We start from the raw sequence: 43,911 nt of genomic DNA, 5'->3' as shown, positions 1-43,911 counted from the left end.
GGTGTGGGCGCGCGGCCGGGGCCGCGCGCCCTCTCCGCAGTGCCGGCAACGCTAGAAATAGATCTGGAGGGAAAGGCGCGAGGTAAAGGTGGTGAAGTCGATCGCCCTATCTTCACCCTCGGTCTCGATGCCGTTGTAGCGGGCGGTTGTCTCGCCGTCATACACGTTCAGCCGCACGCCTGTGTGGCCGGCAAGGCTCACCCTGCGCACCGGGAACCACTCCACGCCCGCGCCCGCGTGCACTCCAGCGCCCCGATAGCTCGTTTCCCCGCGGGTGGCGCCGGCTTCCTGCTCGCGCCGGCCGATGAAGCCGAAAACGCCAGCCGTCGCGAACGGCGTCACCTCTTCCGCGGGCGAAAGGTATCTGCGGGCGTCCACTCCCAACTCCACTGCGTGGTACCGCTCGTTCGCGGTCGCGCTGTCGCGGCGGCCATCGACATCGCGGGTCTGCAGTTCCAGGCTCACACCCAGGTTGGTGCGGGCGCCCACCATCTTCCACGCGCCCAGCCGGGAGCTTCCGCCAACGGCGATGGGCAGGTCGAACGCGAGGGACCATGCACCTTTCTGCAGTGAGGTTCGTGGGGCGGTGTCCGGCGCGGCGTCCTGGGCGCGAACGGGGGCGGCGGCGAGAAGCGCACAGATGGTGGCGGTGACGATGCGGTGCATGGGCTTTCGGGTCGGGGTCATGGCTCTGGACGGCGGGGCATGGCGCGGTGTATCCTGCCGCGCAAAGGAAAGTTCCCGTGGCCGCGACCGGCTGCGTTTTCCCACACCGGCGAACATCATGGCGAACGTGGCGGGCGGTGCCGAGGCGGCGATCCGGGCCAACTGGGAGCGGTTGAGCGGCAAGCCGGGCGGCAAGGCGCTCTTCAGCATGCTGCTGGGGCGCATGGTGCCGTACTCGGGCTCCATTGGCGCGCGGGTGCAGGAGCTTCGCCCGGGGTTCGCGCGGGTGACGCTGGCGGACCGCCGCAAGGTTCGCAATCACCTGCGATCGATCCACGCGGTGGCCCTGATGAACCTGGCGGAGCTTTCCACCGGCCTGGCGCTGAACGTGGGGATGCGGCCGGACGCGCGCTCCATCCTGAAGGGGCTTTCCATCGAGTACCACAAGAAGGCCCGCGGCACCCTGACCGCCGAGGCCAACGCGCCGCTGCTGGACAGCAACGAAGAGCGCGACATCGAGGTGACCACGGACATCCGCGACGAGGCCGGCGACGTGGTCGCCTCGGCGATCGCCCGGTGGCGGGTGGGGCCGAGGAAGTGAAGGGCGGGAGGGCGCGGCGGGCCGGCAGTGGTGCGACGGCGGCGCCCCCCATCCCCAGCCCTTCCCCCGCAAACTGCGCGGGGGAAGGGAACGTGCTGCATAACTGCCTTGCAACGCCATAGCCTGTCATCCTGAGGCCCAGGCGCACCCTGCCTGCCCGCAGCACATCCCTTGCGGGCCGAAGGATCTAGCAGAGGGCACGTAACAGCCCGGGCGCGGCAGCGGTCACGGAAGTCGAGGCCCCGGCCCGTCCGGAGGCCCGGCGTTCAGGCGGGGATCCCTGGCCAGGTGTGGTGCGGTTCGGCGAGGCCGGCGCAGTCCCCGACTGCCCTCACCCCCGGCCCCTCTCCCGCAAGCGGGAGAGGGGAGAATTCGATCGCGCTTCGGCAGCCCCGGCGCGCACGAAGTGAAGCCTCACCGGGTTTGTGAGGCTTTCCGCTGGTGTTGCGGCGGATTCATCCGCTCCCGGACGGGAACCGGCTCCCACGTTCCCGCACTCCCCCGCCCCTCAGTACCGCGCCTCGATCCCGTGCACCACGCGGAACGTGTCGCGGGCGATCAGCAGCTCCTCGTCGGTGGGAATCACCCACACTTCCGTCCGCGCGCCCTCGGGGCTGATGCGCCCTTCGCGGCCCACGTGTGCCTCGTTGGCGGCGGCGTCCACCTGGATGCCGGCGAACTCCAGCCCCTCGCAGATCATCGCGCGCACGGCGGGCGCGTTCTCGCCGATGCCTCCCGCGAAGCAGACGGCGTCGGCGCCGCCCATGGCCGCCAGGTACGAGCCGATGTACTTGCGTGCCCGATAGCAGAAGATCTCGATCGCCAGCCGCGCCCGCCGGTCGTCGTGCTCGCGCGCCTCGGCCAGCAGCTCGCGCATGTCGTTGGTAAGGCCGGAGATGCCCAGCAGCCCCGACTGCTTGTTCAGCAGCATCTCCACCTCCGCCAGCGACAATCCCTCCTTCTGGGCGATGTAGTCCAGCACCGCGGGGTCCACGTCGCCGGAGCGCGTGCCCATCACCAGCCCCTCCAGCGGGGTGAACCCCATCGACGTGTCCAGCGACTCGCCGCCGGAGATGGCGCACGCCGAGCAGCCATTGCCCAGGTGAAGGGTGATGATGCGCTGCGCCTCGCGCGTGGTGCCCGTCAGCTGCCGCCATCGGTAGCTCACGTAGCGGTGCGAGGTGCCGTGGAAACCGTAGCGGCGGACGCGGTGCCGGCGGTACAGCGAGTACGGGATGGCGTACAGGAACGCGCGCTCGGGAAGCGTGTGGTGGAACGCCGTATCGAACACGGCCACCTGTGGCACCGCTGCGCCCAGCACCGCGCGGACGGCGTGGATGCCCTTGAGGTTGGCGGGATTGTGCAGCGGCGCCAGCTCGATGGTCTCCTCGATGCCGCGCAGCACCTGCTCGTCGATGCCCACGGACCTTACGAAGCGCTCGCCGCCATGCACCACGCGGTGCCCCACGGCGCCGATCTCGGCCAGGCTTCCCAGCGCGCCGCCCTCGGCCACCAGCCACTGGAGCAGGAACTCCACGGCCGCGCGATGGTCCCGCAGCGGAGCCGAGCCCTTTACGGACGCCCCATCCCCCGCGCGAAAGCTCCACACCGCCTCGCCGCCGATGCGCTCCACCTGCCCGCGCGCGAGCCGCCGGTCCGTGTTGCTGGCGAAGCACTGCTCGTCGGTGTCGATCACCTGCCACTTGAGCGACGACGACCCGACGTTGAGGACCAGGATGTTCATACGCATATGGAAGCGAAGGGCGGTACTCTCCTGAACGCGAGAGTACCGCCCAATCAGCGTTTCCGCCACCCGCGCGCACCTGGAGCGCACCGGCCTACGTTTAGAAGACGGGAGGCGCAGCCGCCTTGATGGTGAACCGGCCCGTCAGGTGAGGGTTGCCACTGCCTTCCCAATTCACCCCCGCGGAGAAGTTGGCCCAGAAGCGGCTGAAGAGCCGGGTTTCGCCGCCCGTGTTCACGAGCCAGCCGGGTGACGCGTTAGCGGCGATTGTGCTCTGCCCCTCCACGAACACCTTGTACGCATTGGTGCCGGCGTAGAAGCGCCCACCAAGACTTCCACCCAAGGCGCGTTCTTCGTCCGGCTCCTCCCGTCCGAAAGTGCCACGCCCGCCCAGCAGGAGTTGGCCCCACTGGCCGAAGCCCCGCGCCCAGGTTCCCCAAGCCGCAAGTGCGCCCATCTTCAGGTCGTTGCCAAGCGAGTCGGCGGATGCGGCCATCAGGCCGGCCGCAACGTCGAACACACCAGCGTTCCAGCGGGTCTGCTCCCAGCGCTTTCGGAACGGCTCCACCATGCGTTTGATCGAATCACGTTCCGCTTGGCTGAGAACGATAGGCCTTGGGGGCGGACCGGTGCGAACTCGCGCGTTCACGTAAATCTGGTTGATTGCGGCCGCCAGCCCGGTCGCGCTGTCGATGTACGCTTGGTTCATCCGCAAATCGCCTTCGTCCGCGAGCGACAACCGCACCCCCAGCGCCAAGCCGGTTGCCGCACCCGTGCTGGAGCTTCGGCGAACGGCGGCGGAAGTCCGCATCCGATACAGAACGGGATTGTCCCTGTACTGCGCAAGCGTAAGCCGCGGCCCATGTGCCAGAAGGAACGGTGCCGCCTCGAGCGCAAAGGCGGTGGGAACCTGGAAGGCCCCGCCCTCACCCTCGAACATGTCGGAAAAGCCGGCGGTCAACGCCCGTACGGTGGTAGGACGAAGGATGTTGCTCTCGTCGACCTGCAGGAGCTCGAATGCGGGAGCATCCGGAATCGCGAAATCGACTTCAAACTGCTGCGCCAGCGAGTCGGGGCGTTGCGCGAGCAGCGGTACCGGAGCGGCCAGGATCCAGAGCGCCGCAATCAAGCGCCTCACGCGCCACCTCCGTTCAGTTGAACGAAGAGATCCACAGTCACCGTTCCCGAAGCGTCGCTCCCAGACGCCGAATCGCCGCCGATCTCGTTTCCGTCCTGCCTGATGACGAGATCCACGTTGTACGTGTCGACGGGGGGTGTAATAACGACCGTGGCGATGCACTCCACGATGCGGCCGTCGTTGTGCTCGTTCGGCTCGGGGAGCGTATACGCATCGTCTGCGGTGTTGATGAAATTCCCGTCACGCCTCATGACCACAAGATTCGCATTTGCCTCCCACAGGAGGATCGTGTAGGAACCTACGGCCGCCGAGCCGGGGGTAACCTCGGCGATGATGGGTCCGCCATTGGGGTTGAACGTAGCCGTTTTCATGTAGCTGTCCTGGGTGGAGTAAACGGGCGGGCTTCGCACTGCAGTTGTTGGATTGACACGTTGCCGCGATTTCCCGCTCGGGGCGAGGTCCCGGGTGGGTTGCGCCCGATAGCGGCTATTTTTGTTTTCGTCAGGTGAGGCTGAGCGTTCACGCAAGCACGTTTTCTGCTTTGCCCGTTCGGGCTACTTGCAGGCGTGAACGTGACGCACCCCCGGGCAGACAACGACGATGGGCATTTCGCTGCGCCCCGAGCACCTGAAGCGGTACCGCGACATGGCACGCCTGGCCATGAAGTACGGGCGCAGCGACCTGGTGCGGCAGGCCGGGCTGGAAGACGCGCTCGAGGGCACCGACCAGGTGCTGCAGAGCACCGACGCCCCCGGCCTGGCCGACGAGCTCGCCGACGACCTGGAGCGGATGGGGCCCACGTACGTGAAGCTGGGCCAGCTTCTTTCCACCCGCCCGGACCTCGTTCCGCCCGCCTACATCGACGCGCTCACCCGCCTGCAGGACCGGCTGGAGCCGTTCCCGGCCGAGGACGCCGAGCGCATCGTGGCGGAGGAGTTGGGCGTGCGCGTGTCCAAGGCGTTCCTGGAGTTCGACAGCGAACCCCTGGCCGCCGCCTCGCTGGGGCAGGTGCACCGGGCCAAGCTTCGCGACGGGCGCACGGTGGCGGTGAAGGTGCAGCGCCCCGGCGTGCGCGAGCAGCTGGTGCGCGACATGGACGCCATCGAGGACGTGGTGGAGTTCATGGACCGGCACACCAGGGCCGGGCGCCAGTACGAGTTCGGCCGCACCTTCGAGGAGCTGCGCAAGAGCCTGATGGCCGAGCTGGACTACCGCCGCGAGGCCCGCAACGCCTCCACGCTCGACGAGAACCTGGCGGAGTTCCAACGCATCATCGTGCCGCGGCCGGTGGAAGACTACACCACCTCCCGCGTGCTGACGATGGAGTTCATCCGCGGCCGCAAGATCACCTCGATCAGCCCGCTGGCCCGGCTGGAGCTGGATGGCGACGTCCTGGCCGAGGAGCTGTTCCGCGCCTACCTCAAGCAGATCCTGGTCGACGGCTTCTTCCACGCCGATCCGCACCCCGGCAACGTCTTCCTGACCGATGACCGGCGGGTCGCGCTCCTGGACGTGGGAATGGTGGGGCGCATCGGCCCGGACCTGCAGCAGCACCTGCTGCGGATGCTGCTGGCCATCGCCGACGGGCAGGGCGCCGAGGCGGCGCGCGCCACCATCCAGGCCGGCGACGTCCGCTCCGGCTACCGCGAAGACATCTTCACGGCCGACGTGAAGACGCTGGTGGCCGATTTCGCCACGGCGCGCAACGCCGAGAACATCCAGGTGGGGCGGGTGATGCTGGAGGTGACGCGCAGCGCGGCCGAGAACGGCATCCGGCTGCCGGTGGAGCTGACGATGCTCGGCCGTGCGCTGCTGGCGCTGGACCAGGTGGGCCGCACGCTGGACCCCCAGTTCGACCCCAACGCCGCCATCCAGCGCAACGCGTCGGACCTGATGCGCCGGCGGATGATGAAGAACGTTTCACCCAGCCGCATGTTCAGCAACATGCTGGAGATGAACGAGCTGGTGCAGAAGCTTCCCGGCCGGGTGAACCGCGCGCTGGAGGCCATCACCGAGGACGGAATCGAGGTGCGCGTCCGCGTTCCCGAGGAGAAGTGGCTGCTGCAGGGGATGCAGAAGATCTCCAACCGCATCGCCGTGAGCCTGGTGGCGTCGGCGCTGATCGTGTCGGCGGCCATGATGATGCGGGTGGAGACGCGCTATCAGATCCTGGGGTATCCCGGCGTGGCGATGATCCTGTTCATGGGCGCCGCGGCGCTGGGGCTGCTGCTGGTGTTCGACATCCTAGTCAGCGACGTGCGCCAGCGCCGCCGCGGCGACGAAAAGTAGCGCCGCGAAGTCCGCCGGTTTTCCGCTTCGAACCCGAGAGCAAGGACCGAAATGCCGAGCCAACTCCTCTCCCGCGCCGTCCTGGCCGCCTGCCTTGCCCTGCCCTCGGCCCTGGCCGGGTGCATGGGCGCGGGAATGCAGGACCCGGGCGCCGCCGCGAGCGCCATGGGGATGGGCAACGAGCACGTCTTCGAGACCGTGATGGCCGCCAACCGCAGCGAAATCGCCCTGAGCCAGCAGGCGGAGCAGCGCGCGGCCAGCGCAGAGGTGCGCGCGTTCGCCGCACGGATGGTCGCCGAGCACACGCGCGCCGAGACGGACATGGCCGCCATGGGGCAGCGGCTGGGGCTGTCGCCGCGTGAAAGCGAGACAAGCCGCAACCTGGACGAATTTACGCGCCAGACGACGGTGTCCATGGATACGCGCAGCGGGGCGGTGTTCGACCGCGAGTACATGCGCCTGCAGGTGCAGCAGCATGGGTGGCTGGTGGAAGCGCTGGACAAGAACCTGATCCCCGCCGCGCAGGACGAGCGGCTGCGCGCGGAGCTTCAGCGCATGCGCCCCATGGTCGCGGCCCACCTGCGCGAGGCCCAGCGCATCCACCGCACCCTCGGCGGGTGACCTGACGCCTTGGCTCCGCTGGGGCCCTCACCCGTCCTCGCTTATGCTCGTCCACCCTCTCCCACAAACAGCGTGGGAGAGGGGGTACACTTCAGATCGTGGTGGCGCATCCAACCCATTGCTGCGCCACCATTTCTGTCATCCTGAGGCCCAGGCGCGCCGGCCCTGCCCGCAGCACATCCTTCGCGGGCCGAAGGATCTAGCCCGGGACACGAACCAGGTCAGGGCGCGGCAGCGGTCACCAATGCAGAGGCCTCGGCTCCGCGGATTGACCGCCTTTCACGCCGTTCGTATACTTGTACGAACACAGAGGAGGTGAGATGAGCTACACCGGGAAGGCGACCACTGCGGGTAACTCAAAAGCGCTCTCGTTCGAGTCAGCGCTTTTCAAGGCGCATCCTGAGTTCGGAGCTGGCCGCTTCGAGGCGCACGTGATCGCGCCCGGCACCCTCCTGGTCACCAGCGCCGAAGATGCCAGCGTGGCTGCGGAAGACGACGATCCGGTCCTGCTCGCGTACCTAGCGTTTCTGGAGCGACAGATGGTTACCCATCCGGAGCTGATCCAGCCCCTCGATACGGAGCTGCTCGCCAGGATTGACGACTTGGTGGGAGACATGGACGTCGATCTGACGGAAGCCTTCGGTGACGATGTCCAGCTTCCCTGACGCGGCGGGCCGGAATCAGGGATGGCGTTTGATGGCTTGGCCGGAGTTCGCCAAGCAGCTGGACGATCTCACCCGGTCCGCCACGCACGCCGTGCGCACCGATCCGGCAGGGTACAGGCACCACCCGCATGTAAAGCTGCTCGCGGCCGTGCGAAAGCTGATTCGAGACGTAATCCCCTCTGACCCTGCCGGCCCAGAGTTCCAGCTCGGCAACACGTTGGGCCCGAAGCAACGGCACTGGCGGCGCGCCAAGTTCGGCCAGCGTTTCCGGTTGTTCTTCCGGTTTCACTCCGGCACCAGGACCATCGTTTACGCGTGGATGAACGACGAAAACACGCTTCGGAAGGCGGGTGCCAGGACCGATCCCTACCGCGTCTTCCAGAAGATGCTGGAAGCCGGGAGGCCTCCGTCGGACTGGAGCCAACTGGTAGACGAATCGGCTGGGCTCGAGAGTTCCCCGCGTGAGTTGTAGCGGCGTCTAGCTCTCCGCCCGGTCACCCGCGACCTCCACCTCCAGGCCGAAGGTGTCGGTAAACAGGCCGGCCTTGCGGCGCAGCGCCCACCGCTCCAGCAGCAGGTCCCCCTCCCCTTCCAGCTCCAGCGTCAGCTTGCTCTTTCCCGCCGTGGCCGTCACCCCCGTAACGGCCTGCACGTGCTCGCGGTCCAGCGCGTCGGCAATGCGCAGCAGCGAGGCCAGCTTCACCACCCGCTCGCGGTCGTCCGAGGGCAGCCGGTTGAAGTCTTCGTGGTGCGCGGCCGGCGTGCCCTTGCGGTGGTATCGCGCCACGTTGGCCACGATGTCCATCTCCCGCGCCGTGAGCTCCGGCACCTCCGACTGGCTGATGATGTACAGCGAGTGCTTGTGGTGCTTCTTGTGGCCGATGAAGATGCCGATGTCGTGAAGAATGGCCGCCACCCGCAGCAGCCGCCGCTCGGCCGCGTCCATCCGGTGCACCTTTTCCAGCTGGTCGAAGAGCGAGCCCGCCAGCCACGCCACGTGCCGGGCGTGCTTTTCGTCGAACAGGTAGCGCAGGCCCAGCGCCACCGCGCCCTCCACCGCCGCCCGCTCCTTGCGGTCTTCGTGCGCCTGGTGGGTGGTCAGGTCGTCCACCAGATCCACCAGCACGCCGTCCTTGAGACCCACCGCGGGAACGATGATCTCCGCCGCTCCCGCCAGCGACGCGACGCGCTCGTACACCATGGCCGCGGGAACGATGACGTCCGCCCGGTCCTCGCGCAGCCCCAGCTGGTCCACGCGCTGGCGGTACGAGAGGCGCGACAGCATGGCGACCGCGCCGCGCAGGTCGTTCATCTGGATGGCCGCCATGCGCCCGCGCCCCGGCTCGGCACCCAGCAGCTTGGCCAGCGCCTCGATGTTGCCGCCCGTGGCGATCAATCCGGCCGGCTTCCACTGCTTGGCGATCAGGGGAATGCGCAGCGACGCCATGTACTCTTCCAGCAGCCGCTGAAACCGCCCGGGGTCTTCGCTGGAGCCCGACAGTTCTTCCAGCAGCCGCACCGACCCCAGCGTGTGCGACTCGCTCCACAGGATTCCCGTGGCGTCCACCAGCGACACCTCCACGCTGCCGCCGCCCAGGTCCACCAGCATCCACTTCTTCTTTCCGAACGGCACCTGCGCGCGAATGGCCTCGTAGACCAGGCGCGCCTCCTCGGTGCCGGTGATCACCTCCAGGTCGATCCCCGCCTCGCGCCGCACGCGGGCCACGAACTCGCCGCCGTTGCGGCTTTCGCGGGTGGCGCTGGTGGCCACCGCGCGGTAGTGGACGATCCCCAGGTCTTCCATCCGCTTGCGAAAGCCGGTGATGGCCTCTACCCCGGCCTCCATGGCCGCGCGGTCCAGCCGGCCCGACAGGAACACCTCGTGGCCCAGCCGCACCGGCGCGCGCGTCTCGGCCAGCACGCGGTACGCGGTGGGCGAGGTGAACTCGGCGGCGAGAAAGCGGATGGCGTTGGAGCCCACGTCCACGGCGGCCACCCGCAGCGGAAACTGCGGCGGCGCGTCGGGGGCGGCGTCCGTGGGGCGGTTGAGCAGCGGCGTCATTCTGCGTATCCGGAGTAGGAGACGCCGCAGGGCGGGGCAAAGGCCGGACCGTGAGGGCAAGGGAAGTGCGTGAGTGCGTTGATGCGTGAGTGCGGGAGTGGACCGGCGATCGTGCGCCGTCCATCACCCGCGCCGTCCCGAGCTACCCGGCCCATCCATGCGAGCACCAGACCAGACCATCCACATCGGCCTGAACGCGCCGCCCGACGGCAGCGTCGAGTCCGAGGCCATCCGCGAGAGCCTTTCCTCGGCCGTCCGCGTGGGCCGGCACCTGTTCCTGGGCTGCGACGAAACCGCCACCCTGGAGCGCGTCACCGACCTGGGCGGCGGCCGCTTCGGCGAGCACCGCACCTACAAGCTGGCCGACCTGGTGGACCTGCCTGGCAAGGCCGACGACGAGGTGGACGTCGAGGGGCTGGCGTGGGAGCCGCCGTACCTGTGGCTGGTGGGGTCGCACAGCCGCAAGCAGGGCAAGGCCAAGCGCGGGATGGACTTCAAGGAAGCCTCAGAGGCGCTGGCCGACGTGGACGTCGACGACAACCGCTACCTGATCGCCCGCATACCGCTGGAGGACGACCCAGAAGCCGGCGGGCTGGTGCCGCGCAAGTCGTGCCCCGATCCGCGCGACCCGGAGCGCACGCTCACCGCCGCGCGCCTGCGTGGCCGCGGCCGCAACAGCGAGCTGATCCGCGAGTTGAGCGGCGACCCGCACCTGCGCCGGTTCATCAAGATCCCGGGCAAGGACAACGGGCTGGACGTGGAGGGGGTGCAGGTGGACGACGGGCGCGTGTTCCTGGGGCTGCGCGGCCCCGTGCTGCGCGGCTGGGCGGTGATCGTGCAGGTGGAGCCGGTGGATGCCAAGGGCGGCGGGCGGATGAGGCTGCGGGAGATCGAGGCCGGCGGGCGGCGCTACCGCAAGCACTTTCTGGACTTGGACGGGCTGGGGATCCGCGACCTGGCCCGCGACGGCGACGACCTGCTGATCCTGGCCGGACCCACGATGGACGTGAGCGCGCCCGCCGGCGTGTTCCGCTGGCGCGGCGGCATGCGGGTGCAGGAAGAGTCGCTGGTGCCGGCGGACGCGCTGGAGCGGGTGACCATGCTGCCGCACGACGTGCAGGGCGGGTCCGACCACCCCGAGGGGATGTGCCGCTTCGACGAGGGCGACGGCCCGCGCACCCTGCTGGTGGTGTACGACGCGGCCAGCGCCAGCCGCCGCGACGCGCACGGCGTTACCGCCGACGTGTACGCGCTTCCGCCTCGGCCCGGGGTGCTGGGCACCGTCGTGGAAACGCTGACCTCCTTCGTCACCCGTGACGGCGAAGGCTGACGATGGCGGACATCTACCACGTGATGATCAAGCCCGGCGACGCGATGGGGGAGGTGGACCGCGCGCTGGAGGCCCTGAAGGGGCGCGGGGTGTCGCGCGAGGAGGCCGGGTTCCACAAGTACATGTTCGTCACCCAGGCCAAGCAGACCGTGCTGATGCTCACCTCGCGCGAGTCGCCCCTGGCCGCCGACCTCCGCGGCCGCGGCTGGATGGAGCCTGGCGACAAGCCGCTCAGGACGTGAGAAAGATCGTCCTCACGCAACCGAGGCGGACCGAGGGTCTATGGGTCCATCATCCAGATAGATTCGCACCGTAGCTTCAGGGAATCGAGCGGTCAATTCCAAGGTTCCGCCCAACGCTTCCACCATGTTGCGAAGGGTGCCAATGAACATGTCGCTTCTACGTTCCATGCGAGACAGGGTGGCTTGGTTGATCTCCAAGCGCCTGGCAAGTTCCGATTGCGTCAGGTGTAGCGATTCCCTGAGTTTCCGCAACGGCAAATCGATCGGTTTACGGGTGCTCGTCTGGCTCAGAATGAGTTCCCGAATTCGCCCGAATGCACTGGTCGCACTCTGGTAAATCTCGTCCGCGCCGGGCCCATAATCATCATCGGACGGGGTCGAGACACCAAAGCCCTGCCTCGGCCGCCACTCGACCGCGACATGATAGTCGTTCAGGTATATGTCCAACCACCAGAATCCACCCGGGTCATCTGGCGCGTCGAGTACGAAGGTCGCCGTAGGAAAACGCTCCGCCACCAAGTCTCGAAGCCGCTCGATACTGTTCATTTTCAGTCCCATCCAACGAGAGAGAAGTTTCGAGTGCGAACGTAAACCCCGGACCCGTAGTCGTTCACCTCAAGCATGTGCGCAGTCCTTGTAGTCAGCTGTCGTTCAGTTCCCAGATGCCGCGCCCGTCCGCGCCTCCCTTCTGCAGCTCAACTGTCCCATCGAGCCGTGCAATCAACATCGAGCCATTCGCCCCGATGTACGTGTTGTGCTTGCGGCTCCTGAATCGGCTCACACGGGGATGGCCGGGAACGTTTCTTCGGCTGTCCTCCTGTGCGGGATAGATTCGCCCATCCGTTTCCCAACTCGAGAAATCGAACGGGCTCTCCGTCAGTTCGTCGTCGACCGCGTTGATGATGCTCGCGAGTTGTATGCGAGCTTCCTCGGCGGTTCGTGCCGGAGGAGCTACTGCGACGCGACGGTAGATTTCTGCCAGCCGCACCGTTTTGGGTACATCCACTCGATCCCCACCGCTCTGAAGCTCCGGACAGCAATGTGCTGGAGGACAAGACAACGTTGTTCTTCAAGACATAACAACGGGCGGCCGGGAGGTCAACCCTGCGCCCCGCAAACCGGTGCACAGGAAAGGAAAGTGCGCGCCCCACCCGACGGGACGCGCACTTTCCTTTCGGACTTACGTCGCTTCGCACTCACGCACTCCTCAAGGCCCGACCTGTACCTCCATGCGGTTCCTGTCACCCTCATCCTCCGTCTTGAACGATGCCTTCATGTGCACCCATGCCCGGGCGCGGCATCCTCCCACGACCACGGGGCTGAACTCGGCAACTCTCCAGAGCTGGTTCAGCTGCTGGTCCACCGCGCGGCTCCCGCTCGCGGGATGCACGTTGGTGACCCGGCCGTCCTCGTCCAGTTCCAGCAACGTGCTGCCGGTGCCCTCGATGTCCTGGCCCCGGCGAAGAAGGGCCTGCAGCATCCGCTGAAGCCGGGGCATGAATTGCTCGGGATTGGTGAGCCCCGGATGTTCCACCGGCTCCAGCACCCGGATGTCGGTGCCCGCGGGAAACGGGCTGCTGGAGGCGAGCGCCTGGCGGATCTCGTCCTCTGTTCTGCCGGGCGGCACCGACACCGCCACGCGGGCGATCCCCTGCTCCGCGCAGCTGGGAGCGGCGGATGGATTCAAAAATACCTGGGCGGATGCTCCGGGCGCCGCGCCCACCACCAGGGCAGCGCAGAGCAGCAACGAGGTCGGCTTCACGATCGGATTGCCTTCAAAGGAGAGTATGGAATCGCACCGAATGTTTATCGTCTACGCGTTCCCGCGCAAGCTCCCGGCTCTGCGGTTGCGCACGGTGGGCGAACCATTTATCTTAGCACTATGCTAATCGATCGCGTCTCGCACACGGCCCGTTGTTGTCGCATGTGCTCCCACCGGGAGTGCAGGCGGCCCGCACGCGTGTGAAGACCTCGACGGCATAAGCGCTGGACGGTCTTCTCCGGAAGACCCTCCGGACAGGCACCGCGACAAAGGACGCCGCGACTCCCCCCACAGGAGGCGCGGTTTTGTTTTTATCCACCGGAAGAACCCGGAGACAGGCACCATGCCCATCCGTCCCGAGCGGCCGATCGCCATCTTCTACGAGCACCCGGACTGGTTCCGGCCGCTGTTCGCGGAGCTGGACCGCCGCGGCACGCCGTACGTAAAACTGCACGCCGACGAGCACGTGTTCGATCCCGCCGAGGATCCGCCGTACTCGCTGGTCTTCAACCGCATGAGCCCGTCGGCGTACCTGCGCGGCCGCGGCGACGCCATCTTCTACACGCTGTCGTGGCTGTCTGCCCTGGAGCGCCGGGGCGTGCGCGTGGTCAACGGCTACCAGGCCTTCGAGAACGAGATCAGCAAGGCCGGGCAGCTGGCCCTGCTCGACGTGCTGGGGCTGCCCTATCCGAAGGCGCGCGTCATCCACCGCGCCGAGCAGGCGCCCGCCGCCGCCGAGGGGCTGCGCTGGCCCATCGCCGTGAAGCCCAACATCGGCGGCAGCGGCGCGGGCGTGCGCCGCTTCGACTCGCCCGAGGAGCTGCGGGCCGCCGTCGGCACGCTGGACCTGGGAATCGACAGCACCGCGCTGGTGCAGGAGTTCATCCCGCAGGAGGAAAGCCGCATCACCCGCGTGGAGGTGCTGGGCGGCAAGTACCTGTACGGCATCCGCATCTACACCCCCGGCAACTCGTTCGACTTGTGCCCCGCCGACGTCTGCCAGCGGGTGGACGGCGCCGCGCTCGACGCGCAGGTGTGCGCCGTGGACGCGCCCAGCCGCGGGCTGCGCGTGGAAGGCTACGAGCCGCCCCGCCCGGTGATCGAGGCGGTGGAGCGCATCATGGCCGAGGCGCGCATCGAGGTGGGCGGCATCGAGTACATGGTGGATGCGCGCGACGGACAGCTGTACTACTACGACATCAACGCGCTCTCCAACTTCGTGGCCGACGCGCCCAACGTGATCGGCTTTGACCCGTTCGCGCGCCTGGCCGACTGGCTGGAGCGCGAGGCCGAGGCGGCAGAGGCGGCGCGTGCGCAAAAGGAGGCGGCGTGATGCGTTTCGGATACTGGCTTCCCGTCTTCGGCGGCTGGCTTCGCAACGTCGAGGACGAGCGGATGGAGGCAAGCTGGAGCTACACCAGGCGGCTGGCGCAGCGCAGCGAGCAGATCGGCTTCGACCTGACGCTGGTGGCCGAGCTGAACCTGAACGACATCAAGGGGATGGACGCCCCGTCGCTGGACGCGTGGAGCACGGCGGCGGCGCTGGCGGCGGTGACGGAGCGGCTGGAGATCATGGTGGCTGTCCGCCCCACCTTTCACCTGCCCAGCCTCCTCGCGAAGCAGGCCGCCAACATCGACCGGATCAGCGGCGGGCGCCTGTCGCTGAACGTGGTGAGCTCGTGGTGGGCCACGGAGGCGAAGAAGTACGGCGTGCAGTTCGACGAGCACGACGACCGCTACGCCCGCACCAGCGAGTGGCTGGACGTGGTGGACGGCATGTGGAAGCAGCCGCGCTTCAGCTACCAGGGCAAGTACTACTCGGTGGACGACGCCATCCTGGAGCCCAAGCCGGTGCAGCGCCCCCGGCCTACGCTGTACGCCGGCGGCGAGAGCCCCGCGGCGAAGGCGCTGATCTCGGCCAAGTGCGACGCGTGGCTCACCCACGGCGATGAGCCCGCGACGATCGCCCGGAAGGTGGCCGACCTGCGCTCGCGCCGCGCGGCGCTGGGGCTGCCGCCCATGTCGTTCGGCGCGGCGGGGTACGTGGTGGTCCGGTCCACGGAAGAAGAGGCGAAGCGCGAGGTGCAGCGCATCACCGACGTGCAGCAGAGCGCCCGCGGCTACGCCAACTACCAGGACTGGATCGGCAACACGCAGCTGGAGCAGCGCGTGAGCCTGGAAGACTACTCGGTGTCCAACCGCGGCCTGAAGTCGGGGCTGGTGGGCACGCCCGAGCAGGTGGCCGAGCGCGTGCTGGAGTTCGAGCGCGCGGGGCTGGACTTGCTGCTGCTGCAGTTCTCGCCGCAGCACGAGGAGATGGAGCGCTTCGCCGAAGAGGTGATCCCCCTGGTGCGCGGCGCCGGCGGCGGGCAGAGCCTGCAGGCCGTCGCCTGAACGGAGCGCCGGCCCATCGCACTCCTTCCAGCGGCACGGGACCCCCACGGGGTTCCGTGCCGTTCCGCTTTCTACTCGCCTACCAGGCCCCGTCGCCGTAGCCGCCGCCCGCCCCGCGGTTGCCCCAGCGGTCGTCGCGCCCCGAGGAGTGCCCGCCGCGGGGGGGCTCGCCGTAACCACCCACGCGCGGCCGGTTGTCGATGCGGTTGCCGATGTTGTCGTCGTCCTCCTCCGCACCCCCACCCAGGCCGTCGCCTGCCGGCGCGTTCAGGCGCACCACGTTCTGCGCCTTGAGGCCCTTGGGCTCTTCCAGGATGTCGAACTCCACGGGCTCGCCCTGCTCCAGCGTCTTGAAGCCGCGCCCGGTGATGCCGCTGTGGTGAACGAACACGTCCGTTCCGTCGTCACGGGTCACGAAGCCGAAACCCTTTTCCTGGGAGAACCACTTCACTGTGCCTGATGCGTGTTCCATGGGACCGGTGGCTGGGGTGGGGATGCCGCGAGCGGGGCGTGTCCGTTCGCATGGATCGTTCCCCCCGCTGCCCAGCCGGGCACCCCCTTTCCGACACGGTCGCGCAGGCACTCACCCGTGGGGCATTTACAAGTTTGTAACAGGTTGCGAATCGCTCCTGACGCGCCACAGCCGTGCTGCCGCGTTCGGTCCCTGGCGCCAGCCGGAAGGGGCGCGCATGCCCCGAAGTGAGTATCTCGTGCCCCGCTGGCCGGGGCGGCGTGCATGCGGTACACTGCCCCGCCCACGCTGGTGGAGCGTGGCTCAGCCTCTTTTTCGAACGAACGAGCACGGATGGAGTTTCCGATCCTCTTCTGGCTGGCGGCGGCCACCGTCGCCATGTACGTGGGCATCTTCTTCGAGCTGGCGTGGAACGGGCGCAAGCTCACGCAGCTTCACCTGGTCGACCCGCTTCCGGGGGACGCCATGCCGTCGGTGTCCATCGTCATCGCCGCGCGCAACGAGGAGCGGGCCATCGAGCACGCCCTGCGCTCGGTGCTGGCGCAGGAGGGCGACCGGGTGGAGGTGATCGTCATCGACGACCGCTCGGACGATTCCACCGGCGCCATCCTGGACCGCATGGCCGCGACCGAGCCACGTCTGCGCGTGGTGCACGTGACCGAGCTGCCGCCGGGGTGGCTGGGAAAGAACCACGCGCTGTGGATGGGCGCGGCGGCGGCCACGGGCGAGCTCCTGCTGTTCACCGACGCCGACGTGGTGATGGCGCCCGACACGCTGCGGCGCGCTACCGCGTACATGGTGCGCGAAAAGCTCGACCACCTGACCGTGGCCCCCCACGTGGGCATGCCCGGAGCCCTGCTGCGCGCGTTCGGCGTGGTGTTCACCCTCTTCTTTACGCTCTTTACGCGGCCGTGGAAGGTGCGCGATCCGCGCTCCAGCCATCACATCGGCATCGGCGCGTTCAACATGGTGCGGGCAGACTCGTACCGGCGGATGGGGACGCACCAGGCCATCGCCATGCGCCCGGACGACGACATCAAGCTGGGAAAGCTGGTTAAGAAGAGTGGGCTGGTGCAGGACTTCGCCATCGGGGCGGAGCTGATTTCGGTGGAGTGGTACAGCAGCGTGCGCGAGGCGGTGTACGGGTTGCGGAAGAACGGCTTCGCGGGGGTGGATTACCGGCTGTGGATGGTGGTGGGCGCGTCGCTGGTGCACCTGGTGTTCTTCATTTGGCCGTTCGTGGCGGTGCTGGTGACGGACGGATGGACGCAGGGGCTGTACGCGCTGGCGATCGGCATCCTGATGGTGATCTACGCCGGGGCGGCGGTGGCGCAGAAGGCGTCGCCCTGGTACGGCATCCTGTTTCCGCTGGCTTCGGTGATGTTCGTGGTGGTGCTGTGGAACGCCACGCTGTACGCGCTGTGGAACGATGGGATCGAGTGGCGGGGCACCCACTATCCGCTGGACGAGCTGCGGGCGAACAAGGTTTAGCGGGTGCCCCACCCCCGGCCCCTCCCCGCACAAACTGCGTGCGGGGAGGGGAGAACTTCGAACGATGAGGCGAGGACGGGTGTTCGGGCCGGCGCCCCCCATCCCCAGCCCTTCCCCCGCAAACCGCGCGGGGGAAGGGAGCCAGTGTGGCGCACCACACATAACTCCTTGCGGCCCCACAGCTTGTCATCCCGAGGCCCAGGCGCGCCGCATTTGCCCGCAGCACACCTCGCGCGGGCCGAAGGATCTAGCCGCGGACACGTACAAGCCAGGGCGCGGCAGCGGTCACGGAAGCCGGGGCCTCGGCTGCCGTGGGGCCCTCACCCGGCCGCGCTGACACGCGTGCCTCCCTCTCCCACAAACAGCGCGGGGGAAGGGAGCCAGTGTGGCGCATCACTCATATGTCGTGCAGCCCCACAGCCTGTCATCCTGAGGCCCAGGCGCACCGCGTCCGCCCGCAGCACACCCCACGCGGGCCGAAGGATCTAGCCACGGATACGTACAAATTCGGGCGCGGCAGCGGTCACGGAAGCCGAGGCCTCGGCTGCGTGGGGGCCTCACCCGACCGCGCGGACACGCTCCCCATTCCCTATTCCCGGCTCCCTCCGCAGATTCCACGCATGACCCGCGGACGCTTTGCCCCCAGCCCTACCGGCGCGCTGCACGTCGGCAATGCGCGTACGGCGCTGATCGCGTGGCTTCACGCGCGCGCCACCGGCGGCGCCTACGTGATGCGGGTGGAGGACCTGGACTTCGGGCGGGTGCGGGCGGGGTTCATGGAGCGGCAGCTGGACGAGCTACGGTGGCTGGGGCTGGGTTGGGACGAAGGCCCCGACGTCGGCGGGCCTCACGCGCCGTACATCCAGTCGCAGCGGCAGGAGCGCTACGAAGCCGCGCTCCGCCGCCTGGCCGAGTTGGGGCTGCTGTTCGAGTGCTCCTGCTCGCGGCGCGACATCGCCGCGGCGGCCAGCGCGCCGCACGTGGGCGAAGAGGGCCCGCGCTACTCCGGAGCCTGCCGGCCTCGCCTGGTGGACCCCTCCGTCCCCTCGCTGACCACGCACGGCCGCTCGCTCTTCGCCCTGCGGATGCGCGCCGACCCGGGAGTGGTGGAGTTCGACGACCTGCTGATGGGGCGCTGCGCCTTCGATCCCGCCGCGGAGGGCGATTTCGTCGTGCGGCGAAAGGATGGCGTGGCCGGCTACCAGGTGGCCGTCGTGGTGGACGATGGGGCGATGGCCATCACCCACGTCGTGCGCGGCGCGGACCTGCTGTCGTCCGCGGCACGGCAGATCCTGCTCTACCGCGCGCTCGATCTCCCAGTCCCGGACTTCCTGCACGTTCCGCTGATGCTGGGTGAAGACGGCGAGCGCCTGGCCAAGCGGCACGGCGCCGTGTCGCTTGGCGAGCTGCGCGACGCGGGGGTGCCTCCCGGCGCGGTCGTCGGCTGGCTCGCTTCCACCTGCGGGCTGGCGGGGCCGGGCGAGCGCATCTCCGCCCGCGAACTCGTTCCGCGCTTCGAGGTCGCCCGGCTCCCACGCGAGCCGACGATTGTCACGGCCGCGGAACTGGAGCGGCTGCGGGCGGGGTGAGGAGCTGAGCGTCGGCAGGACTTCGATCGGGGTTCGACTGGTGGTTTCGCATGCCGCGGGTGGCCCCTCCCCCGGCCCCTCCCCGCACGCTCCGCATGCGGAGAGGGGAGAATTCGTTTGCGCTTCCATGGAATAGGTGCACTCGGCGGGAACGCGGGCGAGGAGCAGTGCGCTTCGAGAAACCCGGCGCACGCCCCTGGCAGCCCCCTCCCCCCGGCCCCCTTCCCCCGCTGCGCAGGGGAGGGGGAGACCTGAACTGCGCCTCGACGGGCCTGGTGCACTCCGCTACGCGTGCAGTCCGCGAAGGCGGACTTTGGGCCGTGGTTGCCGCGACTTCAGTCGCCCCAGCACGGCCGGGCGTGTGCCTCCATGCTCGCCGTTGCACCCCATCCCGAAGTGTACCCCCTCGTCCACGTTGTTTGTGGGAGAGGGTGGCACGCGTGGCAGCGCGGCCGGGTGAGGGTCCCACGGCAGCCGAGGCCTCAGCATCAGTGACCGCTGCCGCGCCCTGGCTTGTACGTGTCCGCGGCTAGATCCTTCGGCCCGCGACGGGTGTGCTGCGGGGCAGTTTCGTGCGCCTGGGCCTCAGGATGACAAGTTGTAGTGCGCGAAAGACTTGGAAAACGCACCACACTGGCTCCCTTCCCCCGCGCAGTTTGCGGGGGAAGGGCTGGGGATGGGGGGCGCCCGCTGACGCACCGCGCCTGCCCGACGCACCCGATCCTGAAGTTTCTACCCTCTTCCGGCCGCAGATCGCCGGGGGAGGGGCCTGCAGGAAAAGGCGCGTCCGCGTCCCAATCGGCGCGCTACTATTCCGCAACACGTGGGATCGCACTATTTTGGGCGTAATCACCCGAAACTTCCCCCTCCGAAGAAGCCTTCCATCCCTTTCTTCGGGACCCCCGAGGAGGAAAACCTGATGAGATTCGGTGTGCTCGCCCTCGCCGGCCTGCTCGCGCTCCCCGCGGCAGCCGGCGCCCAGACCGGCGGCTTCGAAGCCCAGCCGCCCACCAACCTGGTGCCCGTCACCCGGTTCGCCGTCACCCCGTGGGTCGGCTTCCGCATTCCGTACGGCACGGGCGGCAGCCACGTTTTCGCCACCGCCGCCGAGGAGCAGTTCCAGGTCGCCGAGGCGCGCGGCGGCGGCTGGGCGCTGGGCCTCACCGGCGAAGCCCAGGTCCGGGGTCCGCTGAGCGTCGTGGCCTCCCTGGGCTACAGCGCCGCCAGCGAGGACGAGGTCCGATTCACCGGGCCCGACAGCCTTGAGTTCGGCTACCAGATCGACGGGCCGGAGATCATGTTCCTCAAGGCCGGGGTGCAGTACCGCCTTCCCGACCCCGTGCCTGACGAGCGCCGCTTTCACCCCGCAGCGTTCGTAACCGTGGCGCCCGCCGTGGTGTGGATGGACTACCCGGACTTTACGGGCGATTTCGACGACGATGTATCCGGGACCAGCACGCAGTTCGCGCTGAACCTGGGGCTCGATGCCGTTACGATGCTCAACTCGCGGGGCCTGGCGCTGTCGTTCGGGGTCGAAGACTATCTCACCTTCTTCGACGCGGACCACGCGCGCCGCCGGGACCAGCTGTTCATCGGCTCGTACCTGGAGGACGACGTCGCGATCGACTACGACTACACGTACGGCAACGTGCTGCTGTTCCGCGCCGGCGTCTCATGGCGCTTCTGATCACCGCAGGTCCACGATCGGGTTAAGGTGCAGAGATTCCCGTGGCGTTGAGCGGGTCAATCCATCACTGTTAAAGCAGAAGCCCCGACTCGTGTTCCGAGTCGGGGCTTCTGCTCAACCGCACGTGTAGACGAGAGCCGAGCCAGCCGAGCAACCGATCCCGCCACCTGCAGCGAGACGACTCCTCTCCCCCGTACAGTTTACGGGGGAGAGGCTGGGAGAGGGGGGCGCCCTGACCCCGAGTGCCCATCCGTCCGTAGCGCCTCTTCCCTAGTCCCTGTCCGGCGACGCCACCGCGCCCGCCAGGATTCCCCCATCCAGGTGCAGCTCCGAGCCGGTCATGTACCCGGAGTCGTCCGACGCCAGGTACACCACTGCCGCCGCCACCTCCTCCACCGTGCCGAAGCGCCGGAGCGGCGTGTCGCGCACCAGGGCGGCCATGCGCGCCTCGCGGTCGGGGCCGTCGCCCAGCATGGGCTCCCACATGGGCGTCAGGATGGCGGCCGGGTGGATGGAGTTGCAGCGGATCGCCAGCCCCTGCTGCGCACAGTAGAGCGCCACCGTCTTGGTGTGGTTTCGCACGGCCGCCTTGCTGGCCGCGTACGCCGCCGCCGCCGGGATCCCCACGAGTCCCGACCGCGACGACACGTTGATGATGGACCCACGCCCCGCCGGGCGCATGGCCCGGATACCGTGCTTGCAGCCCAGGAACACGCCATCGGTGTTGGTGCGGTGCACCGCCCGCCAATCCTCGAGCGATGCGTGCTCGGGATCGTGGGGAGCCGGCCCATCCTCGAATCCCGTCACGCCCGCGTTGTTCACCAGCACGTCCAGCCGCCCCCACCGCGCCAGCACGTCCTCCATCGCCGCGGCCCAGTCCGCCTCCTCGCGCACGTCCAGCCGACGGTACGCCGCGCCCTCAATCGCGTCCGCCACAGCCGCCCCCTCCGCGTCGCGAACGTCCGTCACCAGCACGCGCGCACCCTCAGCCGCCAGCGCCCTCGCCGCCGCCGCCCCGATCCCCCGCGCCGCGCCGGTCACCAGCGCCACCCGTCCATCCAGTTTCATGTAGCCTCCATTCTTAGTTTCGCTGGCGAAGATACTCGGCGGCGGCGCACATCCGCATCGGTCATCTGCCCTATTCGCGTGCGGCTCGGGGGAATGACGAGGGCCGGCATCCGTGCGGGTGCCGGCCCTGTGGCGATCGGGACGCGTCCGCCTAGCTACTGGCGCCGACGGGGAACGCGCGGGCGTGCCAGGCCATCTGCATCTCCGTTTCCCATCGGCCGTTGCGAACGTCGCCGATGGTAGGGACAGTGTTGTCGAACACGACCGTCTCCGGGCCGACGCCTCCAGCCAGCGCGCGCTGGCGGAACGCCGGGCGCGGCTCGGACGTCACCCGGCCCTCCTCATCGCGAAAGAACACCAGCGACGCATCGCGCAGATCCACCCCAAGCTCGCGCTCCAGGTCGCCGAGCGTGCGGAACAGGGTGTCGGTGGAGCATCCGGAAACGCCCGTCGCGCGCTCGTCGGCGCCCACGAGCAGAAAGCGCCCGTGCCGCAGCTCGCGCCCGCCGACCACGGGCGACCCGTGCGCCGCCCACTGGCGAAGGAAGCCGTCCGTGTGCGCGAGCAGGCGCTGCTGTTCGTCATCGGCAAGCGGGCGGGCGGCGGCGAACACCCACAGGCGTGCGTCGTCGGGGAGCTGGTCGAAGGGTACCGCGGGCATCGTTCTCCTGCCGTCAAAAGGTTGGCGCTGAATCTACCACGCCGCGTATCCCGTTCTCAACCGTAGGGCGAAGCCTAGCAGCGTCGAGGGGGTACCACTTCGGATGCGGGTGCGTCGAAGCCCAGCCAAGTGCTCGGGCGGGGTGCCCCCCATCCCCAGGCCTTCCCCCGCAAACTGCCGCGGTGGAAGGGAGCAAGTCTGGCGCGCTTCCAAGTTTTTCGCGCACCACAGCCTGTCATCCTGAGGCCCAAGCGCGCTGCACTCGCCCGCAGCACACCGCTCGCGGGCCGAAGGATCCAGCCGAGGACACGGACCAGCCCGGGCGCGGCAGCGGTCACGGTAACCGAGGCCTCGGCTGCCGTGGGGCCCTCACCAGGCACCCGGGCGGACCTCCGCCGTCCTGGGGCGACTGAAGTCGCGGCAACCACGGCCCAAAGTCCGCCTTCGCGGACTGCACGCGCAGTTGAGCGCATCAGGCCAGCCGAAGCGCGATTCAGGTCACCCCCTCCCCTGCGAAGCGGGGGCAGGGGGCCGGGGGGAGGGGGCTCCCCGCGGAATGCGAGGCACCCCGTCGAACCTCGACCGAAGTTCCCCCCTCTCCCGGCGCAGTTTGCCGGGGGAGGGGCCCACCCGGGACATGCACGACGCCCGATCGAACCCCACGCGAAGTTCACCCCCTCTCCCGCGCAGTTTGCGGGGGAGGGGGCGGGGGGAGGGGGAACCAGCTATCGCGAGCGCGGGAAACGAGTTAGGATACGGGATGCACAACATTCACGGAAAACGCCCCGCGCGGGCGTCCTCGCTCTCCGTCCGCATCGGCGCCGGGCTGGCCGCCGCCGGGTGGGGGCTGCTGATCTGGATGTTCTGGCAGACGCTGCTGGTGGGCTTCACCTTTCAGATCGACCCGCGCCTGGCCATGGCGTGGACGGCCCTGGTGACGCTGATCTTCCTTCGCGTCTACGCGTGGGGCCCACGCGCGCGACGGATGCGCGCGCGGCTGCGGGTCCGCAGTCCGGGGCGCACCTGGAAGTGGCTGCTGGCCACGGTGCCGGCGATGATGGTGCTTCCGCACGCGCTGTGGGTGGCGCTGCTTTCGTTCGGGCTGGCGCGCGAGGCGCCCCTCCCGGACATGATCACCAAGTTCGCGGAACGGCCGTACGGCGAGCTGGCCTTCTGGATCCTGGCGCTCGCCGCCCTGCCCCTGGTGGAGGAGTTCGCGTTCCGCGGATGGATCCAGCGGCCGCTGGAACGCGTGATGGGTGCCGACGCGGCCATCCCCGCGTCGGCCCTGCTGTTCTCGCTGATGCACATGCAAGCCGACGCGTTCCCCGTGCGGCTGGCGGGCGGCCTGGTGCTGGGGTACGCCGTGTTCGCCAGCCGGTCGCTCTGGGCCGGGCTGGTGCTTCACGCGGCGTGGAACGCGGGCGTGCTCGCCATTACCCTGCTGGAGTGGCCGCCCGACCCCACCGGCAAGGGATGGGCGTGGGGCGGCCCGGCGGCAGCCATCACCCTGGTGGCGATGGTGTGGTGCGCCTGGTGTGTCAAGAAGATGCAGGACGACGCGGGGCGGCCGCCGCTTGGCCAACCGGCCGCGAGCGGCAGCCCCGTGGCGTCGTCGTGAGCCTCAGGCCAGGTGCTCGGGCCCGTACTCCTGCCGCAGCTCGTTGACCCACCCCGGCTGCGACAGCCCGCGGTCGACGAAGCCCCGGCCCACGCAGTCCAGCACGCACGCGGCAGTCTGCCCGCGCGACGCCTGCGGCAGGTCGTGAACGAGCACCGAGAGCGCCGCCGAGGCCACGTGCCGCTCTACCACGTGGTCCAGCTTGGCCGCGTACTGCACGTACCAGTTGCGCAGCCGTCGCACCGTGGGCGAGTACGGGGCGGTGCCCTGCAGGAACTTCTTGAGCCCGGTGGGGCTCATCCCGATCTCCCTCGCCACGCTGCGCAACGAGGTGTTCTCCACGCGCCCCGCGGCCGTCTCCCGCAGGTGCTTGATCGTGGCGCTTCGGGGATCACTGTTCGTCTGGTCCTTCATGTTCGACATTCCCTATCCTGGGTGGAACCACGAGTGCTGTCGGCGCCGTTCCTACCACCTATTCTAATACCGAACATTTCCCGAAGCAAGGGCCAGCAGGTGCCGTAAAGGTGCACACGGTGCACACTTAGCGCACATTCACAGGCCGGGGCACCAACCCCGGCCTCCCCTAAATACCCCCCGTACAATCGGTTCGGGCGGTGGCGGGTGCAGTGTGGACGGGCGTGAACTCCGATTTGTGGTCAGCTGTCTACTTTTGACCACGCGTGGCCGTTTACGTGCGTCATCATGGGCGCGGAAATCCGGATTCCCGTGCTCGGCATCCGCCGCCGGGACCGCGTGGACCGGGGATTCTACGCTGGAAACGTTCGTCCCGCATCCCTTTTTATCGCGCCGCGCCGGATGCGTCCATTTGTAACGATCCTGGCGGCGAGATGCGCCGCCGCACTCCCCGGCACGGAACCGGCGCCCATGCCGCGGGGTGAACCAGTAGCCGGCCGCGGCGTCGCGGCCCTCGTGACACTGACCGAACCCATGCGCGCCGAAGAAACGCCCGCGGCCCCCGCCGCCACCCCCGAACCAACGCCTCCAGGCGGGCGGCCCGCCCTGCGCGCCGTCGGCCCCGGCGAGCACGACGAGGCCGCGCCCGGGGCACCCTCGCGCGCCGTGAAGCCGCAGCCCGTTCCCCCGGGTGCGGAGCTGGAGCACCCCTCGCTCTACTTCAACCGCGAGCTGGGGCTGCTGGACTTCAACTGGCGGGTGCTGCACCAGGCGCGCGACGAACGCACGCCCCTGCTGGAGCGCGTGCGGTTCCTGGCCATCACCAGCGGCAACCTCGACGAGTTCTTCCAGAAGCGGGTGGGCGGGCTCAAGCGGCAGCTGATCGCCGGCGTGCAGACGCTCTCGCTGGACGGCCGCACCCCCGGCGAGCAGCTGGCCCTGGTGGCCGAGGCGGCGGCCGAGATGTACGCGGCCCTCGCCACGGCCTGGGACCACGAGCTGCGCCCGCGGCTGCGCGCCGAGGCCGACGTGGCCGTCTCCGACTGGGCCGAGCTGGACGCCGAGCAGCGCGCCGGGCTGACGCGGTACTTCCGCGACAACATCTACCCGGTGCTCACCCCGCTGGCGGTGGATCCGGGGCACCCCTTTCCTTTCATCTCCAATCTCAGCCTTTCCCTGGCGGTGCTGATGCGCCACGCGGCGCGCAACACCATGCACTTCGCCCGTCTGAAGGTGCCTACGACGCAGGGTCGCTGGGTGCCCGTGCCCAACTCCCCGCACAAGCACCACTTCGTCCCGGTCGAGCAGGTGGTGCAGGCCAACGTGGGCGCGCTGTTTCCAGGGATGGAGGTGGTAGCGGCCAGCGCCTTTCGCGTCACGCGCAACGCCGACGTCGACCGCGACGACGACGAGGCCGAAGACCTGCTGGCGCTGATTTCCGAGGAGCTGCGCGAGCGGCGGTTTGCGCCCGTGGTGCGGCTGGAGGTGGAGCGGGGAATGCCCGACGAGGTGCGCGAGCTGCTGATCCGCGAGCTGGAGCTGGAGCCGTCGGACGTGTACGAGGCCGCCGACATGCTCGACCACGCCGAGTGCATGCCGCTGGCGGAGCTGGACCTGCCGCAGTTCCGTTACGAGCCGTGGGAGCCGGTGGTCCCCGAGCCGCTGCAGCACGAGGGCGAGACGGAGGACGAGGCCAACGTCTTTTCCATCCTGCGCCGCGGCGACGTGCTGGTGCACCACCCGTACGAGTCGTTCAACGCCAGCGTGCAGCGGCTGGTGGAAGAGGCGGCCGACGACCCGCACGTGCTGGCCATCAAGATGACGCTGTACCGCACCGGGGTGAAGTCACCCGTGGTGCAGGCGCTGCTGCGCGCGGCCGAGCGGGGAAAGCAGGTGGCGGTGCTGGTGGAGGTGACGGCGCGCTTCGACGAGGCCAACAACATCGTCGGCGCGCAGATGATGGAAGACGTGGGCGTGCACGTTACCTACGGGCTGGTCGGGCTGAAGACGCACTCCAAGGTGACGCTGGTGGTGCGGCTGGAAGAGGGGCGGCCGCGCACGTACTGCCACGTGGGAACGGGCAACTACCACGCGAAGACCACCCGCGCCTACACCGACTTCGGGCTGCTGACGGCGAACTCGGAAATCGGCCGCGACCTGGTGAACTTCTTTCACTTCCTCACCGGCTACGCCCCCGACCAGCAGTACGACCGCCTGGTGGTGGCCCCGCGCGACATGCGGCGGGTGTTCGAGGAGCGCATCGACCGCGAGATCCGGGTGCAGGAGTCGGGCGGCACCGGGCGCATCATCGCCAAGCTCAACGCGCTGGACGACTTCGGGATGATCCGGGCGCTGTATCGTGCCTCGCAGGCGGGGGTGAGCATTGACCTGATCGTCCGCGGCCACTCGCGGCTGCGTCCTGGGCTGCCGGGCTACAGCGACAACATCCGGGTGGTGAGCATCCTGGGCCGCTTCCTGGAGCACGACCGCATCTACTATTTCGAGAACGGCGGCGACCCCGAGCTGTTCCTGGGGAGCGCCGACTGGCGGGGGCGCAACCTGAACGAGCGGGTGGAGACGATGGTCCCCGTGCTGGACCCGGCGCTCCGCGAGCGGATGGTCGAGGTGCTGCAACTGGCGCTGCGCGACAATCGGCTGGCGTGGGACCTGGATTCCGAAGGCCAGTACGTGCAGCGCCGCCCCGCGCCGGGCGAGGACGAGATCAACTACCAGGAGCTGCTAATGCGCGACGCGGTGGCCCGCAGCCGCGCCGCGGGCGGGCGGCCGTGGGAGCTTTCGGTGTGAGGGGAAGTGCGTGAGTGCGTGAGTGCGTGAGTGCGTGAGTGCGTGAGTGCGTGAGTGCGTGAGTGAGGCGGACCCGCGATGTCATCCCGATGGAGCGGCCAAGGGGCACCTGCCCAAACGACGAACTTCGCAGCGACTGAGGGATCTGCCACACACATCGCCTCATGCGCCGTCGCGTCCGCTGTGCCCGGGCCCTGAAGGGGACCAGGAACTGCCGCAACAACAGCGGAAAGCGTCGCAGACGGCCGGGAGGCTTTACTTGGACCCACGCCGCGTCTGCCGACGCGCGACGGCGCGCCCGCGAAGAGAACGGGTACCGCTCTCCGCGGCTGTGAGCGGCTCCACGCTGTGTGGCGGATCTCTCAGTCGCTGCGATCCCTGGTGTACAGGCAGGTTTTCCGGGGCGCTCCCCATCGGGATGACATCGGGTGGCTTCGGCAGGTGCGGTGGGCGTGTGGGGGAAGCCCCCGGGCGCCCATGCATCGGCGGAGCTCCGTTGTTTCGCACGCGTGAAGCTCCACCGCCGGGGGCACCTCTATCGTTTGCTGTTTATCCATGCCGTTAGCAGGCTTGCGCCCAGAACGAACGCGCTCTCCAATCGGCTGGAAACCCCATGCTCGCCGTTGGCACGGTCGGGTAGCGATCGACCAATTCCACGAGCCGCCTGCGCCAGCCGGCCCCGTGACCCGTGGCATCGAGAAGCGTTGCGAGCACCACGGCTCGCGCGTAGAACCGGTCCGTCGAGGGAAACTCGTTTCTCATCCGCTTGGCCGCCTTGGGCTGGTCGACCAGCATCTGAAAGTTCCACAGGCGGTTGTGGTGCGCGCACATGTTGCGCAGCATGTTCAGCGATCGGAACCATGAAACGAGGATCGACTCGTCGAAGCCGAACCGAATCGCGATCTGCTTTCGATGACCGAGCGCCAGTCGCGAAAAGAGGTGTGAAAGCTGCCCGTACGTGAGTGCCTCCATGATCGTCCATACAGGAGCGAGCGGAGGATCGTCGTACCGCTCCCGGTAGTGCTGAACGCCTAGATACCGAGCCTTTGCCGCAGCCTGGAAGAACTCCACGAAGTACTCGAGCTTTTCGAAGTTCTGAGGCTCCAGAAAAAAGTGCGGACCGTGCTGGACGGCGACCTGGTTTACGATGGCTGCCCGAAGCGCTACCTCGATCCGCTCAATCCCGTCCAGGCACAACAGCCGCAGCTCCCGGTCGAACTCGTACAACGAGAGCACATCGTCGAACCGGGCTCCCGCGACGAACGTCTTTGGTGGCCCGGGCGTCTGCAGCGGGCGCATGTATATAAGGAGCCGGTAGTACCCCACGTACTCCAGCGCGTGCAGTGCCTGGACGGGATCCGGGACGTGCAGCCCGCGGTTCTGAAGATGGGCTAGCAGGTCCGACGGTGAGAGGGCGGGCTTCAGGTAGGATCGCGCCATGACGAACCGCCGCGCTCTTGGGAAAAATAAAAAGCCCCCTGGTGCGCATTCGTGTTACCGAAGAGGCGTGGGGGCTATGATTGCCCTAAGTTTAGGCTGTTCAGAATGACACGTCAAGGCTCTTCGTTCAGCGCCGCTCAACAGGCTATCAGTTCCGCGGCATCAGGCCGATGATGTCCACGCCCGCGGCGCGGCTGGCATCGAAGGCGTGGATCACCTCGCCATACGAGAGCTGCTCGGAAGCCTTCACGTACAGCAGCTTGCGCGGACGGTTCGCGAACACCGCCTGCAGCTCCTCCGTCAGCCGCGCCCCGTTCAGCGGCCGCCGATTCAGCGCGTATCGTCCGCCCGGCTCCACCTCAAGCACCAGATTGTCGACCTGCGGCGGCCCCACCGGCCCGTCCGTCTTGGACGCGGGCACGTGAACCGAGAGCCCCCGCTGAAGGCTGGCCTGCACCACCATGAAGATGATCAGCAGCACCAGCAGCACGTCGATCATCGGCGTCATGTTGATCGAAGCCGTGAACCCGCCGCGCGTTCCTCCCGCAATCATCGCCATCGCGTCCTCCCGTGGTCTGCTGTTGAACAGGAAATTCAGAGATCCGCCGGCCGGGCTGCCGGAGGCGGATCGGTGATCAGGCCCAACGTACGGACCTCGTTGGCCCGCGCGGCGGCGACCGCATCGAGCACTCGGGCATACGGCGCATCCTGGTCCGCCCGGATGTTCACGATACGCCTCTCCGTACCGCGAACTCCCGCCAGCGCAATGCCCAGACGGGCCGACAAGTCTCGCGGCGCGATGCCGATGCCGCCTCCCGGCCCCGCCATCCAGATCATCCCGCTGCGCTCGATGCCGATCGTCACCCGGTTCTCGGGCAGCTCGTCGGCCGTTACGCTGGTCGCAAGGCGGTCGAAGTAGCAGGCTGTGGTGACGGGCACCGCCATGGCCGTGACGAGCATCACCATCACCAGGCCGATGAAGGGCGTGGCGTCGATGCCGGTGTGCGGCTCGCGGATGCGGGCGACGATGTCCCAGCCCATTGCGGCCTCCTTGTCAGGGGGTTCAGATGGGAAACGCCGCGAGGGCTGCGGATTCTGACATCGCCCGGTTCTTGCGGCGGAGGCGCCGCGCCCGTGACCCCTTCCCGAGCCACCCGTCTGCCCTGATGACCCAGCTCGCGACCACGCTCGGCGCCCTGCGCGCCTCCGGTTACCAGACCCGCTCCGTGAAAGCGGAGATGCGCGAAAACCTGATCGCCCGGCTCAAGGACGGGCACACCATGTTTCCCGGAATCGTGGGCTACGACGACACCGTGGTCCCCTCGCTGGCCAACGCCGTCCTGGCGCGGCACAACTTCATCCTGCTGGGGCTGCGCGGGCAGGCCAAGAGCCGCATCCTGCGCCAGCTGGCCACCCTGCTGGATCCCGAGATTCCCGTCCTGGCCGGCTCGGAGGTGAACGACGACCCGTTCGCCCCCATCAGCAAGTACGGCCGCGAGCTGCTTCGCGACGCGGGCGACGACGCGCCCATCGAGTGGATCGGGCCGGACCGGCGCTACGTGGAAAAGCTGGCCACGCCCGACGTGACCGTGGCCGACCTGATCGGCGACATGGACCCCATCCGCGCGGCGCGGGGCGGCCACCTGCTCAGCGACGAGCTGACCATCAACTTTGGGCTGCTGCCGCGCGCCAACCGCGGCATCTTCGCCATCAACGAGCTACCGGACCTGTCGGGCAAGGTGCAGGTGGGGCTGTTCAACGTGCTGCAGGAAGGCGACATCCAGATCAAGGGATTTCCCGTGAGGATGCCGCTGGACGTGATGCTGGTGTTCAGCGCCAACCCCGAAGACTACACGGCGCGCGGCAAGATCATCACGCCGCTCAAGGACCGCATCGGTTCCGAGATCCTCACGCACTATCCCCGTACGACGGAAGAGGGGATGGAGATCACGCGGCAGGAGGCCTACCTGTCGCGCGATGGCGGGTCGATGGAGGTGAGCATTCCCCCGTTCGTTGCCGAGCTGGTGGAGCGCGTGGCGTTCCTGGCGCGCGACGACAAGCGCATCGACCGGCGCAGCGGCGTGTCGCAGCGCATGCCCATCAGCGTGATGGAAACGGCCGTCAGCAACGCCGAGCGGCGCGCGGTGATCGCGGGCGAGCCGCGCATCCTACCCCGCATCGCCGACGTGTACGCGGCCATGCCCTCCATCACCGGCAAGATGGAGCTGGAGTACGAGGGCGAGCTGCAGGGCGCCCAGGCCATCGCGCGCGACCTGATCGCCGCGGCGGCCCGCGACGTGTTCGACGGCATGTGGGACGTGTCGATGCTGGACGAGGTGATCGAGCACTTCGACAAGGGCGGCGTGCTGCAGATCAGCGACGGCGCCTCGGCCGATGCGTGCCTGGCGGGGCTGGCGGCGGTCAACGGGCTGAACGAGGCGCTGGAGGGTGCGGGGCTCAGCAACCCGGCGGACCCGGCGATGACCGTAGCCGCGGCCGAGCTGCTGCTGGAGGGGCTGGCGGCGCACCGAAAGATCAGCCGCGCCGAGAGCGGCGCCTACGGCCGCGCCAAGCCCGAGCGCCCCAAGGGCAAGGGCGCGGGGGGCTTCAAGTTCGGCGATGACATGTTCAGCTGAGTTGAACTGTACCTGACGTGTCCCGCTCCGGCTCCTGAGCCGGTCCCGCAGCACGCACATCCAGGCCGCATCCGCGCTTTCAGCGGGTGCGGCCTGGTTCGTTCGCAGCCTCTCGCATCATCCTCAATCCTTTCTTTCACAACAACTTGGATCGTATCCACGAGCGTGATAACGCCTCGCTACCAGCAACCCTGAAACCACGAACACCCTTGCTCCCGTAACCACCCGGAGTGCGGATGCGCCGTTTCAAGATCACACTTGAACGATGTTGAACGCGTTCGGATGGTTTGGGTAGTTCGACCCATTCGCGTACCGGTTGTGAGATGCAGATTGTTCTCCGTGCCAACGAGCCCGCATCACCGCGGCGCCGGCCGGCCTTGAAGGACCGCGACAATCCCTGGGAGAATCCGACCCATGTTCGACATAGAGATGAAGACGGCTGGTCGCGCGCCGGCCGCGCAGCCGCAGGTGACGGACACGAAGTTCTTCTGCACGGTGACGCCGTTCTACCAGCCGATCGTGAGCGCCGACGGGTTTGGCGTGATCGGGTATGAGGCCCTTGCCCGCGGCCCGCTGGATTCGCCGCTGCACTCGGCGCGGACGCTGTTCGCCACGGCGAGCGGGCTGGGCGAGATGGCCGCCCTGGAGCGGGTGTGCTGGACGGCGGCGCTGCTGAACGCCACGCGCCTGGGGCTGTGGCGCCGCCCGGACACCCTGCTGTTCCTGAACCTGTCGGCGGAGCGCATTCGCGAGCCCGAGTTCCTGGAGTTCGCCAAGCGCGTGGTGGCCGAGACGGGCGTGCCGGTGAACCGCCTGGTGCTGGAGGTGACGGAAGAGTCGCGGATGCGCTCGGACCTGGGGTTCCTGCGCGCGCTGATGCGGTACCGCGAGATGGGCTTTCAGATCGCCCTGGACGACGTGGGCACCGGCTACTCGGACCTGCGCGTGCTGGCCGAGGTGAAGCCCGACTTTCTGAAGATCGCCCTGGAGCTGGTGCGGAGCGTTCACGTGCACACCGGCCGCCGCCAGGTGGTGCACTCGCTGGTGATGCTGGGCCACGCCATGGGCAGCACGGTGATTGTGGAAGGCGTGGAGACGGCGGAGGAGCTGGCCGCCGTGCGTGCCTTGGGCGCGGACTGCGTGCAGGGGTACCTGATGGCCAAGCCGGCCGCGGGGCTGCCGGTGGTGGTGCTTCCCGACACGCTGGCGGTAGCGCCGCGACTGTGCCGCGCGGCCTGATTTTCCCTGATCGATGCGCCGGTCCGCCGGCGCTGGACCTATAGATCGCGAGGAACCGATGACCAGGAAGAACGCGGCTCTCCAGGCCGCACACGAGGTCGCGGCGCGCATCCGGCGCGAGCGGCAGGGGTGGGACGAGGGTGCGGACGTGGTGTGGCTGACGCCAGACGGAAAGCCGCCCCGGCAGATGGCGGTGCACATCCGCGAGCGGCGCTGAACGGCGGTCTCACATGGGGGGCACGGAGCGCACGGAGGGCCGGGGAGGGTTCCTCCCGATCCTCCGTGTCTTCCGTGTGAGACCGCGTTTTGCGGAACAATCCTCGCAAGCGGCGAGTCTAACCGCCGCACCCCATCGCGCCATCAACGCAGTTTCGCGGGATCGATCGTCCAATGCCCTACACAACGCTTCTCAAGCCCGTGGCCGCGCTGGCCGCGTGCGTCGGCGCGCTGGCCGCGCAGCTGGGCCCCTCGCCTTCGCGGGCGCAGCAGCCCACCGTGCTCCCCGCCAACTACGTCAACGCGCCGACGGCGGCGAAGGCGCAGGAGCCGGTGATCCCCGGGCTGGAGGTGCTGCTGCGTGATTCGCTGCACCTGGTGCGGGGCAAGCGCGTGGGGCTGATCACTAACCACACGGCCGTCACCCGCGACGGGCGCAGCGCCATCGACGCCCTCCACCGCCATCCCGATGTACGGCTGGTGGCGCTGTTCGGGCCGGAGCACGGGCTGCGCGGCAACGTGGACGGGGGAGAGCGCATCGGCACGTCGCGCGATTCGCGGACGGGGCTGCCGGTGTTCTCGCTGTATGGATCGACCGAGCGGCCCACGGCCGCCATGCTGCGCGGTATCGACGTGCTGCTCTTCGACATGCAGGACATCGGCGCGCGGCCGTACACGTACATCTGGACGATGGCGATGGCGATGGAAGAGGCCGCGCGCCACGGCATTCCGTTCGTCGTGCTGGACCGGCCCAATCCCGTCACGTCCCGCGCGGAAGGGCCGCTGATGCAGTACGAGATGCGCAGCCGCGGCCCGCTGATCACCGGCTACTATCCCGTCCCCCTGCGCCACGGAATGACGACCGGCGAGGTGGCCCGGTACGTCAACGGCGAGTACCGCATCGGCGCCAAGCTGAGCGTGGTGCCGGTGCAGGGGTGGCGCGGCGACGCGTGGTTCGACGAAACGGGGCTGCCGTGGATCAACCCGTCGCCTAACATCCGCACCCTGGACGCGGCGCTGGCGTTCAGCGGGCTGGTGATGCTGGAGACCACCAACCTGTCCGTGGGCCGGGGAACGCCCACGCCGTTCAGCTACGTGGGCGCGCCGTACATCAACAACACCGAGCTCCTGCGCCGCGTTCGTGCGTACGACCTGCCGGGGGTGGAGTTCGAGCTGGCGGAGTTCACGCCGCGCGGACGGGACTGGATGCAGCACCGCGACCGCCTCTGCCGCGGCGTGCGCCTGCGCATCACCGACCGCGAGCAGTTCAAGCCGGTGCTGACCGCGCTGGTGTTCCTGGTGGAGATCCACCGCATGCACCCGCAGAACCTGGGGATGGGGCCCATGCTGCAGATGCTGGGAAGCCGCTGGGCGCCCGAGGCCGTACGCCGCCACGACGACCCGCGCGACATCTACCGCCGCTGGGAAGCCGAAAACGCGGAATGGAACCGCGTGCGCGAGAAGTACCGGCTGTACCCGGCGGAGTAAGGCGTCCTCGGCGCCCGGCATGCCCCCGAAGCCTGCCGGAGCGCGCCTGTCATCCCGACGGAGCGGCCACGCCGAACCTGCCCGTGCGCCGCTGATGGCAGCGACCGAGGGATCCGCCACACATTGACCGAAGCGCACCGACAGCCGCGGCGTGCACCCCACACCTGCCGAAAGCGCGATCGAATTCTCCCCTCTCCGCATGCGCAGCATGCGGGGAGGGGTCGGGGGAGGGGCCACCCAGGGGACTGCGCCGGCCTCTCCAAACCACACAACACCTCGCCCGCAATCCCGACCTGAACACCGCACCTCGGGGCACGCGCCGAGGCTCTGCGTGGGTGCACGCTGCCGCGCCCGGGCTGTTACGTGCCCCATGCAAGATCCTTCGGCCCGCGAGGGATGTGCTGCGGGCTAGTTCGCTGCGCTTGGGCCTCTGGATGACAGGCTGTGGTGTTCGCGGGGGGGACGGCGCCGGACACGCCCAACCACACCAAACCTCGCCGACGTCCCCGACCTGAACACCCGCACGTCGGGGCACGCACCGAGGCCTCTGCTTCGTGACCGCTGCCGCGCCCGGGCTGTTGCGCGCCCCATGCAAGATCCTTCGGCCCGCGAGGGATGTGCTGCGGGCTAGTTTGGTGCGCTTGGGCCTCTGGATGACAGGCTGTGGTGTTGCGAGGGGTTATGGTGACGCACCGGGCTGGCTCCCTTCCCCCGCGCAGTTTGCGGGGGAAGGGCTGGGGATGGGGGGCGCCCGCCGCATGCGCCACCGCCCATCGAACCACCCCGCCCCCTCGGAAGCACCCTACCACTCCCGCCGCCGACCCAGCACCCGTTCCCCCTCCAGCGCCGCCTCCAGCCCCCAGCGCGCGCCCGTGGCCCGCTGAACGTCGCGGACGCGATACAGCACCTGGATGTACGCCACGTCCTCGGGCGTCGGCTCGTCCGCGCGCATCTGGGGGCAGCGGAGGACGTCGGCGGCCACGGACCTCCACTCGCAGGTGTGCCCGGCCCCCAGCGCGTGAAGCAGCTCGTGGCCCACCAGTTGCCAGCCCGGCCCGTCCGTCAGCGGCCCCGCGCGCTGAAGCCTCATCGTTCCATACTCCACCACGCCACCCTGGCTGAGCACCGTCGTCAGCGCAGCGGCCTTTACGTCGCGGTCCACCAGCACCAGCACCACGTCGTTGGGGTCACGCTCGTCGTCCTCGGGCTGCACGTCGGCGTAGCGCGCGGGACGAAACAGGTCCTGGCCAAACGTATCTTCCACCCCCTGCGTGATTCGCCAGAATGTCACCGAGTCCGGCGCGGCTCCGCGCGGCAGCGAGTACTCGCGATCGAACGCGATCCGCAGCGGAAACGACGACGACCGCCAGCTCTGGAACCACATCGGTGCGCTGGACCCATACACCCGCAGCCAGAACGAGCCGCACCCCCGGCACATGGCCGTCCGCGCACGGACGGGGCTGATGTCCACCTCGCGGCCCGCGTAGCTCCCCGCCGGAATCCGCCAGCGGCGCGGAACCAGGATGATGCACTGCTCCCGGCGCGCCGAATCGGCCCGGAACCGCACCAGCGCCGGATGATGGGTGCGCGCCGCCACGTCGGCCGCGTCCACCATCAGGTCGACGGAATCGCCCCCCGCCGCGCCGACCGGCACCTCGAAGCGCCCGGTGGAATCCACCGCCGCCGAGTCCACCCGCGGCAGCGTGTCACCCGCCGCACGCCACCGCACGAACGCACGCATCTCCGGGCGCGGCAGCGTGTCGGGCGAAATCACGCGCCCGCGCACCACCGTCTGCCCCGCCGCGGGTACGGCGGCGAGCAGCAGGGCGAGCGCGGCGGCGATTCGGATGAGCGAGGGTCTGGACATCGGCGGTAGACGGGGCATGTTCCTCCTGCTTGTTCATCCGCATGCCCCGTTCCCCTTCGCCTCAGCCGTTGGACCATCATGGGATTCATTGTCACCATCGCGATCGTGCTGATCATCGTCGGGATCATCAAGGCGCTCGACAGCAGTACGCCCGTCCACCCGCGCCGCCGGGTGCGCGCCCTGAAGGCCGCGCGTTCGGCTCCGGCTGGGAGCACCTCGACCTATCCCGACACCTCGAATTCCTTCTCGGCGGCGATGGCGTCCCATGGCGAATCGACCATGGACCACCAGCCGCTGGACGACCACACGCGGAACACCGATTCCAGCACTTCGTGGGCTGCAGGCACCAACGACTGCGCGCCCGCCGATTCCGGGTCGTGGGACAGCGGTGGAGACAGCGGCGGGGATTTCGACAGTGGCGGGTGCGATTCTGGCAGCTCTGACTGAAGACGCTGCTCATTTCCGCGATCCACCCGAAACGAATCGATGATGCGCATCCGCCTGACCTCGTTCCTGCTCCTCCTCGCCGCGCCCGCCGTGGCGCAGGACGGCAATCCGCCCTCGCTCTCCACGTTCAGCATCGTGGCGTGCGATCCCGTGAACGGCTTCCTGGGCGTGGCCGTGCAGTCGCGCGTGGTGGGCGCGGGATCCATCGTTCCCGCGGCGGAGGCCGACGCGGGCGCCATCGCCACGCAGGCCAACGCGAACGTTTCCTACAAGCGGCGCGGGCTGGAGATGCTGCGCGCCGGGCGATCGCCCGAAGAGGTGCGCGCGGAGTTCGTGCGGACGGACCCGGGCATCGCGCGGCGGCAGTTCGCGGTGATGGACAAGCAGTGCCGCGTGGCCCCGTTCACCGGCGACAGCGCGCAGGCGTGGGCCGGCCACCGCAGCGGCCCCAACTTCAGCGTGCAGGGCAACATCCTCACGGGGCCGGAGGTGGTGGACTCGATGGCCTCGGCGTTCCGGGCGGCGGAGGCGGCGGGGCGCCCCTTCGGCGAGCGGCTGCTGGCGGCGCTCAAGGCGGGGCAGGCGGCGGGCGGCGACCGGCGCGGACGGCAGGGCGCGGGAATGCTGATCGTAAAGGCGGGCGCGGGCTACGGCGGGGGCGACGACGTGTATGCGGACCTGCACGTGGAAGATGCGCCCGAGCCCATCCTGGAGCTGGAGCGCGTGTACAACGTGTGGATGACGCTCTTTCACCCCGACGACCACTTCCTCCCCAACGGCTCGCAGTCGGTCAGCGCGCCCGGCGGCCCGCACATCTGCGCGCTGCGCAACCTGCTGGCGCGCGCGGGCCACGGCACGCCGACGGAGGCGCAGTTCTGCGCCTTCGACGAAGAGGTGATCCCCGCGCTCAAGGCCTTCCAGCGCGTGCAGAACCTGCCGGTGCGCGCCGCCCTGACGCCCGAAACCGCCGCGCGCCTTCGCCAGGTGACGAGCGCACGACCGTAGAAGAAAGCCTCACACGGAGGGCACGGGGTACACGGAGGAAAAAAGGAGGAACGGAAGAGGATGTAATCTCCTCCCCATCCTCCTCCGTGACCTCCGTGCCCTCCGTGTGAGATGGCAGTTCATCAGTGCGGCCCCACGTTTGCGCAACGTGGGGCCGCTTTGTATCACGTGATGAGCCTGGAACGGCGAGGGGGCGGATGGTGATCGGCAAACTGCTGCGGCGAAACAGCATCCTGGGCGAGCGCGAGGCCGAGCTGCGCGCGCGCGAACGCGAGCTGCTGGACCGGCTGGCCAAGGCGCTCGACCGCTTCGGCACGGACGTGGACCCGGAAGACCGCAAGCACTTCGAGCAGGCGCGAGAGCAGCTTTCGGGGCTGTTCCTGCTGGTGATCGCCGGCGAGTTCAACAGCGGCAAGAGCAGCTTCATCAACGCGCTGATCGGCGAGCGGGTGCTGCCCGAGGGCGTTACCCCCACCACCGACCGCATCAACATCCTGCGTTGGGGCGACACGGTAGAGGAAGAGCTGATCGAGGCCTACCTGCTGGAGCGCACCCACCCCGCGCCCCTGCTGCGCGACATCAACATCGTCGACACGCCGGGCACCAACGCCGTCCTGCGCGAGCACGAGGAGCTTACGCGCGACTTCGTTCCCCGGTCGGACCTGGTGCTGTTCGTCACCTCCGCAGACCGGCCGTTCACCGAGAGCGAGCGCACCTTCCTGGAGCAGATCCGGGCCTGGGGCAAGAAGATCGTCTTCATCGTCAACAAGATCGACATCCTGGGTGCAGAGAGCGACCGGGGCGAGGTGCTGCGCTTCGTGCGCGACAACGGCACGTCGCTGCTGGGCGAAGAGCCGCTCGTCTTTCCCGTGTCGGCAAAGATGGCCATGCAGGCGCGCCAGGGCGGTGACGAGACGGCGTACGCGGCCAGCGGGTTTCCCGCCGTCGACGACTTCCTGCTCAACACGTTGGACCAGCAGGAGCGCATTCGCCTGAAGCTGCTGAACCCGCTGAACGTGGGGCTGAAGCTGGCCTCCAAGTACAAGGAAACGGCATTCGAGCGATTGAAGCTGCTGTCGGAAGACGTGGCGACGCTGCAGAACATCGACGCGCAGCTGGGCGCCTTTCACCAGGAGATGCTGCGCGACTACGGGCCGCGGCTGGGCCGGCTGGATGCGCTGCTGAGCGAGATGGAGGTACGCGGGCTGAACTTCTTCGATGCCACCATCCGCATCACCAAGGTGCGCGAGCTGATGCGCAGCGACACCGTCCGCGTGGACTTCGAGCGCCAGGTGATCGCCGACACCCCCAAGCTGATCGACGAGGAGGTAGACCGCATCATCGACTGGATCGTGGAGCGCAACCTGAAGCTGTGGCAGGACATCGGCGCCTACATCGAGCGCCGGCAGATCAACCGCCACCGCGAGGGGATGATCGGCGAGGTGGGGCGCGGCTTCAGCTACAACCGGCAGGCGCTGCTGGGGTCTATCGGCAGCACGGCGCGCGAGGCCGTCTCCAGCTACAACCGCGACGCCGAGGCCCGCAAGCTGGCGGAAGAGGTCCGCGGCGGGGCGGGGACGACGATGATCGCGGGTGTGGGCGCCATCGGCCTGGGCACGCTGGTGGCCACGGTGATCACCGGCGCGGCGGCCGACCTCACGGGCATCCTGATGGCCACGGCGCTGGCGGTGACGGGGCTGTACATCCTTCCCGCGCGGCGGCGGCAGGCCAAGGAGGAGTTCAGCAAGAAGGTGGCGGACCTGCGCACCAAGCTGGACGACTCGCTGACGCGGCAGGTGCACGCGGCCATCAGCGACAGCCAGGAAAAGGTGAACGAGTCCATCGCCCCGTACCGCCGGTTCGTGGAGGTGCAGCAGCAGCAGCTGAACGAGGCCCGCGGCGAGCTCGTCGTCGCCGAGGATGCGCTGATGCGGCTGCGGACGGAGATCGGGGGAAAGTAAGTGCGGGAGTGCGGGAGTGCGGGAGTGCGGTGAGTGCGCCAAGGGCCTGGCATCCTGAGGCCCAGGCGCACGGCACCGGCCCGTAGCACATCCCTCGCGGGCCGAAGGATCTAGCCGCAGATGCGTACAACTCCGGGCTCGGCAGCGGTCACGGAGCCTGGGGACTCGGATGCCCGGCGGGGGCTCGGACACCGGTGTGGGACCGCTTTCACCACGAGCAGAGGCCTCGGCCCTGCTGGGGCGACTAAAGTCGCGGCAACAAGGGCCCGAAGTCCGCCTTCGCGGACTGCTCCTGCCGTTCGAGTGTACGGAAGCCAGCGGAAGCGCGATCGAATTCTCCCCTCTCCCGCTTGCGGGAGAGGGGCCGGGGGAGAGGGCAGCCGAGGTATGCGCCGGCCGTGTTCGAACCGCCCCGGGCCCGCGGCCTCTGCACTGATGCCCGCTACCGCGCCCCGGCTGATTCGTGTCCGCGGCTAGATCCTTCGGTGCGCGAGGTCTGGCGTACGGGATGGCACGGTGCGCCTGGGCCTCAGGATGACAGGGCCGCGGTGCACGCCGGGAGTGTGGATTCGCTCCCATGCCCGATCCCCTCTTCCCCCGGCGGCGGGGAAGAGGGGATCGGTTTTTCGTCCGCGGTCCAGTTCGCGACCGGCGATCAGCGCGTGGTCACGGCGAGCTTGGCGTCGGTCACCCGCGCGGCTTCCCGCGTCGGGGCGAACCGCACGACCACCGATACGCTGTCGCGCACCGCGGGTTCGCCGCCCTGGGCCATCACCACGAACGACACCGTGTCGGGGCTGGACGGCGCCGGCCCGCCCAGGCGCCAGATGGTCACCGACGCCCTGCCTTGGGCATCGGTGAGGTCAGAGGTGAACTGGTACGGCAGCGAGGGCGGGGCCTCGCGAACCGTTACCTCCACCCCGGCGGCCGGCTGGCCCGTCGGGGCGAGTACGATGGCATCGACGCGAGCGTGCGCCGATGCCCCGGGTGCCCCTACGGGCGAATCGCACCCCCCGAGGACGGCGGCAAGCGCCGCCAGCGAGGCCGCGTGCATATGTCTGGCCGTCATCGTAAATCGTTGTGTCAAGAGCAGTTGATCGTAGCGCTGGAGCGGGACGGGGATACCCGGTACGGTGGCCGGCGTTCCTTCCGCACCGGTACGCGCAATCGGCGTGACCCGCGGAGGCGCTGACGCGGCTCCGGACGGAGATCGAGGGAAAGTGAGTGCGGGAGTACGTTGAGTATGTGATCTGGCCTGAACGATCTCTCACCTGCGGCCGGCAGCCGTCACCAAGACGCGAGCCGCGCTTACCCGAACACTCGAGTTCTTGACAATACTCAAGCCGGTGATAGTATCGTACGATTGAGTATCGTCAGCGAGAGTATCCGGGAGCACCGATGGACACCACATCCAGCCGGCCTCACATTGAAACGTTCTTCGAGTCGGGGGCGGCCCGCAGCACGCTGGGGCTGGTGTACGGCCGTCGGCGGATCGGAAAGTCTACGCTGCTCGAAGCGGTGACGAGGGAGCGCGGAGGGTTTTACTGGGAGGCGACCCGGGGCGAATCGGCCGTTCACCTCGCTCGCCTGGGCGAAGCGCTGGGCGCGCACCTTGGAGTGGGGCGCCTGTCCCTGGGAAGCTGGGAAGAAGCGTTCGCGCAGTTGATCCAGCTCGGGGCGAGCCGCCCGACGCCCGTGGTGCTGGACGAGTTCGGCTATCTGCTCGAAGCTGACCAGGCAGTGGACTCCACCATCGCGGCGGTCCTTGGCCCCGGTGGCCGCCGAGCCCATCCCGGACAAGCGCGGATCGTGTTGTGCGGCTCCGCGATCGCCATGATGCGCTCGCTGACCACCGGCGAGGCTCCCCTGCGCGGCCGGGCCGGCATGGAGCTGGTCATGCAGCCGTTCGACTACCGCGAGGCCGCGAAGCACCTTCCCTCACCCAGCCTGGAACTCGCCGCCCGCGTCTATGCCGTCATCGGCGGCGTGATCGGCTACGCGACGGACATGGTGGATCACGACCTGCCGAGCCGCGCGGACGACTTCGACCGCTGGGTGGCCGCCCGCGTCCTTTCCCCTGCCGCCACGCTCAACCACGAAGCGACCACGCTCCTCGCGGAGGATCCCACGTTGTCGGCGGCGAGCCCGGCGATGCACCACAGCATCCTGGGGGCGATCGCGAACGGGGCGGTGACGGCCGGAACCATCGCCAACCAGCTGCGCCGAAGCGTATCGAACATCGACCCGCCGCTGAAGCGCCTGATCGCCGCGGGGTTCGTGGTCCGGCACTCCGATCCCATCCGTGAGCAGCGGCCGACATACGCACTCGCCGATTCCTTCCTGCAGTTCCACTACGCGATCCTGGAGCCCCACGCTTCGCTGCTGCGCGATCGGGATCCAAGTTCCACGTGGGAGCGGAGGCTCTCCGCGCAGTTCGACGCGCGCGTCCGGGGCCCCGTGTTCGAGGAGCAGGCGCGCGCGTGGGTGCGTCGCTACGCGGACCCCGAGACGCTGGGCGGCGCTCCCGACATCGTCGGCCCTTCATCCGCGATCATCGACGGAAAGGATTGCCAACTGGACGTGGTGGTGGCGTCGGACGAAGGAGCATCCGGTGCTTCGGAGCGGCAGGTGCTGGCCATCGGCGAGGCAAAGGCGGGCGAAACGATCGGAATCGGGCACCTGCGGCGCCTGGAGAAAGCGCGCGCGGCACTGGGGGCGCGTGCCGCACAGGCCAAGGTGCTGCTCTTTGGCCCTGCGTTCACACCCGAGATCGACGCGGCCGCCGCCTCGCGCCCCGACGTGGAACTCGTGGACCTCGACCGCCTTTACCACGGCTCGTAGGTGACATCCTCCCGTGCCCCCGCGGCCATCCTGTTCGACCTGGATGGCACGCTGATCGACACGTATCACCTGTACCTGGAGTGCTACCGCCGCGCGCTGGAGCCGCACCTGGGCTACGCGCCCACGGACAAGGAGATCATCGGGCGAAATCCCGTCTCCGAGCGGCGCTTCCTGGTGGACTGGCTCGGCGAGAAGCGCGGAGAGGCCTGCCACGCGGAGATGCGGGAGCTGTACGGCGAGATGTACTACCTGAAGGGCGAGGGCACCTACGACGGCGTTGTCGAGATGCTGTCTGCCCTGAAATCCGCAGGGTACCCGATGGGGATCGTCACCGGAAAGGGGCGCGAGGCGTGGCACGTCACGCACATCTACTCCGACCTGAGCTACTTCGACGTGGTGGTCACCGACGACGACGTGCACGCGCCCAAGCCCGACCCGTCCGGCCTGCTCGCGGCCGCCGCGGCGCTGGGTGTAGAGCCGGCTGACACGATCTACATCGGCGATTCCACCAGCGACTTGAAGGCCGGGCGCAACGCGGGGATGAGGATCGGCGCGGCGCTGTGGCCCAAGACCGCGCCGGGGGAGAAGGATACCTTTCTGCACGCCATCGAGGCGATGACGCCCGACTGGACCTTCGAGCACCCGTCCGACATCACCCGCGCGTTCGCCATGTGGTGCTGATGCTGGGTCGCGATAGAGGCCGGGCGCACGCGGGCGCGAAAACAGTTGACGATGTGCGCAACTTCTGCTTGCTTCCAATCGCGTCCCATCGCCGACGCTCACCTTCGCGCCAGGTTCTGCCCGTGAGAATCAGCATCGCCGCAGCCGCGCTGTCCATTGCGTTCGCGCACCCGGCTCGCGCGCAGCAGCCAGCACCGGTGCCGGCCGCGCCCGCCGCCGACTCGCAGGGCGTCCGGAACCCGCGGCCACCGGCGGGAACCCTTGGCCTGGCACTTCGCATCTTCCCCAACGCGCGGCCGTTCGTGGCCTCCGTGACCCCGAAGTCCCCGGCGGCCGCGGCAGGGTTCATGGTGGACGACGTGGTGCTCTCCATTGACGGACGCGACAGCCTGGAGCGTCCCCTGTTTCCGGGGCTGGCGCCGGGGCGCGCGTACACCGTCCGCGTGAAGCGGGGCGACGAGGAGCGCGAACTGCGGATCGTCGCCGCGGCGCCTCCCGCCGCGCCGTAAGCGTCATCCGGCGACGGACGTTCCCGGGAACGTTCCTTGCGCCGCCTTCCATGCGACGGCGAAGGTTGCCGGAAGTGATTGAACCCGCCTGGCCGTTCTTACCCGCGCCGGGCACCTACGACAACGGCAAACCCGTCGAAAGGCGGGGACGCAAAGCCACGAGGCTACCGCCGCGCTCTCCTGCGGCCATGCCGGTCGGGTTACCGAACAGGTGCTGCCATGCGCACTCCTCCGTCCGTACTCGATGCGGCCTCCGGGC

At 68.7% G+C, this 43,911-nt stretch carries 41 protein-coding genes, 1 pseudogene and 1 riboswitch (1 of these 43 cut by a window edge); of the genes and pseudogenes, 25 read left to right on the top strand and 17 right to left on the bottom strand.

Annotation, left to right across the window (positions count from 1 at the left end):
- Positions 1-51: 51 nt before the first annotated feature.
- A complete protein-coding gene (locus VF632_RS24490) occupies positions 52-687 on the bottom strand; it encodes a hypothetical protein (protein WP_331025569.1) in 636 nt (211 codons plus the stop codon).
- Between the two features lie 97 nt (positions 688-784).
- On the opposite strand from VF632_RS24490, the gene VF632_RS24485 reads away from it, so the two are divergent.
- Complete coding sequence (locus tag VF632_RS24485) at positions 785-1,267, top strand: hotdog fold domain-containing protein (protein WP_331025568.1); 483 nt, start codon at positions 785-787, stop codon at positions 1,265-1,267.
- 508 nt (positions 1,268-1,775) lie between these two features.
- Here VF632_RS24485 and VF632_RS24480 read toward each other — a convergent pair.
- From VF632_RS24480 to VF632_RS24470, 3 genes are all read right to left on the bottom strand, one after another.
- The gene (locus VF632_RS24480; protein WP_331025567.1) at positions 1,776-3,011 is read right to left on the bottom strand and encodes an acetate kinase; all 1,236 of its coding nucleotides are present in this window, start codon (positions 3,009-3,011) and stop codon (positions 1,776-1,778) included.
- A gap of 100 nt (positions 3,012-3,111) precedes the next feature.
- On the bottom strand, positions 3,112-4,149 hold the full coding sequence (locus VF632_RS24475; protein ID WP_331025566.1) for a hypothetical protein: 1,038 nt from the start codon (positions 4,147-4,149) through the stop codon (positions 3,112-3,114).
- A complete protein-coding gene (locus VF632_RS24470) occupies positions 4,146-4,520 on the bottom strand; it encodes a hypothetical protein (protein ID WP_331025565.1) in 375 nt (124 codons plus the stop codon). The genes VF632_RS24475 and VF632_RS24470 overlap by 4 nt, the downstream gene beginning before the upstream one ends.
- A gap of 229 nt (positions 4,521-4,749) precedes the next feature.
- Between VF632_RS24470 and VF632_RS24465 the strand changes: the two genes are divergently transcribed.
- The 4 genes from VF632_RS24465 (at position 4,750) to VF632_RS24450 (ending at position 8,196) form a co-directional block, all read left to right on the top strand.
- Positions 4,750-6,438 carry an AarF/ABC1/UbiB kinase family protein gene (locus VF632_RS24465; protein WP_331025564.1) on the top strand — a complete coding sequence of 563 codons (1,689 nt, stop codon included), beginning with the start codon at positions 4,750-4,752 and terminating at the stop codon, positions 6,436-6,438.
- Positions 6,439-6,489: 51 nt separating this feature from the next.
- Positions 6,490-7,059, top strand: coding sequence for a DUF4142 domain-containing protein (locus tag VF632_RS24460; RefSeq protein ID WP_331025563.1), 570 nt, complete (start codon positions 6,490-6,492; stop codon positions 7,057-7,059).
- Positions 7,060-7,379: 320 nt separating this feature from the next.
- A complete protein-coding gene (locus VF632_RS24455; protein WP_331025562.1) occupies positions 7,380-7,724 on the top strand; it encodes a type II toxin-antitoxin system PrlF family antitoxin in 345 nt (114 codons plus the stop codon).
- Positions 7,708-8,196: a type II toxin-antitoxin system YhaV family toxin gene (locus VF632_RS24450; protein WP_331025571.1), complete on the top strand. Its 489-nt coding sequence runs from the start codon at positions 7,708-7,710 to the stop codon at positions 8,194-8,196. The genes VF632_RS24455 and VF632_RS24450 overlap by 17 nt, the downstream gene beginning before the upstream one ends.
- Before the next feature lie 6 nt (positions 8,197-8,202).
- On the opposite strand, the gene VF632_RS24445 is transcribed toward VF632_RS24450, so the two are convergent.
- Positions 8,203-9,786 (bottom strand): Ppx/GppA phosphatase family protein, encoded by a 1,584-nt coding sequence (locus tag VF632_RS24445; protein WP_331025561.1) that lies wholly within the window; start codon positions 9,784-9,786, stop codon positions 8,203-8,205.
- Between the two features lie 157 nt (positions 9,787-9,943).
- Here VF632_RS24445 and VF632_RS24440 point away from each other — a divergent pair, with 157 nt between their 5' ends.
- Entirely contained in the window at positions 9,944-11,116 is a 1,173-nt protein-coding gene (locus VF632_RS24440) for a DUF3616 domain-containing protein (protein ID WP_331025560.1), read from the top strand.
- A 2-nt stretch (positions 11,117-11,118) separates the two neighbouring features.
- Positions 11,119-11,358 (top strand): hypothetical protein, encoded by a 240-nt coding sequence (locus tag VF632_RS24435; protein WP_331025559.1) that lies wholly within the window; start codon positions 11,119-11,121, stop codon positions 11,356-11,358.
- A 12-nt stretch (positions 11,359-11,370) separates the two neighbouring features.
- Here VF632_RS24435 and VF632_RS24430 read toward each other — a convergent pair whose 3' ends face one another.
- The 3 genes from VF632_RS24430 to VF632_RS24420 form a co-directional block, all read right to left on the bottom strand.
- Positions 11,371-11,904, bottom strand: a complete 534-nt coding sequence (locus tag VF632_RS24430; protein ID WP_331025558.1) for an XRE family transcriptional regulator — start codon at positions 11,902-11,904, stop codon at positions 11,371-11,373.
- 94 nt (positions 11,905-11,998) lie between these two features.
- Positions 11,999-12,364 (bottom strand): hypothetical protein, encoded by a 366-nt coding sequence (locus tag VF632_RS24425; protein WP_331025557.1) that lies wholly within the window; start codon positions 12,362-12,364, stop codon positions 11,999-12,001.
- A gap of 201 nt (positions 12,365-12,565) precedes the next feature.
- Positions 12,566-13,120, bottom strand: a complete 555-nt coding sequence (locus tag VF632_RS24420; protein ID WP_331025556.1) for a hypothetical protein — start codon at positions 13,118-13,120, stop codon at positions 12,566-12,568.
- 343 nt (positions 13,121-13,463) lie between these two features.
- Here VF632_RS24420 and VF632_RS24415 point away from each other — a divergent pair, with 343 nt between their 5' ends.
- Together VF632_RS24415 and VF632_RS24410 are read left to right on the top strand one after the other, a co-directional pair.
- A complete protein-coding gene (locus tag VF632_RS24415) occupies positions 13,464-14,453 on the top strand; it encodes a hypothetical protein (RefSeq protein WP_331025555.1) in 990 nt (329 codons plus the stop codon).
- Positions 14,453-15,514 carry an LLM class flavin-dependent oxidoreductase gene (locus tag VF632_RS24410; protein WP_331025554.1) on the top strand — a complete coding sequence of 354 codons (1,062 nt, stop codon included), beginning with the start codon at positions 14,453-14,455 and terminating at the stop codon, positions 15,512-15,514. Before VF632_RS24415 ends, VF632_RS24410 begins: the two co-directional genes overlap by 1 nt.
- 271 nt (positions 15,515-15,785) lie before the next feature.
- On the opposite strand, the pseudogene VF632_RS24405 reads toward VF632_RS24410, so the two are convergent.
- Positions 15,786-15,986 (bottom strand): annotated as a pseudogene (locus VF632_RS24405) (cold-shock protein); the annotation flags it as partial.
- A 333-nt stretch (positions 15,987-16,319) separates the two neighbouring features.
- Between VF632_RS24405 and VF632_RS24400 the strand changes: the two are divergent.
- From VF632_RS24400 to VF632_RS24390, 3 genes are all read left to right on the top strand, one after another.
- The gene (locus VF632_RS24400; RefSeq protein WP_331025553.1) at positions 16,320-17,477 is read left to right on the top strand and encodes a glycosyltransferase family 2 protein; all 1,158 of its coding nucleotides are present in this window, start codon (positions 16,320-16,322) and stop codon (positions 17,475-17,477) included.
- Between the two features lie 620 nt (positions 17,478-18,097).
- A complete protein-coding gene (gene gluQRS, locus VF632_RS24395) occupies positions 18,098-19,066 on the top strand; it encodes a tRNA glutamyl-Q(34) synthetase GluQRS (protein ID WP_331025552.1) in 969 nt (322 codons plus the stop codon).
- Between the two features lie 919 nt (positions 19,067-19,985).
- Positions 19,986-20,753: a hypothetical protein gene (locus VF632_RS24390; protein ID WP_331025551.1), complete on the top strand. Its 768-nt coding sequence runs from the start codon at positions 19,986-19,988 to the stop codon at positions 20,751-20,753.
- Positions 20,754-21,023: 270 nt separating this feature from the next.
- On the opposite strand, the gene VF632_RS24385 is transcribed toward VF632_RS24390, so the two are convergent.
- Entirely contained in the window at positions 21,024-21,821 is a 798-nt protein-coding gene (locus tag VF632_RS24385; protein ID WP_331025550.1) for a glucose 1-dehydrogenase, read from the bottom strand.
- A gap of 151 nt (positions 21,822-21,972) precedes the next feature.
- Complete coding sequence (locus VF632_RS24380; protein WP_331025549.1) at positions 21,973-22,482, bottom strand: hypothetical protein; 510 nt, start codon at positions 22,480-22,482, stop codon at positions 21,973-21,975.
- A 760-nt stretch (positions 22,483-23,242) separates the two neighbouring features.
- On the opposite strand from VF632_RS24380, the gene VF632_RS24375 reads away from it, so the two are divergent.
- Positions 23,243-24,103: a type II CAAX endopeptidase family protein gene (locus tag VF632_RS24375; protein ID WP_331025548.1), complete on the top strand. Its 861-nt coding sequence runs from the start codon at positions 23,243-23,245 to the stop codon at positions 24,101-24,103.
- 3 nt (positions 24,104-24,106) lie between these two features.
- On the opposite strand, the gene VF632_RS24370 is transcribed toward VF632_RS24375, so the two are convergent.
- Positions 24,107-24,526, bottom strand: coding sequence for a hypothetical protein (locus tag VF632_RS24370; protein ID WP_331025547.1), 420 nt, complete (start codon positions 24,524-24,526; stop codon positions 24,107-24,109).
- A gap of 525 nt (positions 24,527-25,051) precedes the next feature.
- Between VF632_RS24370 and ppk1 the strand changes: the two genes are divergently transcribed.
- Entirely contained in the window at positions 25,052-27,322 is a 2,271-nt protein-coding gene (gene ppk1 / locus VF632_RS24365; protein WP_331025546.1) for a polyphosphate kinase 1, read from the top strand.
- Between the two features lie 561 nt (positions 27,323-27,883).
- Here ppk1 and VF632_RS24360 read toward each other — a convergent pair.
- The 3 genes from VF632_RS24360 to VF632_RS24350 all read right to left on the bottom strand — a co-directional run bounded on the left by VF632_RS24360 (position 27,884) and on the right by VF632_RS24350 (position 29,803).
- Positions 27,884-28,762 (bottom strand): Abi family protein, encoded by an 879-nt coding sequence (locus tag VF632_RS24360; protein ID WP_331025545.1) that lies wholly within the window; start codon positions 28,760-28,762, stop codon positions 27,884-27,886.
- Between the two features lie 148 nt (positions 28,763-28,910).
- A complete protein-coding gene (locus VF632_RS24355; protein WP_331025544.1) occupies positions 28,911-29,321 on the bottom strand; it encodes a biopolymer transporter ExbD in 411 nt (136 codons plus the stop codon).
- Positions 29,322-29,356: 35 nt separating this feature from the next.
- Positions 29,357-29,803, bottom strand: coding sequence for an ExbD/TolR family protein (locus VF632_RS24350; RefSeq protein ID WP_331025543.1), 447 nt, complete (start codon positions 29,801-29,803; stop codon positions 29,357-29,359).
- Positions 29,804-29,928: 125 nt separating this feature from the next.
- On the opposite strand from VF632_RS24350, the gene VF632_RS24345 reads away from it, so the two are divergent.
- From VF632_RS24345 to VF632_RS24330, 4 genes are all read left to right on the top strand, one after another.
- Positions 29,929-31,398 (top strand): sigma 54-interacting transcriptional regulator, encoded by a 1,470-nt coding sequence (locus tag VF632_RS24345; protein WP_331025542.1) that lies wholly within the window; start codon positions 29,929-29,931, stop codon positions 31,396-31,398.
- A 414-nt stretch (positions 31,399-31,812) separates the two neighbouring features.
- Positions 31,813-32,637 carry an EAL domain-containing protein gene (locus VF632_RS24340; protein WP_331025541.1) on the top strand — a complete coding sequence of 275 codons (825 nt, stop codon included), beginning with the start codon at positions 31,813-31,815 and terminating at the stop codon, positions 32,635-32,637.
- A gap of 58 nt (positions 32,638-32,695) precedes the next feature.
- Positions 32,696-32,854, top strand: coding sequence for a hypothetical protein (locus VF632_RS24335; RefSeq protein ID WP_331025540.1), 159 nt, complete (start codon positions 32,696-32,698; stop codon positions 32,852-32,854).
- 173 nt (positions 32,855-33,027) lie between these two features.
- A complete protein-coding gene (locus tag VF632_RS24330; protein WP_331025539.1) occupies positions 33,028-34,341 on the top strand; it encodes a DUF1343 domain-containing protein in 1,314 nt (437 codons plus the stop codon).
- 802 nt (positions 34,342-35,143) lie between these two features.
- On the opposite strand, the gene VF632_RS24325 is transcribed toward VF632_RS24330, so the two are convergent.
- A complete protein-coding gene (locus VF632_RS24325) occupies positions 35,144-36,208 on the bottom strand; it encodes a hypothetical protein (RefSeq protein WP_331025538.1) in 1,065 nt (354 codons plus the stop codon).
- A gap of 78 nt (positions 36,209-36,286) precedes the next feature.
- Here VF632_RS24325 and VF632_RS24320 point away from each other — a divergent pair, with 78 nt between their 5' ends.
- The 3 genes from VF632_RS24320 to VF632_RS24310 all read left to right on the top strand — a co-directional run bounded on the left by VF632_RS24320 (position 36,287) and on the right by VF632_RS24310 (position 39,621).
- Positions 36,287-36,655, top strand: a complete 369-nt coding sequence (locus VF632_RS24320) for a hypothetical protein (protein ID WP_331025537.1) — start codon at positions 36,287-36,289, stop codon at positions 36,653-36,655.
- Positions 36,656-36,694: 39 nt separating this feature from the next.
- Complete coding sequence (locus tag VF632_RS24315; RefSeq protein WP_331025536.1) at positions 36,695-37,660, top strand: DUF1028 domain-containing protein; 966 nt, start codon at positions 36,695-36,697, stop codon at positions 37,658-37,660.
- A gap of 197 nt (positions 37,661-37,857) precedes the next feature.
- The gene (locus VF632_RS24310; RefSeq protein WP_331025535.1) at positions 37,858-39,621 is read left to right on the top strand and encodes a dynamin family protein; all 1,764 of its coding nucleotides are present in this window, start codon (positions 37,858-37,860) and stop codon (positions 39,619-39,621) included.
- Positions 39,622-40,276: 655 nt separating this feature from the next.
- On the opposite strand, the gene VF632_RS24305 is transcribed toward VF632_RS24310, so the two are convergent.
- Positions 40,277-40,690, bottom strand: coding sequence for a hypothetical protein (locus VF632_RS24305; protein WP_331025534.1), 414 nt, complete (start codon positions 40,688-40,690; stop codon positions 40,277-40,279).
- A gap of 329 nt (positions 40,691-41,019) precedes the next feature.
- Between VF632_RS24305 and VF632_RS24300 the strand changes: the two genes are divergently transcribed.
- From VF632_RS24300 to VF632_RS24285, 4 genes are all read left to right on the top strand, one after another.
- Entirely contained in the window at positions 41,020-42,462 is a 1,443-nt protein-coding gene (locus VF632_RS24300) for a hypothetical protein (RefSeq protein WP_331025533.1), read from the top strand.
- On the top strand, positions 42,463-43,143 hold the full coding sequence (locus VF632_RS24295) for an HAD family hydrolase (protein ID WP_331025532.1): 681 nt from the start codon (positions 42,463-42,465) through the stop codon (positions 43,141-43,143). It begins immediately after the preceding gene.
- 122 nt (positions 43,144-43,265) lie between these two features.
- Positions 43,266-43,652: a PDZ domain-containing protein gene (locus VF632_RS24290; protein WP_331025531.1), complete on the top strand. Its 387-nt coding sequence runs from the start codon at positions 43,266-43,268 to the stop codon at positions 43,650-43,652.
- A 115-nt stretch (positions 43,653-43,767) separates the two neighbouring features.
- Positions 43,768-43,860, top strand: a riboswitch (cyclic di-GMP riboswitch).
- Positions 43,861-43,871: 11 nt separating this feature from the next.
- A protein-coding gene (locus VF632_RS24285) for a putative bifunctional diguanylate cyclase/phosphodiesterase (protein WP_331025530.1) crosses the window boundary here: on the top strand, positions 43,872-43,911 show its 5' portion. It continues 2,078 nt past the right edge of the window; 40 of the gene's 2,118 nt are visible here — the first part of the coding sequence; its start codon is at positions 43,872-43,874; the stop codon falls past the right edge of the window.

Source organism: Longimicrobium sp. (assembly GCF_036388275.1).
GTDB lineage: Bacteria > Gemmatimonadota > Gemmatimonadetes > Longimicrobiales > Longimicrobiaceae > Longimicrobium.
This window is presented reverse-complemented; position numbering and strand designations above follow the sequence as displayed.

Coding starts and splice junctions, on each gene's coding strand:
- VF632_RS24435 (WP_331025559.1), top strand. CDS start 11,119: ATGGCGGACATCTACCACGTGATGATCAAGCCCGGCGACGCGATGGGG.
- VF632_RS24470 (WP_331025565.1), bottom strand. CDS start 4,520: ATGAAAACGGCTACGTTCAACCCCAATGGCGGACCCATCATCGCCGAG.
- VF632_RS24360 (WP_331025545.1), bottom strand. CDS start 28,762: ATGGCGCGATCCTACCTGAAGCCCGCCCTCTCACCGTCGGACCTGCTA.
- VF632_RS24415 (WP_331025555.1), top strand. CDS start 13,464: ATGCCCATCCGTCCCGAGCGGCCGATCGCCATCTTCTACGAGCACCCG.
- VF632_RS24410 (WP_331025554.1), top strand. CDS start 14,453: ATGCGTTTCGGATACTGGCTTCCCGTCTTCGGCGGCTGGCTTCGCAAC.
- VF632_RS24445 (WP_331025561.1), bottom strand. CDS start 9,786: ATGACGCCGCTGCTCAACCGCCCCACGGACGCCGCCCCCGACGCGCCG.
- VF632_RS24305 (WP_331025534.1), bottom strand. CDS start 40,690: ATGACGGCCAGACATATGCACGCGGCCTCGCTGGCGGCGCTTGCCGCC.
- VF632_RS24325 (WP_331025538.1), bottom strand. CDS start 36,208: ATGTCCAGACCCTCGCTCATCCGAATCGCCGCCGCGCTCGCCCTGCTG.
- VF632_RS24480 (WP_331025567.1), bottom strand. CDS start 3,011: ATGAACATCCTGGTCCTCAACGTCGGGTCGTCGTCGCTCAAGTGGCAG.
- VF632_RS24355 (WP_331025544.1), bottom strand. CDS start 29,321: ATGGCGATGATTGCGGGAGGAACGCGCGGCGGGTTCACGGCTTCGATC.
- VF632_RS24460 (WP_331025563.1), top strand. CDS start 6,490: ATGCCGAGCCAACTCCTCTCCCGCGCCGTCCTGGCCGCCTGCCTTGCC.
- VF632_RS24340 (WP_331025541.1), top strand. CDS start 31,813: ATGTTCGACATAGAGATGAAGACGGCTGGTCGCGCGCCGGCCGCGCAG.
- VF632_RS24350 (WP_331025543.1), bottom strand. CDS start 29,803: ATGGGCTGGGACATCGTCGCCCGCATCCGCGAGCCGCACACCGGCATC.
- VF632_RS24400 (WP_331025553.1), top strand. CDS start 16,320: ATGGAGTTTCCGATCCTCTTCTGGCTGGCGGCGGCCACCGTCGCCATG.
- VF632_RS24455 (WP_331025562.1), top strand. CDS start 7,380: ATGAGCTACACCGGGAAGGCGACCACTGCGGGTAACTCAAAAGCGCTC.
- VF632_RS24490 (WP_331025569.1), bottom strand. CDS start 687: ATGACCCCGACCCGAAAGCCCATGCACCGCATCGTCACCGCCACCATC.
- VF632_RS24345 (WP_331025542.1), top strand. CDS start 29,929: ATGACCCAGCTCGCGACCACGCTCGGCGCCCTGCGCGCCTCCGGTTAC.
- VF632_RS24330 (WP_331025539.1), top strand. CDS start 33,028: ATGCCCTACACAACGCTTCTCAAGCCCGTGGCCGCGCTGGCCGCGTGC.
- VF632_RS24315 (WP_331025536.1), top strand. CDS start 36,695: ATGATGCGCATCCGCCTGACCTCGTTCCTGCTCCTCCTCGCCGCGCCC.
- VF632_RS24310 (WP_331025535.1), top strand. CDS start 37,858: ATGGTGATCGGCAAACTGCTGCGGCGAAACAGCATCCTGGGCGAGCGC.
- VF632_RS24385 (WP_331025550.1), bottom strand. CDS start 21,821: ATGAAACTGGATGGACGGGTGGCGCTGGTGACCGGCGCGGCGCGGGGG.
- VF632_RS24390 (WP_331025551.1), top strand. CDS start 19,986: ATGAGATTCGGTGTGCTCGCCCTCGCCGGCCTGCTCGCGCTCCCCGCG.
- VF632_RS24380 (WP_331025549.1), bottom strand. CDS start 22,482: ATGCCCGCGGTACCCTTCGACCAGCTCCCCGACGACGCACGCCTGTGG.
- VF632_RS24320 (WP_331025537.1), top strand. CDS start 36,287: ATGGGATTCATTGTCACCATCGCGATCGTGCTGATCATCGTCGGGATC.
- VF632_RS24375 (WP_331025548.1), top strand. CDS start 23,243: ATGCACAACATTCACGGAAAACGCCCCGCGCGGGCGTCCTCGCTCTCC.
- VF632_RS24485 (WP_331025568.1), top strand. CDS start 785: ATGGCGAACGTGGCGGGCGGTGCCGAGGCGGCGATCCGGGCCAACTGG.
- VF632_RS24370 (WP_331025547.1), bottom strand. CDS start 24,526: ATGTCGAACATGAAGGACCAGACGAACAGTGATCCCCGAAGCGCCACG.
- VF632_RS24440 (WP_331025560.1), top strand. CDS start 9,944: ATGCGAGCACCAGACCAGACCATCCACATCGGCCTGAACGCGCCGCCC.
- VF632_RS24450 (WP_331025571.1), top strand. CDS start 7,708: ATGTCCAGCTTCCCTGACGCGGCGGGCCGGAATCAGGGATGGCGTTTG.
- ppk1 (WP_331025546.1), top strand. CDS start 25,052: ATGCGCGCCGAAGAAACGCCCGCGGCCCCCGCCGCCACCCCCGAACCA.
- VF632_RS24335 (WP_331025540.1), top strand. CDS start 32,696: ATGACCAGGAAGAACGCGGCTCTCCAGGCCGCACACGAGGTCGCGGCG.
- VF632_RS24465 (WP_331025564.1), top strand. CDS start 4,750: ATGGGCATTTCGCTGCGCCCCGAGCACCTGAAGCGGTACCGCGACATG.
- VF632_RS24300 (WP_331025533.1), top strand. CDS start 41,020: ATGGACACCACATCCAGCCGGCCTCACATTGAAACGTTCTTCGAGTCG.
- VF632_RS24430 (WP_331025558.1), bottom strand. CDS start 11,904: ATGAACAGTATCGAGCGGCTTCGAGACTTGGTGGCGGAGCGTTTTCCT.
- gluQRS (WP_331025552.1), top strand. CDS start 18,098: ATGACCCGCGGACGCTTTGCCCCCAGCCCTACCGGCGCGCTGCACGTC.